General features: G+C 65.7%; 57 protein-coding genes and 2 riboswitches (1 of these 59 running past the window's edge). Of the genes, 34 read left to right on the top strand and 23 right to left on the bottom strand.

Translation table 11 applies throughout. The features are described from left to right. Positions 1 to 93 precede the first annotated feature (93 nt). Both AC1VV3_RS03470 and AC1VV3_RS03465 read left to right on the top strand, forming a co-directional pair. Positions 94 to 1695, top strand: a complete 1602-nt coding sequence (locus AC1VV3_RS03470) for a phosphoenolpyruvate carboxykinase (RefSeq protein WP_431567031.1) — start codon at positions 94 to 96, stop codon at positions 1693 to 1695. A gap of 156 nt (positions 1696 to 1851) precedes the next feature. Next, positions 1852 to 2205, top strand: coding sequence for a hypothetical protein (locus AC1VV3_RS03465; protein WP_132263092.1), 354 nt, complete (start codon positions 1852 to 1854; stop codon positions 2203 to 2205). A 60-nt stretch (positions 2206 to 2265) separates the two neighbouring features. On the opposite strand, the gene AC1VV3_RS03460 is transcribed toward AC1VV3_RS03465, so the two are convergent. Continuing rightward, on the bottom strand, positions 2266 to 4098 hold the full coding sequence (locus tag AC1VV3_RS03460) for a DUF885 domain-containing protein (protein WP_482961954.1): 1833 nt from the start codon (positions 4096 to 4098) through the stop codon (positions 2266 to 2268). Positions 4099 to 4192: 94 nt separating this feature from the next. Here AC1VV3_RS03460 and AC1VV3_RS03455 point away from each other — a divergent pair, with 94 nt between their 5' ends. Beyond that, positions 4193 to 4405, top strand: coding sequence for a hypothetical protein (locus AC1VV3_RS03455; protein WP_132263089.1), 213 nt, complete (start codon positions 4193 to 4195; stop codon positions 4403 to 4405). 53 nt (positions 4406 to 4458) lie between these two features. On the opposite strand, the gene AC1VV3_RS03450 is transcribed toward AC1VV3_RS03455, so the two are convergent. Continuing rightward, positions 4459 to 5115 carry an alpha/beta hydrolase gene (locus AC1VV3_RS03450; RefSeq protein WP_132263087.1) on the bottom strand — a complete coding sequence of 219 codons (657 nt, stop codon included), beginning with the start codon at positions 5113 to 5115 and terminating at the stop codon, positions 4459 to 4461. 130 nt (positions 5116 to 5245) lie between these two features. On the opposite strand from AC1VV3_RS03450, the gene AC1VV3_RS03445 reads away from it, so the two are divergent. Genes AC1VV3_RS03445 through AC1VV3_RS03435 form a run of 3 tightly spaced genes read left to right on the top strand, consistent with a single transcriptional unit; the run spans position 5246 to position 7711 of the window. Further along, a complete protein-coding gene (locus AC1VV3_RS03445; RefSeq protein ID WP_431567029.1) occupies positions 5246 to 6301 on the top strand; it encodes a cysteine desulfurase family protein in 1056 nt (351 codons plus the stop codon). Then, positions 6298 to 7377, top strand: coding sequence for a cysteine desulfurase family protein (locus AC1VV3_RS03440; RefSeq protein WP_431567028.1), 1080 nt, complete (start codon positions 6298 to 6300; stop codon positions 7375 to 7377). Before AC1VV3_RS03445 ends, AC1VV3_RS03440 begins: the two co-directional genes overlap by 4 nt. Position 7378: 1 nt before the next feature. Beyond that, positions 7379 to 7711 carry a 2Fe-2S iron-sulfur cluster-binding protein gene (locus AC1VV3_RS03435; protein ID WP_132263082.1) on the top strand — a complete coding sequence of 111 codons (333 nt, stop codon included), beginning with the start codon at positions 7379 to 7381 and terminating at the stop codon, positions 7709 to 7711. A gap of 58 nt (positions 7712 to 7769) precedes the next feature. Here AC1VV3_RS03435 and AC1VV3_RS03430 read toward each other — a convergent pair whose 3' ends face one another. Beyond that, positions 7770 to 8309: a type 1 glutamine amidotransferase domain-containing protein gene (locus tag AC1VV3_RS03430; RefSeq protein ID WP_431567027.1), complete on the bottom strand. Its 540-nt coding sequence runs from the start codon at positions 8307 to 8309 to the stop codon at positions 7770 to 7772. A 102-nt stretch (positions 8310 to 8411) separates the two neighbouring features. Here AC1VV3_RS03430 and parC point away from each other — a divergent pair, with 102 nt between their 5' ends. Next, positions 8412 to 10721: a DNA topoisomerase IV subunit A gene (parC, locus tag AC1VV3_RS03425; RefSeq protein ID WP_132263079.1), complete on the top strand. Its 2310-nt coding sequence runs from the start codon at positions 8412 to 8414 to the stop codon at positions 10719 to 10721. A gap of 44 nt (positions 10722 to 10765) precedes the next feature. Here the strand turns inward: parC and AC1VV3_RS03420 are convergent, their stop codons facing one another. The 7 genes from AC1VV3_RS03420 to AC1VV3_RS03390 form a co-directional block, all read right to left on the bottom strand. After that, positions 10766 to 11422, bottom strand: a complete 657-nt coding sequence (locus AC1VV3_RS03420) for a retropepsin-like aspartic protease family protein (RefSeq protein WP_314465541.1) — start codon at positions 11420 to 11422, stop codon at positions 10766 to 10768. A 43-nt stretch (positions 11423 to 11465) separates the two neighbouring features. Further along, entirely contained in the window at positions 11466 to 12137 is a 672-nt protein-coding gene (locus tag AC1VV3_RS03415) for a retropepsin-like aspartic protease family protein (protein ID WP_431567026.1), read from the bottom strand. Beyond that, positions 12134 to 13306, bottom strand: a complete 1173-nt coding sequence (locus AC1VV3_RS03410) for a CCA tRNA nucleotidyltransferase (protein WP_431567025.1) — start codon at positions 13304 to 13306, stop codon at positions 12134 to 12136. The genes AC1VV3_RS03415 and AC1VV3_RS03410 overlap by 4 nt, the downstream gene beginning before the upstream one ends. Further along, positions 13299 to 13892, bottom strand: coding sequence for a CoA pyrophosphatase (locus AC1VV3_RS03405; protein ID WP_431567024.1), 594 nt, complete (start codon positions 13890 to 13892; stop codon positions 13299 to 13301). The genes AC1VV3_RS03410 and AC1VV3_RS03405 overlap by 8 nt, the downstream gene beginning before the upstream one ends. Then, positions 13889 to 14434 carry a DUF1285 domain-containing protein gene (locus tag AC1VV3_RS03400; protein WP_431567023.1) on the bottom strand — a complete coding sequence of 182 codons (546 nt, stop codon included), beginning with the start codon at positions 14432 to 14434 and terminating at the stop codon, positions 13889 to 13891. Before AC1VV3_RS03400 ends, AC1VV3_RS03405 begins: the two co-directional genes overlap by 4 nt. 133 nt (positions 14435 to 14567) lie before the next feature. Next, a complete protein-coding gene (locus AC1VV3_RS03395; protein ID WP_132263069.1) occupies positions 14568 to 15086 on the bottom strand; it encodes a GNAT family N-acetyltransferase in 519 nt (172 codons plus the stop codon). A 115-nt stretch (positions 15087 to 15201) separates the two neighbouring features. Continuing rightward, positions 15202 to 16383: a PQQ-dependent sugar dehydrogenase gene (locus AC1VV3_RS03390; RefSeq protein WP_431567022.1), complete on the bottom strand. Its 1182-nt coding sequence runs from the start codon at positions 16381 to 16383 to the stop codon at positions 15202 to 15204. On the opposite strand from AC1VV3_RS03390, the gene AC1VV3_RS03385 reads away from it, so the two are divergent. From AC1VV3_RS03385 to folP, 4 genes are all read left to right on the top strand, one after another. Then, positions 16382 to 17017: a ribonuclease HII gene (locus AC1VV3_RS03385; protein ID WP_431567021.1), complete on the top strand. Its 636-nt coding sequence runs from the start codon at positions 16382 to 16384 to the stop codon at positions 17015 to 17017. The genes AC1VV3_RS03390 and AC1VV3_RS03385 overlap by 2 nt on opposite strands. Continuing rightward, the gene (locus AC1VV3_RS03380) at positions 17014 to 17928 is read left to right on the top strand and encodes an oxidoreductase (protein ID WP_431567020.1); all 915 of its coding nucleotides are present in this window, start codon (positions 17014 to 17016) and stop codon (positions 17926 to 17928) included. Before AC1VV3_RS03385 ends, AC1VV3_RS03380 begins: the two co-directional genes overlap by 4 nt. Positions 17929 to 18149: 221 nt before the next feature. Next, entirely contained in the window at positions 18150 to 19283 is a 1134-nt protein-coding gene (locus tag AC1VV3_RS03375; RefSeq protein WP_132263061.1) for a site-specific DNA-methyltransferase, read from the top strand. A 109-nt stretch (positions 19284 to 19392) separates the two neighbouring features. Next, a complete protein-coding gene (gene folP, locus AC1VV3_RS03370; protein ID WP_431567019.1) occupies positions 19393 to 20502 on the top strand; it encodes a dihydropteroate synthase in 1110 nt (369 codons plus the stop codon). A 4-nt stretch (positions 20503 to 20506) separates the two neighbouring features. On the opposite strand, the gene AC1VV3_RS03365 is transcribed toward folP, so the two are convergent. Next, on the bottom strand, positions 20507 to 21253 hold the full coding sequence (locus tag AC1VV3_RS03365) for an SDR family NAD(P)-dependent oxidoreductase (RefSeq protein WP_132264131.1): 747 nt from the start codon (positions 21251 to 21253) through the stop codon (positions 20507 to 20509). 323 nt (positions 21254 to 21576) lie between these two features. On the opposite strand from AC1VV3_RS03365, the gene AC1VV3_RS03360 reads away from it, so the two are divergent. After that, positions 21577 to 21963, top strand: a complete 387-nt coding sequence (locus tag AC1VV3_RS03360) for a hypothetical protein (RefSeq protein ID WP_243654071.1) — start codon at positions 21577 to 21579, stop codon at positions 21961 to 21963. A gap of 97 nt (positions 21964 to 22060) precedes the next feature. Here the strand turns inward: AC1VV3_RS03360 and AC1VV3_RS03355 are convergent, their stop codons facing one another. Beyond that, positions 22061 to 23485, bottom strand: a complete 1425-nt coding sequence (locus AC1VV3_RS03355) for a sigma-54-dependent transcriptional regulator (protein ID WP_314465516.1) — start codon at positions 23483 to 23485, stop codon at positions 22061 to 22063. A 69-nt stretch (positions 23486 to 23554) separates the two neighbouring features. Then, a complete protein-coding gene (locus AC1VV3_RS03350; protein WP_132263055.1) occupies positions 23555 to 23737 on the bottom strand; it encodes a hypothetical protein in 183 nt (60 codons plus the stop codon). Positions 23738 to 23759: 22 nt separating this feature from the next. Between AC1VV3_RS03350 and AC1VV3_RS03345 the strand changes: the two genes are divergently transcribed. The 12 genes from AC1VV3_RS03345 (at position 23760) to AC1VV3_RS03290 (ending at position 34452) form a co-directional block, all read left to right on the top strand. Then, positions 23760 to 23885 carry an aa3-type cytochrome c oxidase subunit IV gene (locus AC1VV3_RS03345; RefSeq protein ID WP_132263053.1) on the top strand — a complete coding sequence of 42 codons (126 nt, stop codon included), beginning with the start codon at positions 23760 to 23762 and terminating at the stop codon, positions 23883 to 23885. Between the two features lie 3 nt (positions 23886 to 23888). Then, the gene (locus AC1VV3_RS03340; protein ID WP_431567018.1) at positions 23889 to 25022 is read left to right on the top strand and encodes an NAD(P) transhydrogenase subunit alpha; all 1134 of its coding nucleotides are present in this window, start codon (positions 23889 to 23891) and stop codon (positions 25020 to 25022) included. A gap of 41 nt (positions 25023 to 25063) precedes the next feature. Next, positions 25064 to 25399 carry a proton-translocating transhydrogenase family protein gene (locus AC1VV3_RS03335; protein ID WP_314465512.1) on the top strand — a complete coding sequence of 112 codons (336 nt, stop codon included), beginning with the start codon at positions 25064 to 25066 and terminating at the stop codon, positions 25397 to 25399. After that, positions 25399 to 26811 carry an NAD(P)(+) transhydrogenase (Re/Si-specific) subunit beta gene (locus AC1VV3_RS03330; RefSeq protein WP_132263047.1) on the top strand — a complete coding sequence of 471 codons (1413 nt, stop codon included), beginning with the start codon at positions 25399 to 25401 and terminating at the stop codon, positions 26809 to 26811. The genes AC1VV3_RS03335 and AC1VV3_RS03330 overlap by 1 nt, the downstream gene beginning before the upstream one ends. Positions 26812 to 26836: 25 nt before the next feature. After that, positions 26837 to 27154, top strand: coding sequence for a hypothetical protein (locus tag AC1VV3_RS03325; protein WP_132263045.1), 318 nt, complete (start codon positions 26837 to 26839; stop codon positions 27152 to 27154). Between the two features lie 42 nt (positions 27155 to 27196). Continuing rightward, positions 27197 to 28357: a deoxyguanosinetriphosphate triphosphohydrolase gene (locus AC1VV3_RS03320; protein WP_132263043.1), complete on the top strand. Its 1161-nt coding sequence runs from the start codon at positions 27197 to 27199 to the stop codon at positions 28355 to 28357. Further along, entirely contained in the window at positions 28350 to 29030 is a 681-nt protein-coding gene (locus AC1VV3_RS03315) for an NAD(P)H-binding protein (RefSeq protein WP_314465503.1), read from the top strand. The genes AC1VV3_RS03320 and AC1VV3_RS03315 overlap by 8 nt, the downstream gene beginning before the upstream one ends. 101 nt (positions 29031 to 29131) lie before the next feature. Beyond that, positions 29132 to 29237, top strand: a riboswitch (glycine riboswitch). Position 29238: 1 nt separating this feature from the next. After that, positions 29239 to 29356, top strand: a riboswitch (glycine riboswitch). Positions 29357 to 29390: 34 nt separating this feature from the next. Continuing rightward, on the top strand, positions 29391 to 30560 hold the full coding sequence (gene gcvT, locus AC1VV3_RS03310) for a glycine cleavage system aminomethyltransferase GcvT (protein WP_431567016.1): 1170 nt from the start codon (positions 29391 to 29393) through the stop codon (positions 30558 to 30560). A gap of 12 nt (positions 30561 to 30572) precedes the next feature. Continuing rightward, positions 30573 to 30944 carry a glycine cleavage system protein GcvH gene (gene gcvH, locus AC1VV3_RS03305; RefSeq protein ID WP_431567015.1) on the top strand — a complete coding sequence of 124 codons (372 nt, stop codon included), beginning with the start codon at positions 30573 to 30575 and terminating at the stop codon, positions 30942 to 30944. Positions 30945 to 30975: 31 nt separating this feature from the next. Further along, complete coding sequence (gcvPA, locus tag AC1VV3_RS03300) at positions 30976 to 32334, top strand: aminomethyl-transferring glycine dehydrogenase subunit GcvPA (protein WP_431567014.1); 1359 nt, start codon at positions 30976 to 30978, stop codon at positions 32332 to 32334. Further along, complete coding sequence (gene gcvPB / locus AC1VV3_RS03295; protein WP_431567013.1) at positions 32331 to 33932, top strand: aminomethyl-transferring glycine dehydrogenase subunit GcvPB; 1602 nt, start codon at positions 32331 to 32333, stop codon at positions 33930 to 33932. The genes gcvPA and gcvPB overlap by 4 nt, the downstream gene beginning before the upstream one ends. A gap of 4 nt (positions 33933 to 33936) precedes the next feature. After that, positions 33937 to 34452 carry a CcdC protein domain-containing protein gene (locus tag AC1VV3_RS03290; protein ID WP_132263032.1) on the top strand — a complete coding sequence of 172 codons (516 nt, stop codon included), beginning with the start codon at positions 33937 to 33939 and terminating at the stop codon, positions 34450 to 34452. Between the two features lie 66 nt (positions 34453 to 34518). On the opposite strand, the gene AC1VV3_RS03285 is transcribed toward AC1VV3_RS03290, so the two are convergent. From AC1VV3_RS03285 to AC1VV3_RS03275, 3 genes are all read right to left on the bottom strand, one after another. Then, on the bottom strand, positions 34519 to 34647 hold the full coding sequence (locus AC1VV3_RS03285) for a hypothetical protein (RefSeq protein ID WP_431567012.1): 129 nt from the start codon (positions 34645 to 34647) through the stop codon (positions 34519 to 34521). 168 nt (positions 34648 to 34815) lie between these two features. Beyond that, positions 34816 to 34950: an entericidin A/B family lipoprotein gene (locus AC1VV3_RS03280; RefSeq protein ID WP_132263029.1), complete on the bottom strand. Its 135-nt coding sequence runs from the start codon at positions 34948 to 34950 to the stop codon at positions 34816 to 34818. 83 nt (positions 34951 to 35033) lie between these two features. After that, positions 35034 to 35954 carry a DMT family transporter gene (locus AC1VV3_RS03275; RefSeq protein ID WP_431567011.1) on the bottom strand — a complete coding sequence of 307 codons (921 nt, stop codon included), beginning with the start codon at positions 35952 to 35954 and terminating at the stop codon, positions 35034 to 35036. 92 nt (positions 35955 to 36046) lie between these two features. Here AC1VV3_RS03275 and AC1VV3_RS03270 point away from each other — a divergent pair, with 92 nt between their 5' ends. Then, entirely contained in the window at positions 36047 to 36253 is a 207-nt protein-coding gene (locus tag AC1VV3_RS03270; protein ID WP_132263025.1) for a hypothetical protein, read from the top strand. On the opposite strand, the gene AC1VV3_RS03265 is transcribed toward AC1VV3_RS03270, so the two are convergent. Continuing rightward, positions 36250 to 37761, bottom strand: coding sequence for a TadA family conjugal transfer-associated ATPase (locus tag AC1VV3_RS03265; RefSeq protein ID WP_431567010.1), 1512 nt, complete (start codon positions 37759 to 37761; stop codon positions 36250 to 36252). The two genes, AC1VV3_RS03270 and AC1VV3_RS03265, sit on opposite strands and share 4 nt — an antisense overlap. Positions 37762 to 38057: 296 nt before the next feature. Here AC1VV3_RS03265 and AC1VV3_RS03260 point away from each other — a divergent pair, with 296 nt between their 5' ends. After that, positions 38058 to 39407, top strand: a complete 1350-nt coding sequence (locus AC1VV3_RS03260) for a sulfatase-like hydrolase/transferase (protein ID WP_431567009.1) — start codon at positions 38058 to 38060, stop codon at positions 39405 to 39407. Between the two features lie 94 nt (positions 39408 to 39501). Here AC1VV3_RS03260 and AC1VV3_RS03255 read toward each other — a convergent pair whose 3' ends face one another. The 5 genes from AC1VV3_RS03255 to AC1VV3_RS03235 form a co-directional block, all read right to left on the bottom strand. Beyond that, positions 39502 to 39756: an ATP synthase F1 subunit epsilon gene (locus AC1VV3_RS03255; protein WP_132263020.1), complete on the bottom strand. Its 255-nt coding sequence runs from the start codon at positions 39754 to 39756 to the stop codon at positions 39502 to 39504. A gap of 6 nt (positions 39757 to 39762) precedes the next feature. Then, entirely contained in the window at positions 39763 to 41220 is a 1458-nt protein-coding gene (gene atpD / locus AC1VV3_RS03250) for a F0F1 ATP synthase subunit beta (protein WP_132263019.1), read from the bottom strand. Between the two features lie 24 nt (positions 41221 to 41244). Beyond that, entirely contained in the window at positions 41245 to 42126 is an 882-nt protein-coding gene (locus AC1VV3_RS03245; protein ID WP_132263017.1) for a F0F1 ATP synthase subunit gamma, read from the bottom strand. Between the two features lie 130 nt (positions 42127 to 42256). Beyond that, complete coding sequence (gene atpA / locus AC1VV3_RS03240) at positions 42257 to 43786, bottom strand: F0F1 ATP synthase subunit alpha (RefSeq protein ID WP_132263015.1); 1530 nt, start codon at positions 43784 to 43786, stop codon at positions 42257 to 42259. A gap of 13 nt (positions 43787 to 43799) precedes the next feature. Then, positions 43800 to 44354, bottom strand: coding sequence for a F0F1 ATP synthase subunit delta (locus tag AC1VV3_RS03235; protein ID WP_132263014.1), 555 nt, complete (start codon positions 44352 to 44354; stop codon positions 43800 to 43802). A gap of 228 nt (positions 44355 to 44582) precedes the next feature. Between AC1VV3_RS03235 and AC1VV3_RS03230 the strand changes: the two genes are divergently transcribed. Beyond that, positions 44583 to 45062: a DUF1203 domain-containing protein gene (locus AC1VV3_RS03230; RefSeq protein ID WP_431567008.1), complete on the top strand. Its 480-nt coding sequence runs from the start codon at positions 44583 to 44585 to the stop codon at positions 45060 to 45062. Next, entirely contained in the window at positions 45059 to 46099 is a 1041-nt protein-coding gene (ada, locus tag AC1VV3_RS03225) for a bifunctional DNA-binding transcriptional regulator/O6-methylguanine-DNA methyltransferase Ada (protein ID WP_431567007.1), read from the top strand. The genes AC1VV3_RS03230 and ada overlap by 4 nt, the downstream gene beginning before the upstream one ends. A gap of 42 nt (positions 46100 to 46141) precedes the next feature. Here the strand turns inward: ada and AC1VV3_RS03220 are convergent, their stop codons facing one another. Then, positions 46142 to 48307: a primosomal protein N' gene (locus AC1VV3_RS03220; protein WP_132263010.1), complete on the bottom strand. Its 2166-nt coding sequence runs from the start codon at positions 48305 to 48307 to the stop codon at positions 46142 to 46144. Positions 48308 to 48358: 51 nt separating this feature from the next. Between AC1VV3_RS03220 and AC1VV3_RS03215 the strand changes: the two genes are divergently transcribed. The 6 genes from AC1VV3_RS03215 to AC1VV3_RS03190 form a co-directional block, all read left to right on the top strand. After that, positions 48359 to 49141: a DUF4197 domain-containing protein gene (locus AC1VV3_RS03215; RefSeq protein WP_482961953.1), complete on the top strand. Its 783-nt coding sequence runs from the start codon at positions 48359 to 48361 to the stop codon at positions 49139 to 49141. A 130-nt stretch (positions 49142 to 49271) separates the two neighbouring features. Beyond that, entirely contained in the window at positions 49272 to 49922 is a 651-nt protein-coding gene (gene fsa, locus AC1VV3_RS03210) for a fructose-6-phosphate aldolase (RefSeq protein WP_132263009.1), read from the top strand. Between the two features lie 179 nt (positions 49923 to 50101). Continuing rightward, positions 50102 to 51928 (top strand): cobaltochelatase subunit CobT, encoded by a 1827-nt coding sequence (gene cobT / locus AC1VV3_RS03205; RefSeq protein WP_431567428.1) that lies wholly within the window; start codon positions 50102 to 50104, stop codon positions 51926 to 51928. 140 nt (positions 51929 to 52068) lie between these two features. After that, the gene (gene cysS, locus AC1VV3_RS03200) at positions 52069 to 53520 is read left to right on the top strand and encodes a cysteine--tRNA ligase (RefSeq protein ID WP_431567429.1); all 1452 of its coding nucleotides are present in this window, start codon (positions 52069 to 52071) and stop codon (positions 53518 to 53520) included. A gap of 121 nt (positions 53521 to 53641) precedes the next feature. Then, positions 53642 to 54580, top strand: coding sequence for a D-2-hydroxyacid dehydrogenase (locus tag AC1VV3_RS03195; RefSeq protein ID WP_431567430.1), 939 nt, complete (start codon positions 53642 to 53644; stop codon positions 54578 to 54580). A 98-nt stretch (positions 54581 to 54678) separates the two neighbouring features. Further along, positions 54679 to 55235 carry the 5' end (the start) of an acetolactate synthase large subunit gene (locus AC1VV3_RS03190; protein ID WP_431567431.1) on the top strand. 1117 nt of this gene lie beyond the right edge of the window, so the window shows 557 of its 1674 coding nt (coding positions 1-557); the start codon lies at positions 54679 to 54681; its stop codon lies beyond the right edge, outside the window.

Here is a 55235-nt window from a genome sequence, read left to right as displayed (position 1 = left end):
GGGCTGGGCGAATAATCGCCAGCCGATTCTTGCGCAAAAATGTCGGGGCGTGCCCGGTTCCCGCCGGTCCCGCCTTAAATGGAGGAGATGACATTGGCCGCTTCCCTTAACTATCCGCTCGCCAGTCAAGGCATAGAAACAGGCGCGAAAGTGCTCGCGAACCTCGGCACCGCGCCGTTGATCGAGCAAGCCGTCAAGAATGGCGAGGGCATGCTCGCTGCGGACGGTCCGTTCGTCGTGGCGACAGGCAAGCACACCGGGCGCTCGGCCAAGGACAAGTTCATCGTCAAGGACGCCGAGACCGAAAATACGGTCTGGTGGGGCAAGACCAATGTGCCGATGACGCCGGAACATTTCGCCGCGCTCAAGGCCGATTTTCTGGCCGCCGTGTCCGAGAAGGATCAGCTCTACGTGGCCGACCTGTTCGGCGGCTCGCAGCCGGAACACCGCGTGAAAGTGCGGGTGATCAATGAGTTCGCCTGGCACAACCTGTTCATCCGCACGCTGCTGGTGCGCCCGTCCGAGACGGAGCTGGAAAGCTTCGTGCCCGAATACACCATTATCGACCTGCCGAGCTTCCGCGCCGATCCCGAGCGCCATGGTTCGCGCAGCGAGACGGTGATCGCGGTCAATTTCAGCGAGAAGCTGATCCTCATCGGCGGCACGTCCTATGCAGGCGAAATGAAGAAGTCGGTCTTCGGCATCCTCAACTACCTGCTGCCGACCAAGGGCGTGATGCCGATGCACTGCTCGGCGAATATCGGTCCCGAGGGCGATACCGCCGTGTTCTTCGGTCTTTCCGGCACCGGCAAGACCACGCTTTCGGCCGATGCCTCGCGCACCCTGATCGGTGACGACGAGCATGGCTGGTCCGATACCGCCGTGTTCAACTTCGAAGGCGGCTGCTACGCCAAGATGATCCGTCTCTCGGCCGAAGCCGAGCCGGAAATCTTCGCCACCACTAAGCGCTTCGGCACGGTGCTGGAAAACGTGGTGATCGATCCGGAGACGCGCCAGATCGACCTCGACGACAACAGCCTGGCCGAAAACAGCCGCGGATCCTACCCGATCGACTTCATTCCGAACTGCTCGGAGAAGAACCTCGGCCCGGTTCCGAAGAACATCATCTTCCTGACCGCCGATGCCTACGGCGTGCTGCCGCCGATCGCGCGGCTCACCCCGGACCAGGCGATGTACCACTTCCTCTCGGGATATACCGCGCGCGTTGCCGGCACCGAGATCGGCGTGACCGAACCGGAAGCGACGTTCTCCACCTGCTTCGGCGCACCGTTCATGCCGCGCCATCCCTCGGTCTACGGCAATCTCCTCAAGGAGCGCATCGCCAAGGGCGGCGTGAAGTGCTGGCTGGTGAACACCGGCTGGTCGGGCGGCATGGCGACGATGGAAGGCATCAAGCGCATGCCGATCAAGGCCACCCGCGCCCTGCTCAATGCCGCGCTCGACGGCAGCCTCAACAATGCCGAGTTCAAGGAAGATCCGAACTTCGGCTTCGAGGTTCCGGTGGCGGTTCCGGGAGTCGACAGCAAGCTGCTCGACCCGCGCGGCGCCTGGGCCGACGGCGATGCCTATGACAAGACGGCGCAGACGCTGGTGCGCCAGTTCATCGAAAACTTCGCCCAGTTCGAAGAGCATGTCGATGAAGGCGTGCGCAAGGCGGCGCCGGTCGCGGCCTGATCTTGGACAATCCTGCTTCGAAAGCGCTTGGTTCTACGTGAATCAGGCATTCCGGCTTGAAATAAACAGGGGGCCTCGGAACTTCGGTTTCGAGGCCCTTGTTTTGTCATCAAGACAGTGCATCCTCCTCTTCCCCCTCTCTCCAGGAGAAAGACCATGGGACTTTTCGACGGCATCCTTGGACAAGTCAGCGACCACCCCGACATCGCGAACCTCGCCTCCAAGCTCGGCATCGAGCCGGCGCAGGCTGAAAAGGCGATTGCCGCGCTCGGACTGGCGCATCAGGAAGAGGGCGACACGGCGCAGCTGGCCGCGCAGAAGACCGGTCTCGGCGTCGGCACGATCCAGCAGGTGATCGCGGCCATCGGCGGCGAAGGCTCGCTGGGTCAGTTCGCCAGCCTGGTCGGCAGCGACCCTTCGAAGTTCACTGCGTTCCTCGACAAGGACGGGGACGGCAGCGTGATCGACGACCTGACCGACATGGCCAAGGGCTTCTTCGGCAAGAAGTAAGCGAACGGCCCAACTCGTGAATTATCGTCGTCCCGGATCCGATCCGGGACGACGTTACCATCAACCGGCCTTGCCGGTGGCGATATAGCTGTCGATATTCTTCGCCAGCACGTCCAGCGGCACATTGCCGCCGTCGACCACGGCCTGGTCGAAATCGCGCAAGTCGTAGCGGGTGCCGAGCGCCGCCTGGGCGCGGCTGCGCTGCCGATTGATCTCGGAGTGACCCATCTTGTAACCGCAGGCCTGGCCCGGCCAGGAGCAGTAGCGGTCCACTTCGTTGGCCACTTCCTCGCGCTTGTTGCCGTTCTTCTCCATGAAGAAGCGCACGGCCTCTTCCCGGCTCCAGCCCTTGGAATGGAGGCCGGTGTCGACGACCATGCGGCAGGCACGAAACGCGATCGACTGGAGATAGCCCAGCTGGCCGACCGGATCGTCGGCATAGGCGCCAAGCTCGTCGGCCAATTGCTCGCCGTAGAGCGCCCAGCCTTCCGAATAGGCGTTGAAGGCCAGGATCGAGCGGATCAGCGGCAGGCGGTTGGCATATTCGCCCTGCCAGACGTGGCCCGGGATCGCTTCATGGTGGACCAGAGTGGGCAGGTCGTACTTGCGGTGCAGGTCCGTGGTGCGCAAGTTGATCCACATCTTGCCCGGCACCGAGCCGTCGATCGAGCCGGCGCCGCCGTAAGCGGTCGGCGCGCCGGGTTCCTCGGCCAGCGGCAGGCGCCGCACTTCGACATTGCCCTTCACCGGATCGCGGAAGGCGCGCGGCATCTGGGCGCGGATCCAGTCGATGCGGTGGCGGATGAAGGCCATGATCTCGGTGCGGCCGGGATCGCCCTCGGGGAACATGAAGCGCTTGTCGGTGCCGAGCGCGGTCATCCGCTCGCCCACGGTGCCGGTGGTATAGCCCAGCTTCTGAAGGATCGGGTCCATGCGGGCATGGAGCGCGGCCAGTTCCTCAAGCCCGCGCTGGTGGATCTCCGCGGCGGGCACCGTGGTGGTCGTGCTGGCGCGCAGGGCCCAGGCGTAGAATTCCGCGCCATGAGGACGCTCGCGCATGCCCGGGTCGCCCTTGGCTACACCGCGCTGGCGCTTCAGTTCGGCGAGCTGGCGCTCCAGCGCGGGCACGACTTCGGCGGAAACGATGGGCTTCGCACGGCCCTCCCAGTTGCCGGGGATGGTCTTGGTGCGATCGACCAGCGAACTGACGAGGCCGCCGCCGTTGTTGCGGGCATCTTCGAGAGTGCTGGTCATCTGCGCGATGGCGCGGTCCAGCAGGAAGTCCGGCGGGACGAGGCCCTGGTCGGTGGCCTTGCGCATGCGCTCCAGCTCTCCGTCGAGCTGGTTGTCGAACTGCGACAGGCGCGAGATGTAGGCTTCCGCATCGGCGGCGGACTTCACGGGATGGTCGGCATCGAGGAACTTGGGCGTGTCGAGATAGGCGCCCACGTTCTGGATCACGACATAGGGCGTGTTGCGCCAGCCGCCCACGGCGACATCGCCATAGGGCTGCGCAAAACCGTCGAGCGAGGTCTTGTAAGCGCTGCGCACCACGGCAAGGCTGGTCTGCGTCGCATGGTCCAGGCCGGACACCGGGAATGCCTCCACGCGGGCGAGGTCTTCGCGCAAGGTCCTGGCGAGCGCGGCCTTGCCCGCGAAGGAGCGGTCCTCGGCCTTGGAGCGCAAGGCGGCATGGGCGCCCACGTCGATGCCCAGGCCGGTTGCGCCTTCCGGATTGTGCTCCAGCAGTCTCCAGGCGATCGAATCGAGCAGGGCGGCTGCGTCCTGCGGCTTGGCCGCCGCGGCGCGGGCGACGCCGGGCAGGGCGATGCCGGCAGTTCCGGCGGCGAGGAGTTGGAGCGTGGTGCGCCGCGAGAGTGCTGCGGCCGTCATGTCAGGGTTCTTCATGGCCGCGAAATCTGGCGGCGACGTTCCCGCCTGTCAAACCCGCTCGCGCCGGCCAGGCGAGTGCGTTAGGGGATAAGCCATGGACTTCGCCCTATCTCTCATGATCCTGACCATCGTTCTGCTCGTGTTGGGAGCCGTCGCGCTCTTTCGGCGCGGGGGCTACCGCAAGCAAGCCGCTTTGATGCTGGTGCTGGCGGGCGTGTTGACCGTGAACGTCGCGATCTGGACCTTGCCGAACTCGCAGGGCGACACGCTGGCCAAGGCTGGGGATACGAAAAAGGCGTCGGAGTGACTCCAACGCCTTTTTCACCCTGAAGGGCCTGGTTCCTCGGCCCTAGGAACCCGTCACTTGATCGGGCAATCCGGTGCCAGACGCATGTCGAGGTAATTGTCGACCGACCGCATCAGGTCGTCCATCTCGTTCTCGAAGAAATGGTTCGCGCGCGGGATCTCGTCGTGGTGGATCGTGATGTGCTTCTGGGTGCGAAGCTTGTCGACCAGCTTCTGTACGGCGTTCGGCGTCACCACCGTATCTGCCGCGCCCTGAATCAGGATGCCCGATGCGGGGCAGGGGGCGAGGAACGAGAAGTCGTACATGTTGGCCGGCGGGGCAACCGAGATGAAGCCGCGGATTTCCGGACGGCGCATCAAGAGCTGCATGCCGATCAGCGCGCCGAACGAGTAGCCGGCGATCCAGGTGGTCGAGGCTTCGGGGTGGATTGACTGCACCCAGTCAAGCGCGGCGGCGGCGTCGGAAAGCTCGCCCACGCCGTTGTCGAAGCTGCCCTGGCTGCGGCCGACGCCGCGGAAGTTGAAGCGCAGCGTCGCGAAGCCGCGATTCACGAAAGTCTTGTAGAGGTGCTGCGTGATGCGGTCGTTCATCGTGCCGCCGGCCTGGGGGTGCGGGTGAAGGATCATCGCCACGGGCGCGCGCGGACGCGGCGCCGGCTGGAAGCGGCCTTCGAGGCGGCCTTCGGGTCCGGGGAAGATGACTGCGGGCATAAGTTTCGCGAACCTGACCTGTTGAAACTCCCGCGAAAACGGCGGCGAATTTCTCGCCAGCCATCGCGGGAGTGGAAAAAGGGAAGATCGCTATATAGAAACCTTCGCTCCAAAAACAACTTTTCAAGCGATGTCAGCCCAACAGATCTATCTCGACCATGCGGCGACCACGCCGCTCCTGCCTCAGGCCCGCGAGGCGTGGCTGGAAGGGGCGGCGCTCTGGGCCAACCCGTCCAGCCCGCACAAACAGGGCCGCGCCGCTCGCGCCAGCCTGGAGGACGCGCGCGAGCGGGTGAAGAAAGCGCTCGGCTGGCAGGGCGAAGTGATCTTCACGTCCGGGGCGAGCGAAGCGCTGGCGATCGGTCTCGGCCGGGCCAGGGCGGAGCGGCGGCTGGTCTCGGCCGTGGAGCACGATGCGGTGTTCCGCGCCGCGCCGGACGCGCAGGAACTGCCCATGCGGGAGGGTGAAATCGATAGCGATGCCCTGGCAAGGGCTCTGGCCATGCCTGGCCGGGCGGTCGTGGCGGTGCAGTCGATCAATTCGGAGACCGGCACCGTTCTCCTGCCTTACGCTCGCAATCCGCTGGTGGAGCAAGTGCGCGCCGCGGGAGGGCTGGTCCTGGCGGACTGTTCACAGTCGGCCGGCAAGGCGGCGCTGCCCGATGCGGACATGATCGTGCTTTCGGCGCACAAGCTGGGCGGCCCCATCGGCATAGGCGCCTTGCTCGTCAAGGATTTCGCCATGCTCGCACCGAGCGGCGGGCAGGAGCGCGGCTACCGCGCGGGGACCGAGAACCTGCCGGGGGCTCTCGGCTTCGCGGCGGCCCTGGAAGCGATGGGGCTGGAGGGTTGGGCGACCACGGCGGAGCAGCGCCTCGATTTCAGGGCGGCGTTGTCCCGGTATGGCGAAGTGCTCCAGCCGGGCATGCAGTGCTCGCACATCTTTGCCGTGGCCGCGCCGCGTCTGGCGGCGACGGCCATGCTGATCCGCATGGACGCGGCCGGTTTCGCGATCTCGGCCGGAAGCGCGTGCTCGTCCGGTACGCTCAAGCAGAGCAGGGTGCTCAAGGGTTTCGGCATCGACGAGGATCTGGCCCGGCGCACCGTGCGCGTCAGCCTTGGCTGGAACACCACGCCCGCCGATCTGGACGCCTTTGCCGAGGCCTGGTCGAAGGTGAATGCGTGATCTACCTCGACTATCAGGCCACCACTCCGCTCGCCCCCGAAGCGCGGGAGGCGATGCTGCCCTGGCTCGGCGGGCCGGAGGGCATGGGTTTCGCCAACCCGCATAGCCCGCACCGTCCAGGCCGAGCCGCTGCCGCCATAGTCGAATTGGCGCGCGAGCAGGTGGCTGCGCTGCTGCCGCCCGGTGGGCGGGTGATCTTCACTTCGGGAGCCACGGAAGCTCTCAATCTCGCCCTGGCGGGAAGCCGCAGCACGCGACTGGCCGTTTCGGCCATCGAACATGCCGCCGTTCTCGATAGCGCGCGGGCGATCGATGCGGCGGTCTCGATCCTGCCGGTGAGCGCGCAAGGGCTGGTCGATCCTGCGCGGCCGATCCCGACGGGGACCGGCCTTGTCGCGGTGATGCAGGTCAACAACGAGATCGGCACGGTCCAGCCGGTGGAGGCGCTTGCCGAGGCCGCCCATGCGGCCGGGGCGCTGTTCCTTTGCGATGCCGTACAGGGTGCCGGAAAGCTGGCCCCGCCGGTCGGCGCCGACATGATCGCGATCTCGGCGCACAAGCTCTACGGCCCCAAGGGAATCGGCGCGCTCTGGGTGCGGGACGGCGTGGCGCTTGCTCCGCTGATCCATGGCGGCGGACAGGAGCAGGGCCTGCGTTCCGGTACCCTCAGCCCGGCCCTCTGTGCCGGTTTCGGGGCTGCGGCGACCATCGCGGCCGCGCGGATGGAGGAGGATGCCCGGACCGTCGATGCCCTGTGGAACGCCGCGCGCGATATCCTCTCGCGCTGGACGCTCAACGGGTCGCCCGAACATCGCTGGCGCGGAAACCTCAACCTGCGGCTGCCGGGGCTGGATGTCGCCCGGCTGATGTCGGACGTTCGGAACGTGGCCTTTTCCGCCGGTTCCGCCTGCGCCAGCGGTTCGGGACGGCCGAGCCACGTCCTCAAGGCGATCGGACTGTCCGATTCAGAAGCCAAAGCCTCTATCCGTCTGGGATTCGGGCGATATAGTGACCTTGGGGAGCTTGTGGATGCCTGCGAACGAATAGAAGCCGCAGCGGCGGTGCAGGGAGTCTGAATTGCTGAACGTGAGGTTCTTGACCGCGGAAGGAAAACTCGTCCTGGCGGAAGCCGAGACGGGAGACGTGCTTCTGCGCGTGGCGCAAGGCGCCGGCATGCCGCTGGAAGGAACCTGCGAGGGGCAGATGGCCTGCTCTACCTGCCATGTGATCGTGGCGCCCGACTGGTTCGACAAGCTCGAACCCGCCTCCATGGACGAGGAGGATATGCTGGACCTTGCTGCCGGTGTGGCGCGAACCAGCCGGTTGTCCTGCCAGATCGAGCTCACCGACGCGATGGACGGCCTGGAAGTGCGTATTCCGGGCCTTGCGCGGGATATGCAGATAGACTGAGAGGTCTGGCTTGTCGTCCCGGATCAGATCCGGGACGACGATCCGGGACGACAAAGGGTCAAGCGTCCGCTGCCGCTTCCTGCACGGCCTCGATCACCGCCTTGGAAAATGCGGGAATGTCGTCCGGCTTGCGGCTGGTGATGAGCAGGCCATCCACGGCGACCTCCTGGTCCACCACGTTCGCGCCGGCATTGCGCAAGTCCGTGCGGATGGAAGGCCAGCCGGTCACCGTCTTGCCGCGCACGGCGTCGGCTTCCACCAGGAGCCACGGGCCGTGGCAGATCGCCGCGACCGGCTTGCCCGCGGCCAGGAAGTCCCGCACGAGCTGGACCGCTTCCGGCTTGGTGCGCAGGACGTCCGGGTTCATCTGACCGCCCGGCAGCACGAGGGCGTCGAAGTCCCCCGCGCTGACGGAGTCGAGCGCGGCGTCGACCTTGACGCTGTCGCCCCAGTCGGTGTGCTGCCAGCCCTTGATCTCGCCGCTTTCGGGGCTGGCGATCACGGTTTCGATGCCGGCCTGGTTCAGCGCATCGCGCGGGCCGGTGAGTTCGGATTGCTCGAAACCGTTGGTGGCGACGATGAGCACGCGCTTGGTCATGGAAAATTCTCCAGTGTCTAGGGTTTGCAAAAGGAATGAACGGCGGAAAACTTCCGTTCCGGTGGTTCCGCTCGGCTCGCCGCGTTGCTAGGCCTGCTGGTCATGGTGACCACGACCGACGAAGACTCCGATCCCTTCGACGCCATCGTCGATGCGCCCTTCGATGCTGCGCTTTCCGAGCGCTACCTCGTCTACGCATTGTCCACGATTACAGCGCGTTCGCTGCCGGACTTGCGGGACGGGCTGAAGCCGGTCCACCGCCGCCTGCTCTGGGCGATGCGGCAGCTGAAGCTCGACCCGGCCAGTGCCTACAAGAAATCCGCCCGCGTGGTCGGCGACGTCATCGGTAAGTATCACCCGCATGGCGATGCCTCGGTCTACGATGCCATGGTCCGCCTCGCGCAGGACTTCTCGCTGCGCTATCCGCTGGTGCAGGGGCAGGGCAACTTCGGCAATATCGACGGCGATAACGCGGCAGCCTATCGCTACACCGAAGCGCGCCTGACGCGCACGGCAATCCACCTCATGTCCGGCCTGGACGAGGGCACTGTCGATTTCGTCCCCACCTACAATGGTGAGGAAAGCGAGCCGGAAATCTTCCCCGGCATGTTCCCGAACCTCCTGGCGAACGGTTCCACCGGCATTGCCGTGGGCATGGCGACCTCCATCCCCAGCCATAACGTCGCCGAAATCATCGATGCCACGATGATGCTGATCGACAATCCCCATGCCGAGCACGACCAGCTCATGCAGGTCTTCCACGGACCGGACTTCGCGACCGGCGGCATGGTGGTCGACAGCCCGGAGGCGATCAGCCACGCCTACGCGACCGGCAAGGGCGCCTTTCGCGTGCGCGGGCGTTTCTCCTGCGGCAAGGACGAGGCGGGCAACTGGGAGGAAACCGGGGTCGAGAAACTCGGCAGCGGCCAGTGGCAGCTGGTCATTTCCGAAATCCCCTACATGCTGGCCAAGGGCAAGCTGATCGAGCAGGTCGCCCAGCTCATCGCCGACCGCAAGCTGCCGATCCTCGAAGACATTCGCGACGAGAGCGACGAGCAGATCCGCATCGTCTTCGTGCCCAAGAGCCGCAATGTCGATCCGGAACTGCTGAAGGAAAGCCTCTACCGGCTGACCGATCTGGAGAGCCGCTTCTCGCTCAACCTCAACGTGCTGGATTCGCACCGCACGCCGGGGGTACTGGGGCTGAAGCTGCTCCTGTCGGAATGGGTCTACAGCCAGATCGACATCCTGCTGCGCCGCACCCGGCACCGGCTGGAAAAGATCGCCTCGCGGCTGGAGCTGGTGGCGGGCTACATCATCGCCTACCTCAATCTCGACCGGATCATCGAGATCATCCGTACCGAGGATGAGCCCAAGCCGGTGATGATGGCCGAGTTCGAGCTGACCGACCGTCAGGCCGAAGCCATCCTCAACATGCGCCTGCGTTCCTTGCGCAAGCTGGAGGAAATGGAGCTGCGCAAGGAGCACGCGGACCTGCTCAAGGAGCAGGACGACCTCAACAAGCTGCTCGAAAGCCCGGCCCGCCAGCGCACCCGCCTGAAGCGCGACCTGATGAACTTGCGCAAGGACTACGCCGAGGACACCGCTCTCGGCCGCCGTCGCACCACGATCGCGCAGGCCACGCCGACGGTGGAATTCTCGATGGACGCCATGATCGAGAAGGAGCCGGTGACGGTGATCCTCTCGGCCAAGGGATGGATCCGCGCGGCCAGGGGGCATGTGCCCCTCGGTCAGGATGCGAAGGGCGGCGACTTCAAGTTCAAGGAAGGCGACGGCCCGGCTTTCGCCTTCCATGCGCAGACCACCGACAAGATCCTGATCGCGGCGGACAACGGGCGCTTCTACACGCTGGGCGCGGACAAGCTGCCCGGCGCGCGCGGCTTTGGCGAGCCGATCCGCACCATGGTCGACATCGATGCCGATGCGCATCTGGTGGCGGCACTGCCTTACAAGCCCAAGGCGCAGCTGCTGCTGGCCTCCAACGTCGGGCGCGGCTTTGCCGCCGAGGCGGACGAATTGCTGGCGGAGACCCGCAAGGGCCGCGCCGTCATGTCCACCAAGCCGGGTGTGCAACTGGCCTTCGTTCGCGAGATCCCGGCGGAGCACGATCACGTTGCGGTCGTCGGTGACAATCGCAAGCTGGTGATCTTCAGCCTCGAGGAGCTGCCGGTCATGGCCAAGGGGCAGGGGGTCACGCTGCAGCGCTACCGCGATGGCGGACTTTCCGACATCATCACGCTCAAGCTGGAGGATGGCCTTTCCTGGACCATGGGCGGCGAAACCGGCCGCACCCGGACCGAGAAGGACATGGTCATGTGGAAGGTCGCACGCGGCGCCGCAGGCCGCCTGCCGCCGGTCGGCTTCCCGCGCGACAACAAGTTCCAGGGGTGATTCGAACCGCGTCGCCCGGACTCGATCCGGGGCGACGTGGTTTCTTAGCTTGCGGGCTGCGGGTGATGGGGGACGAGGATGAGCGTCCGGCCTTCTACGCGCCAGCTTGCCAGCCGCGAGAGCAGGTTCATGCCGATGACGTTCTGGTCCTCCAGACCCGGCGCCACGACCACGTCCAGCTGCCGCGCGACGACGCTGCCAAAGCGCAGTTCGTCCGCCGTGCCCAGCTCCGCCGCGACCGTGCCGTTGGCCGTGCGCATGGCGATGTTCTGACGCAGCGGCTGCGCGCGGACTTCGGCGCTGTTGGCCAGGCGCGGGGAGATCGCGGTCAGCGTCGCGCCGGTGTCGACCAGGAAATCGCCTTCGACCCCGTTGATCGTGGCATGGACCCAGAAGTGACCGTCCCGCGCCATCGGCACGCGGGTTTCGCCGCCGCTCACGCTCTGGCGGGACAGGCCCAGCTCCGGCAGTTCTATTCCAGGTAGGGCGAAGTCCGTACCGCTGGTAAGGCGCGTCGCTTGCGCCACGGTCAGCAGCAGGGCGGCCACCAGTCCCAGGTTGCCGAGCCCGCGTACAAAGCCGCCCAGCAACGGCAAGGGGCCGCGCAGCAGTCCGCCCAGCACGGTGACGAAGATCGCCGCCAATGCCAGGGCCAGCAGCGGCTGACCGGCGAGGAAAGACAGGAGCTGAGGAAAGTCCATCAGCAGGTCATAACAGGAACATCCTGTCGGAATGCTGACAGGATCACGATTTGGGCGAGGAGGAGGCCGAGGGTGTGTGCGGGGCCGCCGCGCGAGGCACCAGGATCAGGCGGCCGTTTTCCACCCGCCAGGCGGCAAGCTGGGAGAGCAGGTTCATGCCGATGACGTTGGTTTCCACCTCGTTGTCCGGCCCGATGGCGACGGGCAAGGCATGCGCCTCGATCGAACCGAACGCCAGCGAGGCGGCACTGGCCATGCGGGCGACGATGGTGCCGTTGGCGGTTTCCAGCATGACGCCCTGGTCGTCGCCATCGGGCTGGATCCCCGCGCGTTCGGCCACCGATTTCGAGATGCCGGTGTAGGTTGCGCCGGTGTCGATCAGGAAATCCACGGGCTCGCCATTGAGCCTGGCCTGGATCCAGTAATGCCCGTCAGCACGAAGCGGGATCACCGTCTCGCCGCCCTCGACCGAAGGCGGGCGCGTCTCGTCCAGCCAGAGCGCGGCTTCGGAGCGGGTGTTGTGAAGCGCGACTTGCGTCACGGTCAGCAGCAGCGCGGCGACCAGTCCGAGGTGCGAAAGGTTGCGTAGCGACTGGCCCAGCCGCGGTCGGCGGCCGGCGAGCATCCCGGCCAGCACCGCGACGAGAATGGCCAGGATGGTCAGCGCCAGCAGCGGCTTGGCATAGAACAGATCGGTCAGCTGCCCGAGGTTCACGAGCTTTGGCCGGCAAGTTCGGCATCGAGCAAAGCGGAAACCCGTGCTTCGTCCGGGAAGCCTTCCGCGATCCAGCGATCCTCGACCCGGCGCAGCAGGCGCGCCACTTCGGGGCCGGCGCCGACACCGCGCGCGACGATCTGGCCGCCCTTCAGAGGAAAGGCCGGTATGTCCCAGTCCCGCAGCGCAGCCGTGTCCGCGCCTGCGATCAGGAAGCGATCGAGCGCGCCTTCGATGCCCAGGCGATAGGCGAGCGCGCGGGGCTCGCCCAGGGCTTCGTCCCGCCCGGCAGCCACGGCGAGACGCTTCTTCTGCGCACCCGAAAGGCGGAAGCGCGAGGCGACCTGTTCTGCCAGCGACACTTGCGGCGGCAGCAACGCGGCAAGGCGGCGGATCGCGTCGGGGGCGATCCCCTGCGCCTGTTCCACGGACACGAGGGCAGCGAGCGCTTCGGGCCGTGCCTCGGGCAGGATCACCGCCAGCACACCAAGCTGCGCCATGCGCGCCACGGTCGGCGCCGGATCGGGCAGGCCGAGCAGGTTCATCGTTTCCATGCCCACGCGTTCGCGCGAAAGGCCCTTCAGCGTGGAGGCGAGTTCGGCGCAGGCACCTTCCGCTTCCTGATCGGCGGGCATCGTGCCGAAGCGGGCCTGGAAGCGAAAGTAGCGCAAGATGCGCAAGTGGTCTTCGCGAATGCGCTGACGGGCATCGCCGATGAAGCGGACGCGGCGCGCGACAAGGTCGTCGAGCCCGCCGAACCAGTCGAATATCTCGCCGCTCGCCGGGTCGGCGTAGAGCGCGTTGATGGTGAAGTCCCGCCGGGCCGCGTCCTCGCGCCAGTCGGTGGCGAAAGCCACGGTGGCGCGGCGGCCGTCCGTGGCGACATCGTGGCGCAAGGTGGTGATCTCGACCGGGCCGCCCGGCAGCACCGCGGTGACGGTGCCGTGCTCGATCCCGGTGGGGACGTGGCGGATCCCGGCGTCCCAGAGGCGCTGCATGACGTCCTCGGGCGTGAGGAGCGTGGCCATGTCGATGTCCTTCACCGGCTGGCCGAGCAGGCTATCCCGAACCGCCCCGCCGACGTAGCGCGCGTTTCCGTGGCCCAGTGCGGCGACGAGCGCGGCAAGGTCTTCGCGCTCCATCCACGGGGCGGTCAGTCTTTCAGTCATTCCAGTTCAGCCTGCGGGCAAGATTGTGAAGGATCGCACCGGTAACGCCCCAGATGCGGTGGTCATGCCAGGTGATCTCGACAAAGGCATGGCGGCTGCCTTCGGCCTCGATCCACCTGGTCTTCTGGTTGGCCGGGTCGAGCACGAATTCGGCCGGCGCCTCGAACCACTGCGCCACTTCGGCGGGGTTCGGGATGATCGGCAGGTCGGGCGGGATGATGCCGATCACGGGGGTGATCTCATAGCCGCTGCCGGTGCGATAGAGATCGCTGGTGCCGATCACCTTCACGTCGCCGGGCCTGATGCCGAGTTCCTCGTGCGCCTCGCGCAGGGCGCCCTCCACGGCGGTCTCGCCGGGATCGAGGCGGCCGCCCGGGAACGCGATCTGGCCGGGGTGGGCGCGCATGGTAGAGGGGCGGTGCAGCATCAGCATGCCGGGGCGCGGGCGCTCGGTCAGGGTGATGAGCACGGCGGCCGGCTTGAACGTTTCGATCTGGTCGATGCGCGGGTCGATCCACAGCGCGTCCGGCGCGCCGTGACGTCCGGCCTCGAAGCGGCGCGATACGTCGTCGAACAGCCCGTTCATGCGGGAACGAGCGAGAATGTCGCGCCCTGGCTGGATACGGAAAGGTCGCCGCTCGCAAGGGCGATCTCGGCGATCTGGCCATAAGTGCTGCGATTGAGACGTGCCTCGGTGCCATGGCGCACACCGAGGTAGAGTGCGGGCGTCTCCGGATCGCCCACGCTGCGGATAGGGTGGTCCGGCCCGGCCACCACGAGATCGTCGCTATTGAGCCGGAACACCAGCGTATCCCCGTCCTGCCGCACGTCGACGGCGATGAAGGCCGCATCCTCGACCTCGATCGAGAGCTTCTCGGCGGGTGTCACCAGCCAGTGCCGACCCTCGGCGTCGCGCAGCAGCAACGAGGCGAATGCACGGACCATGGCGGGACGGCGAATTTCGCCGCCCTGATGGAACCAGCGGCCATCGGCGCGAATGACCATCTCGCTGTCGCCGCTGCTGGCGGGCGTCCACTCTGCGACCGGCGGCAGCTTGCGCGCGGCGACCAGCTCGGCGACCTGGGCGAGCGAAAGGGCGTTCAATTCGGGCGGCGGTTCATAAGGCATGGGCTTGCGATGCCAGATAGGGCTTCGCGCGCCAAGGTCCAGTGCGCAGCGTCATGGACGAAGAGCAACGAGGCCCGGCGCGCGGGTTCACCGCGCAGGCTTGTCGCCCAGGCTCGTGACTTCGGCCGGCGGTCTAGCGGAGCCAGGGGCCCAGCATGCCTTCGCGCGGCAGGACGGCGGGATTCTCGCAGCGGACCAGCAGGCGGTGACGCTCGAACGGGCCGGGGAGGTTCCAGCCCTGCGTCCATTCGTTGGAATAGCCCCAGAACCGGCCGTAATACTCGGGATCGCCGACCATGACCTGCGGCAGGGGTGCCCGCGAGTCGATGCCTGCCATCGCCGCCGACATCAGCGCCTGGCCATAACCCTGGCCCTGGTGGCCGGGCATGACGGCGACCGGGCCGACCATGATCATGGGATGGGCGCGGCCCTCGGCATCGTTGAGCGCGACCGGCCAGCACTGGATCGTGCCGACCAGCATCTCCTCGCCATCGAGCGCTGCGAAGCTGAGGCCGGGAAGCCAGTCCACCCCTTCGCGCACCTTGTAGGCGGTGCGGCGGTGACGCTCCGGTTCGAACGCGCTGTCGAGCAGGGACTCGACGAGAACGGGATCGACATTGTCGAGCGGGATGAGCGTGGCAGCATCGGACATGGCGCGCGCCACTAGGTGCGGCGCGCGCATTTGTCGATTCAATTCGGCGGCGGTCGGATGGCTGCCAGACCCTTTGCCAAGCCGTTTGCCCGTCTGCTGCAAGGTTCCTGGTGAGTCAGGACTTCGGCGTCAGCTTCAGCAGATGGCCCGAAGCGCCGGCCGGTCCGTCTTCCAGCAGCCAGATCGTGCCGTCTCCGCCCTGTTCGATTTCGCGGATGCGGTTTTCCATGGGGTAGCGGGCTTCCTCGGTCGCCTTCTCGCCCTTGATGCTGACACGCACCAGGCCGGGCAGGGTGAACGAGGTGATCAGCACCTGGCCTTTCCACTGCGGGAACAGCGGGCCCTTGTAGAAGATGAAGTCGCCGGGCGCGATGACCGGGTTCCAGCTGATGGCCGGAGCGGCGAGGTCCGGCCGGGTGGAATGGCGCGGGATCGGCTTGCCGTCGTAATGGTCGCCGTCCGAAACGAGTGGCCAGCCGTAGTTCTGTCCGGGCTTCACGAGGTTCAGCTCGTCGCCGCCGGCCGGGCCGTGCTCCAGATCCCAGAGCCGGCCCTGGTCGTCGAAGGCGAGGCCCAGCACGTTGCGGTGGCCATAGGACCAGATCTGGTTGGTCGGCGCGGGTTTGTCGGCCCACGGGTTGCCCGGCGCGGGCGTGCCGTCGGGCAGGAGGCGGACGATCTTGCCGAGATTGGTGCCGAGGTCCTGCGCGGGCGTGAATTTCTGCCGCTCGCCCGAGCTGACGAACAGATACTTGCCATCGGGCGAGAAGGCCAGGCGGTGCGAATAATGCCCGCGCCCGGTCACTTTGGGCACCTGCCGCCAGATCACCGAGAGACCCTCGATCGAACAGGTGGCCGGCGCTGGGCAGGAGAGGGTGCCGCGGCCCACCGCGGCGCCGCGCGTATCGCCTTCGCCCGCTTCGGCCCAGCTCAGATAGATCACGCGGCCGTCGAGCGAGGCGCCCTTCTGGTCCGGCGCGAAGATCACGTCGCCAAGGCCGCCCTGGCCGCCGTAATCGACTTTCGGGGCGCCCGAGACGGCGCCGAGCGTGCCGTCCGCGAGGCGCAGCTTGATCGTGCCCTTCTTCTCGGTGACGATCATCGCGCCGGTTGCCTTGTCGATCGCCATGGCCCAGGGTTCGTCGAAGCTGGCGACCTGTTCGGTCTTGAAGGAGATTTCTTCGGAAGCGCTGGCCGAGGCCTTATCCCCCGTGGCCGCCGCTCCGCAGCTTGCGAGCGCGAAAGCGACGGGCGATACCGCCGCAAGGAAGGATCTGGAGTTCACCGGCTTGGTCATGTCGACTGCATCCCTGTCTGTCATCGTGCCCGGCACGGGTGCCAACCGCCTCGTCATCGGGGTCGATGAAGCGGGGCGAGGGCCTCTGGCCGGCCCGGTTGTGGCGGGCGCGGTGGTGCTGTGCAAGCCCCGACCCTCGGGGCTGGACGATTCCAAGAAGCTCTCCGGCAAACGCCGGGGCGAGCTGGAAGCCACGATCAAGCGCCGCTGCCGCTGGGCCGTGGGCGTGGTGGACGTCGAAGAGATCGACCGTCTCAACATCTTCGGCGCGACGATGCTGGCCATGACCCGGGCCGTATCCGCACTCTGCGCCGCGCTGGACGAAGAGCCGCACGAGGTGCTGATCGACGGCAATCTCACCCCGGCGGGCCGCACGGCGGACTGGCGCTGGCAGGCGCGCGCCATCGTTGGCGGTGACGCGATCGAACCCTGCATTTCGGCCGCCTCGATCATCGCCAAGGAGCACCGCGACCGCATGATGCGCACCCTGGCCGAAGCACATCCGCACTATGGGTGGGAACGCAATGCCGGCTACGGCACCGCGCAGCACCTGGAAGCCCTGCGCAAGCACGGCCCGACCCCGCACCACCGGCGCAGCTTCTCTCCCGTCGCCCAGCTGGAGATGGCGCTTTGAAGGGTTTCACCGCCGCCTCGGTCGCCGGGCAGGCGGGCAAGTGCTTCCTTGTCACCGGGGCCAATACCGGGCTGGGCTTCCACGCCACCCGAGTGCTCGCAGCTCATGGCGCGCGGGTGCTGATGGCCTGTCGCAACGAGGAAAAGGCGCGGCTGGCCATGGAACACATCCGCATGGACGTGCCGGGCGCCAATCTCGCCTTCGTGCCGCTCGATCAGGCGGACCTGTTCAGCGTGCGCGAATGTGCGGAGCAGGTCGCCCGCGACGAACCGCGGCTCGACGTGCTGGTGAACAATGCCGGCGTCATGGTCCCGCCGCTCGAAAGGACGGTGCAGGGCCACGAACTGCAATTCGGCGTGAACCATCTGGCGCCTTTCGCGCTGACCGGGCTGCTCCTGCCGAAGCTGGCCGAGACGCCCGGCGGGCGCGTGGTCATCACGGCCAGCCTGGCGCATGGACGCGGCCGGATCGACTGGGACGATCTCGACGCGCGGCACAGCTACAAGGCGCGGCAGCGGTATGGAGACAGCAAGCTCGCCAACCTGCTGCACATGTTCGAGCTGGACCGCCGCCTGCGCGCCGCAGGATCGCCGGTGAGCGCCTATGCCTGCCATCCGGGCATCGCCTCGACCGATCTAGGCCGGCACTCGCTGGCATTCCGGGCGCTGTTCCCGATCGCGGGCGCCGTCCTCAACACGGCCGAAGAGGGGGCGTGGCCGACGCTCCAGGCGGCAACCGATCCCGCCGCCGAACCGGGGCAATATTACGGACCGCAGCGCTTCGGCGGCATGTCCGGGCCTTCCGGCATCGCCCGCCGCAATGCTGCCGCACGCGATCCGCAGGCAGCGCGCCGGCTTTGGGAAGTGAGCGTGCAGATGACCGGGATCGACTGCGGCCTGGCGGGGCTCTGACTCTTCCGGCGCAATAAAAATTGCCCTGAGTCCGTCGAGTCACAACCCCCATATCTAGAGTCTGCCGAGTCGATCATGACTCGACATCTTGTGTCGGATTCGTTTTGTTCCATTTGCTGAACATCTGAATCGCAAGGGATTCCGCCGAGTCGCGGCTTGACGGCGAGTCCCGGAAGACTCACTAGGGAGTCAATCCACAGTTCAAATTTCCCGGAGCATACATGGGCCAGCTACTCGTCAAGCAGAAGATCCGCGCGCGCGCACCGGCGCCGACGCCGAAGGAACTTCTGCCCCTTGGCCAGATCATCCCGGGTGACTGCATCGAGGCGATGCGCTCCATTCCCGACGCCAGCGTCGACATGGTCTTCGCCGATCCCCCGTACAATCTCCAGCTCGGCGGCGACCTTTCACGTCCGGACGGCAGCCATGTGGATGCCGTCACCAACGACTGGGACAAGTTCTCCAGCTTCGCCGTCTACGACCAGTTCACGCGTGACTGGCTGACCGAGGCCCGCCGCGTGCTCAAGCCCGAGGGCTCGCTGTGGGTGATCGGTTCGTACCACAACATCTTCCGCCTCGGCGCGATCATGCAGGACATGGGGTTCTGGATCCTCAACGACATCGTCTGGCGCAAGGCCAACCCGATGCCGAACTTCAAGGGCACCCGCTTCACCAATGCGCACGAGACGCTGATCTGGGCCTCGATGGGCGAGAAGTCGAAGTACACCTTCAACTACCGCGCGATGAAGACGCTCAACGACGAATTGCAGATGCGTTCGGACTGGGTCCTGCCGATCTGCAACGGCGCCGAGCGCCTGAAGAAGGGCGGCCGCAAGGTTCACCCGACGCAGAAGCCGGAAGCACTGCTTTACCGCGTGATGCTGGCCACCACCAATGCGGGCGATGTCGTGCTCGATCCGTTCTTCGGCACCGGCACCACGGGGGCCGTCGCCAAGCGTCTCGGCCGCGAGTGGATCGGCTGCGAGCGCGAAGGCGACTACCGCGAGGCCGCTCTGGAACGCATCGAGATGGCGCTGCCGCTCGACGAATCGACGCTCAAGACCATGCAGTCCAAGCGCAGCGCGCCGAAGGTGGCGTTCGGCACGCTGATCGAAACCGGCTGGATCGCTCCCGGCACCCGGCTTACCGACAAGAAGGGCCGTTTCGAAGCCCTGGTCCGTGCCGACGGTTCGCTGGTGAGCGGCGCGCTGAACGGTTCGATCCACGGCGTGGGCAAGGAACTGCAAGGCGCGCCCTCCTGCAATGGCTGGACGTACTGGCACCTCGAGCACGAAGGCCAGATCAAGCCGATCGACGCGATCCGCCAGCTCTATCTGCTCGCCACCGAACCATGAGGACTTCGGCCGCGCAACTGGCCGAGACCTATCGCCCGATTAGCCAGAGGTAATCGGGCAACCTGTAAATCCTGTTCTGCGCCGGGCGCCACCGGGCTAAGGGGCGGTCATGACCCGAACCGTTTACATTCGCCCGATCGCCCTTGCCGACAGCCCCCAGAGCGAGGAGGGCGATGCGATCCGTCTCGGCGGGTCGATGGCATGGGCCAGCCGTTTCGCGCTGATCGTGCGGGAAAACGGCCAGGTGCTCTCGCGCAGGCGCTTCGGCGCGGCAGAGGCGGGTGAGGCGCTGGCGGCGCTTCCGGCCGATCTTGGCGCCGCAGCCGAACTCCAGTGGTCGAACTTGCGCAAGGTCCATGCAACGCTGATCTGCGGGGCCCGCTCGATTCGGCTGGAGCAGCCCCAGATCGCGGGCATCCTCAACATCACTCCCGACAGCTTTTCCGATGGCGGTGCCTTCCTCGACGATGCGCAGATCGCCGCCGACCATGCTGCCGCCATGCTGGAATCCGGCGCGGCGATGATCGACATCGGCGGCGAATCGACGCGGCCGGGTGCGGCTGCGGTCTGGGAAGGCGATGAGCTGAAGCGCGTCGTGCCGATGGTGGAGCGGCTGGCGGCGATGGGCGCGGCGATCAGCGTCGATACGCGCCGCCCGGCAGTGATGGAAGCGACGCTGCAGGCCGGCGCTCACATCATCAACGACGTCTCCGCCTTGCGCCACGATCCGCGCAGCCTCGAATTCGCGGCCGCCTCGGGCGCGCCGGTGGTGCTCATGCATGCGCCGGGCGATGGGGACGATCTTCACGCGGACGGCCGCTACGACGATGTCGTGCTCGACGTGTTCGACTGGCTGGGCGCCTGCCGCGACAAGGCCGTGGCGGCCGGGATCGCCCCTGAGAAGATCCTGCTCGATCCCGGCATCGGCTTCGGCAAGACGCTTACCGAGAACCTTCAGCTCATGAACGGCCTGGCCCTGTTCCATGGGCTTGGCCATCCGCTGTTCGTGGGGGCCAGCCGCAAGCGCATGATCGGTGCGCTCTCGAACGAGGCGCCCGCGCACCAGCGGCTCGGTGGTTCGGTCACGCTGGCGCTGAAGGCGATGGACGCGGGTTCGCACATTGTCCGCGTCCATGACGTGGCGGAAACCGTCCAGGCCGCCCGCGTCTGGCGGGGGCTGCGCGATGCCGCTCTCACCGACTTCGCGCAGATGGCGTGACGGTTCAGATCGCCAGGTAGCCGCCGTCGACCGGATAGTACGTGCCGGTCACGAAGGAGGCCCGCTCGGACAGCAGGAAACTGGTGACCATGGCGATCTCCTCCGGCCGTGCCAGGCGGTTGAGCGCGTGCTTGCCGGCCAGACCGGCCATTTCCTGTTCGGTCATGGTCTTTTCCAGCGCCGGCGTGGAGACGAACCCCGGCCCCACCGCGTTGATGCGCAGCCCGGCATCGGCATAGTCGAGCGCCGCCACCTTGGTCATGCCCAGCAAGGCATGCTTGGAGGTGACATAGGCCGCGGAGCCAGCCCAGCCCACCGCGCCCAGGATGGAGGCCATATTGACGATGGAGCCGCCGCCGCGCGCGACCATGGCCGGGATCTGGTATTTCATGGCGTAGAACACGCTGTTGAGGTCCACATCGATCACCCGCGACCAGGAATCGAGCGGAATATCCGCCAGCTTCGTGGAGGGCGCGCCGATCCCGGCGTTGTTCACGGCGAAGTCCAGCCGGTCGAACGTCCCGAGAGCGAAGGCGACCAGCGCCTCGTTGGCAGCGGGATCGGCCACATCGAGCCGGAAGACGGCCGTGCTTTCCGGCCCCAGTTCCTGCGAGAGCGCGCGCGCCGCTTCCTCATCGAAATCGGCGATCACCACGCGGCCGCCCTGGTTCACCAGTTCGCGCGCAACGGCGGCACCGATGCCGGAAGCTGCACCCGTCACGATTCCGGCCTTGTCCTTGAAATCCATCATCTTCGTCTCCTCGGTCACCGGCTCAACGCGGCAGCGGCGGCCGGGTTCTCGCTATGCCGGATGACCTTTTTGCAAAGCGCGGCGCGTGAACCGGCAGCCGGAGATGCCTGAAAACGGCGACAAATCTGGCGGCCAGATGAACGGCGCCTTGCTCCGCGATGAACCGGCCTGCGGCGGAGTGTGAACCCGTGAACGCAAGCACCAATGCGTCCCGGCAGCGGCCCGTTTCGTCCCAAGGGCGGGAGGAAAACGGCGGGTACGCTCGTTGCACTTCCAAACGCAGGCAATGGAGCCCGCGTCGTCAAGCGAAAGGGAACCTTCCCATGAAGCAGACCAACAACACCCGCACCATCCGCCCCACCAAGGCTCTCGTTGCGCTCGTCGCCGTTCCGGCGCTTGTCGTTCCGGCCGTGGCCATGGCCGTGCAGCCGATGATGTACGAGAAGCAGGTCGCCCGCCACGAAGAGTCGCTGGTGATCCAGAATCCGATCGGCGGCGTCCAGAACAGCAAGTGGTACGACTACCGCATCAATGTGAACGAGAGCCAGAAGGAGCTCACCAGCGACTTGCGCCGTGCCACCGACATCGAGGACCAGCGCGATGCCTGGGAGGAATACGGCACCGAGCTGCACAAGGAACGCGGCAAGTACGTGAGCTATATGAGCAAGCGCGGGTATCGCGTGCCGCAGGTCTACTTCGAGAACCTGTAACTTCGCTCCATCGAAACCGGAATGCCGGCGCGCCCGAGGCTCGCCGGCATTTTCGCGTGGGCATCAGCCCGGCATCGGCGTCGGTTTCCCCGCAGCCTCAGGCCGCGTTGTCGATCCCGAGTTCGCCCAGCTTGCGATAGAGCGTCGAGCGCCCGATGCCCAGCCGCCGCGCCACTTCGGTCATGCGTCCGCGATAGAGGCCGATGGCGAGGCGGATGACGTCGGCCTCGATCTCGTCCAGCGGGCGCAAGTTGCCGTCAGGCGTGTAGAGCATGACGCCCGAGCTTTCCTGCATCGGGTTGCCGGACGCCGTGGCCGGACCGGAGCCGAGGATGTTCAGGAGCTGGGGGAAATCCTCGGAAGTCAGCGCGTCGCCGTCGCAGAAGACCGCGGCGCGGAACAGCACGGCCTGGAGCTGGCGGACATTGCCCGGCCAATCGTAGGCGGCCAGCAGGGAAAGCGCGCCGTCCGTTATGCCGAGTTCGCGCAGACCCGGTTGCTCGCCGATGCGGGCCAGGAAGAAGCGGGCGAGGGCGGGGATATCGCCCGTCCTTTCGCGCAGCGGCGGCAGGCTGACCTTGGTGGGCGAAAGCGCTTCCAGCAGTTCGGGCAGGAAGTGGCCTTCAGTCACCAGGTCTTGAAGCGGGAGGTTGCTGGCGGCGATCAGGCGCGCATCGATGCGGAAGGAATGGCGCGCGCCGATGGGGCGCACGTCGCTCTTGCGGATCGATTCGAGCAGGCGCTCCTGCACCGAGAGCGGCAGGCGGTCCACTTCGTCGAGCGCCAGGGTGGCGCCGTCGCAGTGCTGCAGGGCGCCGATCTGGCGATCGAAAGCGCCGGGGAAAGCGCCCTTTTCGTGCCCGAACAGGGCGGATTCGATGGAGTTTGCAGGCAGGCCGCCAACGTTGACGATCCGCAGCGGAGACTTGGCGCGCGGGCTGGCCGCATGCATCGCGCGGATCAGCATTTCCTTGCCGGAACCGGTCTCGCCCTCGATCAGTACCGGGCCGTGCCCGCGTGCGGCCTTGGCAGCGACGGCCAGGGCCTTGCGGAAGTTCGGTGCGGCCCCGATCATCGATTCGAAATCGGGGTTGGAGGGCATTTTCTCGGTCAGCGGGGCAAGTTCGTCACGCGGCGCTTCGCGGGTCGTGGCGGAGCGGAGCGCATGCATGAGACGGTCCGGCGCGACCGGCTTGACGAGATAGTCTGCCGCTCCGGCGCGCATCGCTTCCACGGCGAGGAGCGGCGAGGTGCTGGCCGTCAGCATCAGGATCGGCAGGGCGGGGCGGCGGGACTTTAGCTCGGCGATCAGGGCGCAGGCATCGTCGCCGGGCACCCATTGGTCCAGGATGATCGCGGAAAGCTGCATGCCCTGGCGGGTGCCGAGTGTCGCGATGGCGGTCTCGGAATCGCGGGCGATCACCGTGCGCCAGCCCTCCCGCGCCGCGAGCGCCGAGATCAGACGGCTCTGCGCCGGCTCATCGTCGATGAGCATGAGGAGGCGTTGTTCCTGTTCCGCCATGATAATGCCCGCGCGTGTCGCCTCCCTGGTGTTACGATCCGGATCTAGAAGATACCGGTAAAGACGAAATTAAGGCTCCGCTCGTTTCATCGAAAAGACGGTCCGTGCAAAGTTTGCCGTGCCGCGCTTCGAAAGCGCAGGTTCGGCATCGAACTTGAGCATGCCCGGCGCTTCTTGATCAATGCAAGACATCGCCGCTTCGCACTTGAGCGCAAGGGCCGTCAACGCTAAATATCCCGGATCAAACAGCAATAATCACAGAGGATTCCGTTTCATGGCTTCAGGCAAGGACATCAAGGCGGCGACCGAAACCTACAACGGCTTCGTCAAGGTCACGGCCTGGAGCACGGGCATCATCGTCGTTATCGTGGCTTTCGTCGTCAGCCTGATCGCTCGGTAATCCGTGGCGCAAGGCACGCGGATCGCCGTCCTACGGGAGCGCGCATCCGGCGAGACGCGGGTTTCGGCCACGCCGGAAACGGTTCGCAAGCTTGTCGGGCTGGGCGCGGCGCTGGCCGTCGAGAGCGGGGCCGGGCTCGGGGCAAGCATCGCCGATGCGGATTATAAGGCTGCCGGCGCCGAACTGGGATCGGCCGAGCAGGTTCTGGCGGGCGCAGACATCGTTCTGGGGGTTCAGGGACCGGATCCCGCCCTGCTGGGGCCGGTTGCGCCCGGCGCCTGGGTGGTGGCGGCGCTCGATCCCTTCGTGCAGCGCCAGCGCGTGACGGACTACGGCGCGGCCGGGCTGGAGGCTCTGGCGATGGAGTTCATGCCCCGCATCACGCGGGCGCAATCGATGGACATCCTGTCCTCGCAGTCCAATCTCGCCGGATACAAAGCCGTTCTGGTGGCCGCCAACCTCTATGGCCGCGCTTTCCCGATGATGATGACCGCGGCCGGCACCGTGAGCGCCGCCAAGGCTTTCGTCATGGGCGTGGGCGTGGCCGGTCTCCAGGCGATCGCCACCGCGCGGCGCCTGGGCGCGCAAGTCTCCGCGACGGACGTGCGGGCGGCAACACGGGAGCAGATCCTCTCGCTGGGCGCCAAGCCGATCTTCGTGGAGACCGTCGGCGGCATCGAAGGCGAAGGCTCGGGCGGCTATGCCACGGAGATGAGCGCGGAATACCAGCAGGCGCAGGCCGCGCTGGTATCCAGCCATCTGGCCAAGCAGGATATCGTCGTGACCACGGCGCTGATTCCCGGCCGCGCCGCACCCCGCCTGATCTCCGACGCGCAGATCGCCACGATGAAACCGGGAAGCGTGATCTTCGATCTCGCGGCTCCGCAGGGCGGCAATGTCGAGGGCTGCGTTCCCGATCAGGTGGTGGAGCGGCACGGCGTCAGGATCGTCGGCTATTCCAACACGCCCGCGCAGCTTCCCGCCGACGCTTCGGCGCTCTTCGCGCGCAACCTGTTCAATTTCCTCTCGGCATTCTGGGACAAGGATCTGGGCAAGCCCGTGCTGGACGAGGAAATCGGCAATGCGATCCGCCTGACGCAGGGTGGCAAAGTGGTCCACGAGCGGCTGCTCGGATGAGAAGCGCGCCGGAAGGGCGCTGAAAAGGGGCTAGCGAGTTCATGGACTTCGTCTCGATCCTGTCGATCTTCGTGCTGGCCTGCTTCGTGGGCTACTACGTCGTCTGGTCGGTAACGCCGGCCCTGCATACGCCGCTCATGGCGGTGACCAATGCGATTTCCTCGGTGATTATCGTCGGCGCGCTGGTGGCGAGCGCGGCACAGGGATCGCCCCTGGCGAAATGGCTCGGGCTGGGGGCCGTGGTGCTGGCCAGCGTCAACATCTTCGGGGGCTTTGCCGTCACCGAGCGGATGCTGGCAATGTACCGCAAGAAGGACAAGCCGGCCGCCAAGGCGAAGCAGGCTCCCCCGTCCCCGCAGGCGGGAGGCGAGCGCTAATGGAGGCCCATGCCTTGAACCCCTGGGTCGCCGGCGCCTACCTCGTTGCGGGCATCTGCTTCATCCTCGCCTTGCGCGGGCTATCGTCTCCCTCCACCAGCCGCGCGGGCAATCGCTACGGCATGCTGGGCATGGCCATCGCCGTGGCCACCACGCTGCTGACGCACGAGATCGCCAGCCTGCCGGAGATCCTGGGCGCGATTGCCATCGGCGGCGGCATCGGCTTCGTGATCGCGCGCAGGATCCAGATGACGGCGATGCCGCAGCTTGTCGCGGCGTTTCACTCGCTGGTCGGCCTGGCTGCCGTGCTTGTCGGCATCGCGGCCTATTACAATCCCGCCGCTTTCGGCATTCTCGCAGCGGGCGGCCTGGACATCCTGAAGGGAAGCCGGATCGAGATGGGGCTGGGCGTCGCCATCGGTGCGGTGACGTTCTCGGGCTCGGTGATCGCCTTCGCCAAGCTCAACGGCAACATGAGCGGCGCGCCGATCCTGATACCGGGCCGGCACGTCATCAACCTTGCGGCGCTGGTGGCCATCGTCGTGCTCGTCGGTCTGTTCCACTGGAACACGCCCGCGCTGTTCTGGGCGATCGTGCTCCTCAGCTTTGCCATCGGCTTCCTGCTCATCATCCCGATCGGCGGAGCGGACATGCCGGTGGTGGTGTCCATGCTCAATTCCTATTCGGGCTGGGCCGCCGCGGCGATGGGCTTCACGCTGCACAACACCGCCATGATCATCACCGGTGCGCTCGTGGGTTCCTCGGGTGCGATCCTGAGCTACATCATGTGCAAGGCGATGAACCGCAGCTTCATCTCGGTGATCGCCGGAGGCTTCGGCGCCGAGGCCGGCGCAGGCGGCGGCGCTGCCGTATCGGACCGGCCGTGGAAGCGCGGCTCGGCCGAAGATGCCGCCTTCCTGATGAAGGAAGCCGAGAACGTCATCATCATCCCGGGCTACGGCATGGCGGTGGCCCAGGCCCAGCATGTCCTTCGCGAGATGGCGGACCGGCTCAAGGCGCACGGCGTCGGCGTGAAATACGCGATCCATCCGGTCGCGGGCCGCATGCCCGGCCACATGAACGTGCTGCTGGCGGAAGCCAACGTTCCTTATGACGAAGTCTTCGAACTGGAGGACATCAACGGCGAATTCGCCCAGTGCGACGTCGCCTTCATCATCGGCGCGAACGACGTGGTGAACCCCGCCGCCAAGACCGACAAAAGCTCGCCGATCTATGGCATGCCGGTCTTCGATGTAGAGAAGGCCAAGACCATCTTCTTCATCAAGAGATCGATGGGCGGGCAGGGCTATGCCGGGGTGGACAACGAGGTGTTCTACATGGACCAGACCATGATGCTCCTGGCGGATGCCAAGAAGATGGTCGAGGACATCGTGAAAGCGCTGGCGGACTGATCGCGGCGCCCTATAGGGCGCTGCCATGTTGCGCTTCCTCAAGTCTGCCCTTCTGCTCGTCGGCCTGGTCGCCGTGCTCTCTTTCGGCGTCCACCTCTATGCCGGCTGGCGCCTGCGCACGGCCCTTGTGGAGGCCGGGATGTCGGACCGCGTGGCCACCTGCATGTCGAAGCGCATGGTGAAGCGGCTGGGCATCCTGCAGCTGATCAAGCTGCAGAAACTGGAAGGCGACAAGAAAACGCCGGGAGCCTGGGTTCGCGGCGTGAAAGCCGTGAACGACAGCCAGGCCATTCTCGTGACCACTTCCTCGGCGGCCTTGTGCAAGACGGGTCTTGCTCGCTAGTAGGGCGCCGAGAGCAAGCCTGCTTTCGGGAAAGACTTCAGCTTGACCCTTGCACCTTACGCCTCCGATCCGGCTCGCTCGCGCGGCCGCGAGTTCCCCGTGGACACCGGTCTGCCGCGCGGACAGCGCAGCCCCTACCAGCGTGACCGCGACCGGATCGTGCATTCGATCGCTTTCCGCCGCTTGCGCTACAAGACCCAGGTGTTCATCGCGCCCGATGGCGACCACTACCGCGTGCGCCTGACGCACAGCCTGGAAGTGGCGCAAGTCGCCCGCGTGATCGCCCGGATCCTCGGCCTCGACGAAGACCTTACCGAAGCCCTCGCCCTCGCGCATGATATCGGCCACCCGCCTTTCGGCCACGCCGGAGAGGAAGCGCTCGACGCCGCGCTCCACAAGGCGGGCGGCTTCGATCACAATGCCAATTGCCTGCGCACCCTGATGCGGATCGAGAGCCCTTATTGCGAGCATGACGGGCTGAACCTGACCTGGGAAACGCTGGAGGGCCTCGCCAAGCATAATGGACCGGTGTCCGAGCCGAACTGGGCGCTGGCGGAACTGGACGCGGCCTATGGCCTGGAACTGGGCACTTATGCCTCGCTCGAAGCTCAGGTCGCGGCGCTGTCCGACGACATCGCCTACGACAACCACGACATCGACGACGGCCTGCGCGCGGGTTTTCTCGATCTCGACGAACTGCTCGCCCATCCTTTCATCGTGCCGCGCTGGGCCGACGTGGAACGCCGCTATCCCGGTGTTCCGCGCGATCGCCAGCTCGCCGAACTGATCCGAAGCCAGATCGGCTTCATGGTCAACGACCTGCTGGACGAGACGCAGAAGCGGCTGGTCGGCATCGATAGCATCGATCAGGTGCGCTCTGCCGGTCGCCAACTGGTGGCCTTCTCGCCCGAGGTCGAGGAGGGGGAGCGGCAGTTCAAGCGCTTCATGTACGAGAAGCTCTACTACCATCCCGAGCAACTCGAAACGGCGCGTCGTGCGCGGGCGCTGCTGGCGGAGCTTTACTCGGCCTATTCGCAGGAGCCGGTGCTGATGGAGGAAAGCTGGATCGACGGCTTGCCCCGCCACGAACCGGCCCGCAGCCGCCACATCGCCGATTACATCGCCGGCATGACGGACCGCTACGCCATCTCCTGCCACGCCCAGATCTATGGCAGCACCCCGGAAGGGCTGCGCAATGTCTGATACGATCGTGGCCGCGCGGCGTCTCTGCCTCGTCGGCGCGAGTGGTCTGGTCGGGGCTGCGGTGATCGAGGAAAGCATCCGGCGTCCGGATGTCCGCATCATCGGCGTCGCGCGGCGCGAAGTGCCTTTGCCGGCGGGCGCGCGGCTGGAAATCCTGGTCGGCGGCACCGGCGAGTGGCCGACGCTGATCGAGGCCGCGCATGGCGACGTTCTCGTCTGCGCTCTGGGCACCACGCGCAAGGCGGCCGGCAGCGACGAGGCGTTTCGGGCGGTCGACCATGACCTCGTGCTGGAGACGGCTCGAGCAGCCCGCGCGGCCGGGATCGACAGGATGATCCTGGTCTCCTCCGTGGGTGCCGACGCCGAAAGCACCAACCTCTACTTGCGCACGAAAGGCGAAGTGGAAAAGGCCCTGGGCGAATTGGGCTTCGCGCGGCTCGATATCCTGCGGCCCGGCCTGTTGCGCGGGCGGCGGATCGAGGATCGTCCGCTGGAAATGGCGGGGCAGGTGATCGCTCCCCTGGCAGATCTGCTGGTTTTCCATGCCAGGCTGCGCCGGTTCCGCTCCATCGCGGCCGTGCGCCTCGCGCAGGTCATCCTCGCGCTGAGCGGCGAGGAGGCACCTGGAATTTTCGTTCATGAGCACGATTCCATGGCGGCGGTCCTGCGCTGAAGGCCCCACCGTCGGCCTCGCGGCTATCGGTGGAAATTATGATGCGCCGCAGCGCGATTGCGTTGACTTGGACGCGGCGCTCAATCAAGTGACGAGGTATCGCTGACAGCGCGGGAGAGACCTGCTGATTCGCACATGCGGAAACATGCAGGCGCCGAAGGAGCAACCGCCCCGGAATCTCTCAGGCAAAAGGACCGCGCAGCGTCGATAGCGAGACTCTGGAAAGTGTCTCATCCCTTGGGATGAGGCCGCCGACGGTGTAACTTTGGTCAAGCCTGTTGGTTGGCCAAGGGAAGCTCTCAGGTTTCCGTGACAGAGGGGGCACCTGGAATGGTGTACCGAACTGTGCGGAGTCATGTCTTGAGCGAATATCCGATTACCGATTCCGATCAGGAAGAAGCCCCCCTCGAACCGATGCTGCTGCCGCTCAATGGCTGGCACCGCGATCAGGGCGGCCGCATGGTCGAGTTCGCCGGCTACATGATGCCTGTGCAGTACGACGTCGCAGGGGGAGGCATCATGGCCGAACACCTCTGGACGCGTGAAAACGCCGGCCTGTTCGACGTCAGCCACATGGGCCAGCTGCTGGTCACCGGCGAGGAAGACGCGCAGACCGATATCGAGCCTGCGCTGGAAGCTGCGCTGCCGATCGACCTCTCGACCCTGAAGCTGGGCGCGGTGCGCTACTCGCTGCTGCTGGACGAGAACGGCGGCATCCTCGACGACCTGATGGTCTCGCGCTGGCCGGGCGGTTTCTACATCGTCGTCAACGGCGCCACCAAGTGGGACGATATCGGCACGCTGCGCGAATATCTGCCGGACGACGTCACGCTCAACCACCTTGACGACCGCGCGCTGCTGGCGTTGCAAGGCCCCAAGGCTTTCGCTGCGCTGGAACGCGTGGCCGAGGGCGAATACCCGCTGTCGGCGCTGACGTTCATGAAAGGCGGCCGCTTCACGCTGGGCGGTGTCGATGCCTGGATCAGCCGTTCGGGCTACACCGGCGAGGACGGTTTCGAAATCTCGATCCCCGGCGAAGCTGCTGCCACCGTGGCGGACCTGCTGCTGGCCCAGCCCGAAGTGAAGCCGATCGGCCTTGGCGCGCGCGATTCCCTGCGCCTCGAAGCCGGTCTGCCGCTCTATGGCCATGACATGGACCCCGAGCGCGGCCCAGTCGAGGCCGGTCTTGCTTTCGGCGTCAACAAGCGCCGCCGCCTCGAAGGCGGCTTCCCCGGCGCGGACCGCGTGCAGCGCGACTTTGCCGAAGGCACCGCACAGAAGCGCGTCGGGCTGAAGCTCGAAGGTCGTCAGGCCGCGCGAGAAGGCGCCAAGGTCTTCCATGGCGAACAGGAAGTGGGCGTAGTGACCTCGGGCGGCTTCTCGCCCTCGCTCCAGCACCCCATCGCCATGGCCTATGTCGACGCCTCCGTGGCGGCGGACGGCACGGCTCTTTCCATCGAAATACGGGGCAAGAAGCTCGACGCCATCGTCGCAGCCATGCCCTTCGTCCCCAACCGCTATCACCGCTGAGGATACCTACCCATGACCCGTTATTTCTCGCAGGAACACGAGTGGATCGAAATCGAGGGCGACCTCGGCACCGTGGGCATCACCGACTATGCGCAGGGCCAGCTTGGCGACATCACCTTCGTCGACCTGCCCGAAGCCGGCGCCACGTTCGGCAAGGGCGATTCGGTTGCGGTCGTCGATTCGGTGAAGGCCGCTTCGGACGTCTACACCCCGGTTTCCGGCGCGATCGCCGAAGCCAATGGCGCGCTCGCCGATGAGCCCGAACTGGTCAATACCCAGGCCGAAACCGGCGGCTGGCTGTTCCGCATCACTCTTTCGGACGCTTCCGAACTCGGCGCGCTGATGGATGAGGCTGCTTACAAGCAGTACGTCGAAAGCCTCTGATTTACCGATAGAATTCACGGAGTATCGCCGCTTGCGCTACCTGCCCCTGACTCCCGCCGATCGTGCCGAGATGCTCGGCGTCATCGGTGCCGACACGGTCGACGACCTCTTCGTCGACGTGCCCGCCGAGGCCCGCCTTTCCGGTCCCATCGCGGGGCTGCCGCTCCACGCCAGCGAAATGGCGGTGGAACGGCACATGTCCGCGCTTGCGGCCAAGAACCTCTCGGCCGGAACGGCGCCGTTCTTTATCGGCGCTGGCGCTTATCGCCATCACGTTCCGGCCTCGGTCGATCACCTGATCCAGCGCGGCGAGTTCCTGACCGCCTACACGCCCTACCAGCCGGAAATCGCGCAGGGCACGCTGCAGGTGCTGTTCGAGTTCCAGACGCAGGTCGCGCGCCTGTTCGGCACCGACATCGCCAACGCATCGATGTACGACGGCTCGACTGCCTGCTGGGAAGCGATCCTGATGGCCAGCCGCATCACCCGCAAGACCCGCGCCGTGCTGTCGAGCGGTCTGCACCCGCACTACGCCGAAGTGGTGCGCACGATGGCCAAGTTCACCGAAGACGATATCGTCTCGTTGAAGGCCGAACTGGTGGCCGAGGCTGACGACGCCGCCGTGATCGCGTCGATCGACGACAAGACCTCCTGCGTCGTCGTCCAGTATCCGGACGTGATGGGCCGCATCCCCGACCTCGCCGCAATTGCTGAAGCCGCGCACGCCAAGGGCGCGCTGCTCATCGCGGTCGTCACCGAGCCGGTGGCGCTGGGCATGATCGAGGCGCCGGGCGCGCTGGGTGCCGATATCGTCGTGGGCGAAGGCCAGTCGATCGGCGTCGGCCTCCAGTTCGGCGGGCCTTACTTGGGCCTGTTCGGCTGCCGCGAGAAGTTCGTGCGCCAGATGCCGGGCCGCCTCTGCGGCCAGACGGTGGACGCCGAAGGCAAGCGTGGCTTCGTGCTGACGCTCTCCACGCGCGAACAACATATCCGCCGCGAGAAGGCGACCAGCAATATCTGCACGAATTCAGGGCTTTGTGCGCTTGCTTTCAGCATTCACCTGACCTTGTTGGGCGGTGAAGGCCTGGCCCAGCTCGCCGCCGTGAACCACGATAAGGCGCAGGCAATGATCGAGCGTCTGGCCAAGGTGCCGGGCGTGACCGTGCTGAACGACGCCTACTTCAACGAAGCAACGCTGGTCCTTACCCGCGACGCCCGCGAAGTGGTTCGCGAACTGGCAGATCGCAAGGTTCTGGGCGGCGTCTCGCTCGGCCGCCTGTTCCCCGAGGACAGCGATCTGCACAAGGGCCTGCTGGTGACGGCGACCGAGACCGTGACTGACGAGGACATCGAAGTGTTTGCCCGTGAACTTGAAGGAGTGCTGGCATGAACGCGGTAAACGCAAGCGGCTGGCGCCCGAGCATGGGTGAAGCTGGCGAAGGCACCCCCTTCAAGACCGCCTCGGGCGATTATGGCCTGATGCTGGAAGAAGCGCTCAGCTTCGAACTCGGTTCGTCCGAGAAGTGCGGCGTCGATCTCGACACGCCCAGCCGTCCGGCGGCGGCCGGCCTGTCGAAGTTCCTGCGCAAGTCGGCTCCGGCGCTGCCCGGCCTGACCGAGCCGGAAACCGTGCGCCATTACACCCGCCTGTCGCGCCAGAACTACGCGATCGACCTCGGGCCGTTCCCGCTCGGTTCGTGCACGATGAAGCACAACCCGCGCCTGAACGAGAAGATGGCCCGCCTGCCGGGCTTTGCCGACGTTCACCCGCTCCAGCCGCAGAAGACGGTCGAGGGCGCGCTGGAAGTGATCGAGCAGCTGGCCGACTGGCTGATCACGCTGACCGGCATGGCCTCTGTGGCGATGAGCCCGAAGGCCGGTGCGCACGGCGAGCTTTGCGGCTTGCTCTGCATCCGCGCCGCGCTCGACGCGCGCGGTGAGAAGCGCGACGTGGTGCTGGTGCCCGAAAGCGCCCACGGCACCAACCCGGCGACCGCCGCTTTCGCGGGCTTCAAGGTTCAGTCGATCCCGGCGACCCCGGAAGGCCGCGTCGATGTAGAGGCGCTGAAGGCCAAGCTGGGCCCGAACGTCGCTGGCGTGATGATCACCAACCCGAACACTTGCGGGCTGTTCGAGCCGGAGATGAAGGCGATCGGTGACGCGGTTCACGCGGCCGGCGGCTACGTCTATTGCGACGGCGCCAACTTCAACGCCATCGTCGGCAAGGTGCGCCCCGGCGACCTCGGCGTCGATGCCATGCACATCAACCTGCACAAGACCTTCTCCACCCCGCACGGCGGCGGCGGTCCCGGTGCCGGCCCGGTCGTGCTGTCCGAAGCGCTGGCGCCCTTCGCGCCGCTGCCCTTCGTCAGCCGCGGTGAAGACGGCCGCGTCCACCTCGTCGAGGAGGAAAACGCGGGCGAGGGCCATGCGCAGGCATTCGGCCGCATGGTCGCCTTCCACGGCCAGATGGGCATGTTCACCCGCGCGCTGACCTACATCCTCAGCCACGGCGCGGACGGTCTGCGCCAGGTGGCCGAAGACGCGGTGCTCAACGCCAACTACGTCCTGCGTTCGTGCGAGGATCTGCTGCCGGCACCGTTCGCCAAGAGCGGTCCGTGCATGCACGAGGCGCTGTTCAGCGATGCGGGTCTGGCCGAGGGCTTCTCCACGCTGGACATCGCCAAGGGCCTGATCGACGAGGGCTTCCACCCGATGACGGTCTACTTCCCCCTGGTGGTGAAGGGCGCGATGCTGGTCGAGCCGACCGAGACGGAAAGCAAGGCCGGTCTCGATCGCTTCATCGGTTCGCTGCGCAGCCTGGCCCAGCGCGCCAAGGATGGCGACCAGAGCCTCCACAGCGCCCCGCACTTCGCACCGCGTCGCCGCCTTGACGAAACGCTCGCGGCGCGCAAGCCTGTGCTCGTATGGCAGGGCGCCCCGGGTGAGCCGGGCACGCCTTCGCTGAGCGAAATCGGGGGTAGCTGAGACTATGGGGGGAAACGGATATGCGGCCTGGCTGCCGCTGCTGATTTTCGCAGCAGTGATGGCCTGGCGTTTTCGCAGCCTTGAAAAGGCGCGGCCGCTCCGTCTCCCCCTTCTCTGGATTGCGCCGCTGATCGTCGGAGCGACCGTCAGTCTGGCGCTCTATGGCATGCCGCCGGGGGCGCTGGGCTGGATGGCCCTGGCCGCCGGCTTCGCCATCGGCGGCGGGATCGGCATGCAGCGTTCGCGCCTCATGCGGCTCCATGTCGAGGGTGAGGGGGACGAGGCCCGGGTGATGATGCGCCAGTCGCCCTTGGCGCTGGTGCTGATTCTGGTCGTCTTCGCCTTGCGGCGGATGATCTTGCCGGGCGGAATGGCGATCGGGGCGGGCCATCCGGCTGCCAATGCCCTGCTGATGACCGATGCCATGCTCGGCTTCGTGCTGGGGATGGTGGTGATCAGCCGCATGATCCTGTGGCAGAGGGCGCGCGCCATGGTGGCGAACCACATCTCGGACAGCTGATCTTCAAGGGAAAAGCTTGTGGCGCGAAGCGGCAGACCGTTTCGCGCCACGTTACCTTCGGAGACCTCAGGTCGCGCGGTCAACCGCGTTTGCGGCAGACTCGATGTCCTGGCCGACGCCGCGAACGGTATTGCAGGCCGCCGCACTGAGCACGAGGCCCGAAACTGCAAGCGCCAGAACCGCTTTCCTGATCATGATTGCTTGACCCTTCAACGAACAATGTCCGAGGCGGATGCCTCGCGCTGTCGCTAATCCATCTTCCGATGGAGAGAAAGGGGCTCGCGGTCAGGTCAGCAGGCTATCCGCCGCGCCGATACGGCGTTGCGCCGCATCGGAGCAGCGGTGCTGGACGCCTCAGGCGAATTACTTGTTGATGGCGTCGTCGCCGGCCTGGCCGACCGATTCAACGTCCTTGCCCGCGCCCTTCACGGTGTTGCAGGCTGCGGCGGAGAAGACGATGCTTCCGGCGACCAGCGCGAGAACGAGATTCTTGACCATGTGAGGTTCCTTTCTACGCAATCCCGATCATTCAAGCGGGAACGTTGGAGGCAACTCTCGGTGAAGCCGCCGGTTCCCGGAGGCTAGCGCGAAGGCAGCACGGATTCTTCGATCGCGCTTTCATCCAGGGCGGAAGTCGGAGAGATCCGCTTGCTCAGGACATGCTCCCGCCAGGTGATGACGAGCCCGGCAGCGATGATCAGCGGGGCGCCGAACCAGATCGAAGGCGGCGGTGCGTCGCCGAAAACGGTGTATCCGTAAGTGGTTGCCCAAATGAGGGCGGTGTAGTCCATGACCACCACGGTGGCGACCGCGCCGTGGCGCAGCGCCGCGGTGATGAGCAGTTGCGCCAGGGTTCCGGTAACCCCCACGGCGACAAGCAGCAGCCATATCTGGGGTTCGTGAGCGCGACCGTAGAAGGGGAGCAGCACGGCGGCGAAGAGCGAACCGAAGAAGGCGAACCAGAACACGCAGGCGATGGGTTCTTCGGTCCGGGCAAGGTCGCGGATCTGGAAGCTCACCACGGCGACGATGACGCCGGCGCCCAGTCCGGCGGCCAGCCCCACCAGTGGCAGGTCCTGCACCGGGGCATCGGGCCGGGTGATGACAAGCACCCCGAGGAAGCCCAGGACCACCGCAAGCCAGCGCCAGGGTCCGACTTTGTCGCGCACGACCAGCGCAGTGATGAGCACGGCGAAGAGCGGCGCGGTGAAGCCCAGGGTCGTGCCCACCGGCAACGGCAGCAGCATGGCTGCGGTGACGTTGCAGACCAGGCCGAGCGTGCCTGTCGTCGCGCGGGCGGCGTGAGTGCCGAGCCGCCGTGTCCGCAACATCGGCAGGCGGCCCGTCATCAACAGTCCTCCGGCGATGAGGGGCACGGCCATGGCCTGGCGCCAGAACACCATCTCCGCTGCGGAGACCCCGCTGCGCCCTGCCAGCTTGACCAGCATGAACATCGTCGAGAGCATCACCATCGCCATCAGGCGCAGGGTGATGGCAAGCATCGGGCGGTCGGGCCGGGATGTTTTCGATGATGTGCGGGCGGCGTTCACCGCCAGGGCTTTAACTTGGCGGCGGAAGGAGGCAAGGGCGGGCCATGAACGATTCCGATAAGATCATGGCCGTGATCGGCGGCCTGGCGGTTGCCCTGGCGGCCGTGGCCTGGCTGGGCGACCGCCGCCGCATGAAGCGCCGCGACCTCGACCGGGTGGGCTTCATGCCCTGGACGCCCGTGTTCTTTTTCGCCCTCATGGCAGCGGTACTGCTGCTGGGGGTGGTCGGGAAGGATCTGTTCAGGGGTTAGAGGCAGGCTTCGAGATAGGCCTGGTCGAAGCCGAACTGGCGTGCTTTTTCCAGGGTGTAGGGGCGCAGGCCGGAGCTGCGGAATTCGCCGATGATCTTGCCGTCGTCGGTCTCGTCCAGATATTCGAACTTGAAGAGTTCCTGGGTGACGATGACATCGCCCTCCATGCCGATCACTTCGGTGATGTTGGTGGTGCGGCGCGAACCGTCGCGCAGGCGCTTCACCTGCACGATGAGGTCCACCGATTCGGCGATCTGGCGGCTGATCGCTTCCTTGGGGATCTTGATGTCGCCCATCAGGATCATGTTTTCCATACGGCCCAGGCACTCGCGCGGGCTATTGGCGTGAAGCGTGCACATCGAGCCATCGTGGCCGGTGTTCATCGCGGCCAGCAGGTCGAAGCATTCCGCGCCGCGGATTTCGCCCAGGATGATGCGGTCGGGACGCATGCGCAGTGCGTTCTTGACGAGATCGCCGATGGTGATGGCGCCCTGGCCTTCGAGGTTCGGCGGGCGGGTTTCCAGCGGCAGCCAGTGCGGCTGCTGCAGGCGCAGTTCGGCGGCGTCCTCGATGGTGAGCACGCGCTCGCCGGGGTCGATCATCTTGGACAGCGCGTTGAGCATCGTCGTCTTGCCGGACCCGGTACCGCCCGAGATCACGACGTTCATCCGGCAGGCTCCGGCGATCTTCAGCGTGGTCGCCATCTTCTCGCTCATCGAACCGAAGTCCTTGAGCATGTCGATGGTGATCGGCTTCTCCGAGAATTTACGAATCGAGATGGCGGTGCCGCGCAGTGAAAGTGGCGGCACGATCACGTTGACGCGGCTGCCGTCCTTGAGGCGGGCGTCGGCCAGCGGCGTGGTCTGGTCGACGCGGCGGCCGACCTGGTTGACGATGCGCTGGGCGATCTGAAACAAGTGCTGCTCGTCGCGGAACTTGGTCGTCGCGAGCTGGAGCTTGCCCTTCTTTTCGATGTAGGTCTGGTTCGGACCGTTGACCATGATGTCCGAGACGTCGGGATCGTTCAGCAGCTCTTCCAGCGGGCCGAAGCCCAGCAGCTCATCGATCAGGACCTTCTCCAGCGCGAACTGCTCGCGGCGGTTGAAGGTGATCTTGAGCTCGGCGAGGACTTCAATGATGATCGGGCGGAATTCCTCGGACAGTTCGTCCTTGGTCAGGGTCGCGGCGGCTTCGGGGTCCACGCGCTCCAGCAGGCGCGGCAAGACCTGCTCCTTGATCTTGTGGATCGATGCCTCGAAGCCGCTCTGCTCGGACTGGCCATCATGCACGGCATTGGCGCGGTCCGCGAGACGCGACATCGCATCGTCGCGGGAGTTTTGCGGCGCAGTCGTCCCGGAGCCGGCGGGCAGGGGGAAGGGATCACTGGAAGGCTGGGCGGCCCCGGCCGTAGTCTCGGCGCCAACCTTCAGCGGCTTGGCCACGCCGAACGCAGGCCTTGCGCCCTGGCCCAGTCCGCCGATGCCGTTGCGACGCCCGAATGCAGTCATGTTTTCGTCAACCCTTTCAGCGCCGGCACACCCTGCCGCATGGCGATGTCCTGCGATTGAGCGCAGGATTAAGGTTGAAACTTTGATAACTTCCTAATGGTGGCTGGAGTTCAACCATATTGCGGTGCACCGGCTCTTCAGGTCCAAAGGTGCCGCAAGTTGGCAGTTCAAAGCGGTCAGGGCGGTTTCCGGAAAGTGCTGATTAGCTATGCGTTAACTACGCTTGCAATAGATAGCCGGGCGAAAGATCGGCCGGGGCAGGTCAGGTCGAATGAACGTTGGCTTGTGGGGTGCCGATGGGTAAGTTTACTTTATTGCGTAGTTTCTCGTTCAGTTTTACTTTCTGGTGGATTTGCATTCCGAACATCGGTGCAATTGCCATGTGGCCGATTGGCGGGCCGCAGATGGCATTCCCGATGGCTGTCTGTGGTGTCGCTGCCGTCGCGATTTGCCATTCTGAAAACGTTTGGATCAGGCGAGCAGGTATTGTTTTCTGCTTTTTGACTAGCGTGATGATGTACATCGCAATCTCGTTCAATCTGAACCCAACGACGGTCGTTGCTTCCGTTGAGTTTGCAAGAGAACTCGATCTTCGGCAATCACCCGAATATCTAATGGCCGTGGGAACCATATTGGTAGCAATGGTGCTTGCGATCAAATTTGCGCCGCAAGTTCCAAAGCTCTCGACGCTGGATCACAAGATCATGGCTTTGGCTACGGTGGCGCTTCTGATCCTTGTCGATGGTGCCGCTACTGCTGGAGCACGAGGGTCGTATAAGATGACCGCCCCAGCGGATGCACCGATCGACTCCGCCATGATCCGGAATGAATTAACGCCGAGCACAGTTAGCGCGCGGAATCTTGTCGTCATTCTTGTTGAGTCCTTGGGGCAGCCCAACAACCCCCATGATCAGGCTTTGTTCGATAAAGCCTGGGGTAAAGCGCGTTGGTCCAGCCGATATGAAGTCACTGGCGGTACAAGCGCTTATTATGGTTCAACAACAAATGCAGAATTACGGGAGTGGTGCTCAGTCTGGAAGGACTTCGAGAGCTTCGACTTCGATAATGCGCATTGTCTGCCGGCGCAGTTCAAGGACGCGGGTTTTCACACGACCTCGATTCACACTTTCACTGGAGACTTTTTTGAGAGGCAAACCTGGCATCCAAAACTGGGGTTTCAGGATCAGCTTTTCATGCCCGAGTTACTGGGACTCGATGCCCATAAATGCGGGGGTGTTTTCCCAGGTGCCTGCGATACCGACATACCAAGTATAATCGGGGACAAGTTGCGTTCGTTACCTGACCAAAGGAACCTAATCTACTGGCTTACATTAAACAGTCATTTGCCAGTGGCGGAAGATAGTGACGCTCATACCGACAACTGTAGGCTTGCCGATCAGAATTGGAATGAGCAGTTTCCCATGCTCTGTCGTTCCTACTTGCTCCAGCAGCGACTTGCCGATTCTATCATGAAGGAAGTTATGAGGCGTGATTTCCCGGAAGCCGATATTCTCATTGTCGGGGATCACATGCCACCATTCTTCCAGCGAGCTCTTAGAAATCGCTACGATGCAGAACATGTTCCTTGGATCATGCTTCGCAACCGACGAGCATTGGATCGATCACGACAGGGGGCTGCCCTTTAAGAATATTGTTTCATCTTCAAATCAAAAAAAAGGCCGCCTCGGCTGAGGCGGCCTTTTTTTTATTTTTTTTATTTTTGCCGACTAGCGTGAGAGATCAGCCGACGTGCTCGGCGAGTACGGTCAGGCCTTTGTCGCCCACTTCGGCGAAGCCGCCGGTGATGCGGATTTCTTCCGGAGTGGCGTTCTCGGTCCGGTAGACCTTGAGCGCGCCGTCGGCGATCGTCGACATGAAGGGCGCGTGGCCCTCCAGCACGCCGAACTCGCCTTCGGTGCCGGGGACGACCACCATGTGGACGTCTTCCGAGCGGACGAGCTTGGCCGGCGTGACGAGTTCGAAGTGCAGAGCCATGATCGATTACGCCTCTTCGGCCAGCTTCTTGGCCTTGGCGACCGCTTCCTCGATGCCGCCGACCATGTAGAAGGCTGCTTCCGGAAGGTGATCGTATTCGCCTTCGACGACGGCCTTGAACGACTTCACGGTGTCTTCGAGCTGGACGAACTTGCCCGGGATGCCGGTGAAGACTTCCGCGACGTGGAACGGCTGCGAAAGGAACTTCTGGATCTTGCGGGCGCGGGCGACAGTGAGCTTATCTTCTTCCGAAAGCTCGTCCATGCCCAGGATCGCGATGATGTCCTGAAGCGACTTGTACTTCTGCAGGGTTTCCTGAACGCGGCGGGCGGTCTCGTAGTGCTCGGCACCGACGACGCGGGGCTCAAGAACGCGCGAGGTCGAGTCGAGCGGGTCGACGGCCGGGTAGATGCCCAGTTCCGAAATGGCGCGGTTCAGCGTGGTCGTTGCGTCCAAGTGGGCGAACGAGGTGGCCGGCGCCGGGTCGGTAAGGTCGTCCGCGGGAACGTAGATCGCCTGGACCGAGGTGATCGAGCCCTTGGTGGTCGAGGTGATGCGTTCCTGCAACTGGCCCATGTCGGTCGACAGGGTCGGCTGATAGCCCACGGCCGAAGGAATACGGCCGAGCAGGGCCGACACTTCCGCACCCGCCTGGGTGAAGCGGAAGATGTTGTCGACGAAGAACAGAACGTCCTGGCCTTCCTGGTCGCGGAAGTACTCGGCCATGGTCAGGCCCGAAAGAGCGACGCGGGCGCGGGCGCCCGGCGGCTCGTTCATCTGGCCGAACACGAGAGCAACCTTCGAACCTTCCGACACGGCGTTGCCTTCGGCGTCCTTGGCGATAACGCCGGCGTCGAGGAACTCGTGGTAGAGGTCGTTGCCTTCACGGGTACGTTCACCGACGCCCGCGAAGACCGAGACGCCGCCGTGGCCCTTGGCGATGTTGTTGATCAGTTCCTGGATGAGAACCGTCTTGCCCACGCCGGCGCCGCCGAACAGGCCGATCTTGCCGCCCTTGGCGTAAGGCGCGAGAAGGTCGATGACCTTGATGCCGGTGACCAGGATCGCCGCTTCGGTCGACTGGTCGACGAAGGGCGGGGCTTCGGCGTGGATCGGGGCGAACATGTCCGAGCCGACCGGGCCGCGCTCGTCGATGGGATCGCCGACGACGTTCATGATGCGGCCGAGCGTCTTGGGGCCGACCGGCACCGAGATCTGCTTGCCGGTGTTCGACACGGGCTGGCCGCGGGTCAGACCGTCGGTGCCGTCCATGGCGATGGTGCGCACGGTGTTCTCGCCGAGGTGCTGGGCGACTTCGAGAACCAGCTTCTGGCCGTTGTTCTCGGTCTCCAGCGCGGAGAGGATGGCGGGCAGTTCGCCTTCGAAGGTCACGTCGACGACGGCGCCGATGACCTGGCTGATCTTGCCGGTAGAAGTTTGGTTGAGCACGGGTGCAGTGGCCATTTCGGTTTCCTTGCCTGCGATGACTTAAAGCGCTTCCGCGCCAGCAATGATTTCGACGAGTTCGGTGGTGATCGCAGCCTGGCGGGTGCGATTGTAGACGATGGTCAGCTTCTTGATCAGGTCACCGGCGTTGCGGGTGGCGTTGTCCATCGCCGTCATCGACGCACCCTGTTCGGACGCGGCGTTTTCCAGCAGGGCGCCGAACAGCTGGGTGCGCAAGTAGCGCGGCAGCAGCGCGGCGAGGATTTCCTCTTCCTCCGGCTCGTATTCGGTCACCGCATCCGCACCGGCGGTAGCGGCCACCGCCTTGGGAGCGGGGACGGGAATGATCTGCTGGTCTGTCGGCTCCTGCAGCAGGGCCGACCGGAACTTCGAGTAGAACAGATGCGCCACGTCGAACTTGCCGGCTTCGTACATCGCCACCAGTTCGTTGGCGATACGCTCGGCTTCGTCGAAGCCGGGGTCACGCACATCGGTGGTGTCGAACATGTGAGCGATCTGCTTCGGGAACTCGCGGCGCAGCGGCGCGCGGCCCTTGCGACCGACGAGGTAGAACAGGACGGTCTTGCCCTGTGCTTCCAGTTCACGCGCCTTGACGCGGGCAGCCTTGACGATGTTCGAGTTGAACGCGCCGCACAGGCCCTTGTCCGAGTTCGCGACGACAAGCAGATGCACCTTGTCGCTGCCGGTGCCGGCGAGCAGCTTGGGGCTGTTCTCGCTGACAGTGATCTTGGACGCGAGCGAGCCCATGACCTCTGCGAGGCGGGCGGCGTAGGGACGCGCGGACTCCGCGGCGGCCTGCGCCTTGCGCAGCTTGGCCGCGGCGACCATCTGCTTGGCCTTGGTGATCTTCTGGGTCGACTTGACCGAGTTGATGCGGCCCTTGAGTTCCTTGAGCGAAGCCACTCGTTGTTCCTCGTTTCGTCTTCCCCGGGATGGTCCGGGACCGGTGGGCCATCTTCAGGAAATGCCTCGCAGGGAGGTCGGTCCCGATGATGGCCCGCGATCCCGGCTTACACCGGGATGACGGTTTCTCTTAAGCGAACTGCTTGGCGAAGGCGTCGAGCGCGGCCTTGGTCTTGCTCTTGGCTTCGTCGCCGAAGTCCTTGGTCGAGCGGATCAGCGCGAGGACATCGGCATGCTGTTCGTGCATGAAGTCGAGCATTTCGGCTTCATACTCGGTGACCTTGGCGACCGGCAGGCCGTCGAGGTAGCCGTTGGTGCCGGCGAAGATCGACACGGTCTGCTCTTCGAACGACAGCGGCGAGAACTGCTTCTGCTTGAGCAGTTCGGTCAGGCGCGCACCGCGGTTGAGGAGCTTCTGGGTCGAGGCGTCGAGGTCCGAACCGAACTGGGCGAAGGCCGCCATTTCGCGGTACTGGGCCAGCTCCAGCTTGATCGAGCCGGCAACCTTCTTCATCGCCTTGGTCTGGGCCGAACCGCCGACGCGCGACACCGACAGACCCACGTTGATGGCCGGACGGATGCCCTGGTAGAACAGGCCGGTTTCCAGGAAGATCTGGCCGTCGGTGATCGAGATCACGTTGGTCGGAATGTAGGCCGAGACGTCGCCGGCCTGCGTTTCGATGATCGGAAGCGCGGTGAGCGAGCCGTTGCCGTTCTCGTCGTTCATCTTCGCGGCGCGCTCAAGCAGGCGGCTGTGGAGATAGAACACGTCGCCCGGATAGGCTTCGCGGCCCGGAGGACGGCGCAGCAGCAGCGACATCTGGCGGTAGGCGACGGCCTGCTTGGAAAGGTCATCATACACGATCACGGCGTGCATCGCGTTGTCGCGGAAGAATTCGCCCATCGCGGCGCCGGTGTAAGGCGCGAGATACTGCAGCGGAGCGGGCTCCGAAGCGGTGGCGGCGATGACGATGGAGTATTCCATCGCGCCGTTCTCTTCGAGCTGGCGCACGATCTGCGCGACGGTCGAGCGCTTCTGGCCGACGGCAACGTAGATGCAGTAAAGCTTCTTGGATTCGTCGTCGCCTGCGTTCGCTTCCTTCTGGTTGATGAAGGTGTCGATGGCGACGGCGGTCTTGCCGGTCTGGCGGTCACCGATGATCAGTTCGCGCTGGCCGCGGCCGACGGGAACGAGCGCGTCGATCGCCTTGAGGCCGGTCTGCACGGGTTCGTGCACCGACTTGCGCGGGATGATGCCGGGAGCCTTGGCTTCGACGCGGGCGCGCTTCTCGGCGACGATCGGGCCCTTGCCGTCGATCGGGTTGCCGAGGGCGTCCACCACGCGGCCGAGCAGGCCCTTGCCGACGGGAACGTCGACGATGGTGTTGGTGCGCTTGACGCTGTCGCCTTCCTTGATCTCGGCGTCCGAGCCGAAGATCACGACGCCGACGTTGTCGGCTTCGAGGTTGAGGGCCATGCCCTGAACGCCGTTGGCGAATTCGACCATTTCACCGGCCTGGACCTTGTCGAGGCCGTGGATGCGGGCGATGCCGTCACCGACCGACAGAACCGAGCCGACTTCGGAAACCTGGGCTTCGGTGCCGAAGCTGGCGATCTGGTCCTTGATGACCTTCGAGATTTCTGCTGCGCGGATATCCATTGTTCTGCCTTTCTTAGCCCTTCATGGCCTGGGCGAGCGAATTGAGACGGGTGCGGATCGAGCTGTCGATGCGCTTGGAGCCGATGGTGACGACGAGACCGCCGAGCAGGTCCGGATCAACCTTGGTGCTGACCTTGACCTTGCGACCCTCGCGCAGTTCCAGCTTCTGGCGCAGCTGCTCGACCTGCTGGTCGTCCAGGGCGTGAGCCGACGTGACTTCGGCAGTCGATTCACCGCGCTGGGCGGCGGCGATCGAAGCGAAGGCGCGGATGATCTCGGGAAGGGCGACGAGACGGCGATTGGCCGCCAGAACGCCCAGGAAGTTCCTGGTCAGCGGCGCAAGGCCGAGGACATCGGCAACGGCTTCGATGGCCGCGCCGGCAGCCTTGCGGCTGATTTCGGGGTTGCGAATCAGCTCGGCCAGATCGGCGCTTTCGCTGATGGCGAGGGCGATCTTTTCGAGGTCGGATTCGACCGTCGTTACGACGCCGTTCTCGCTGGCAAGATCAAACAGCGCCGAAGCGTAGCGTCCTTGCAAGCTGGCCTTGATGCCGCCGGAATTCTCCACGCGTGTCCTATCCTTACATCGGGTGGGCTGGGACACTTTGGGGCGCACGACAATGACGTGCCCCCCGGCCCGCAGACGGGGCGCGCATAGCGACGATAGTGTTACGATGCAAGCTATGGGAGGCGGCCTGACCACAATGGTTGGGAAAGCGCTTTAAAAGCAAGGGGCGGGAAGTATCGCCGCAGCGGCTGCTGCAAGGTTGGGACAAACGAACCAATGGAGTTTGCCATGACCTATCGAATCATCGGTTTGCCGAAAGATCGGTTCGCACCGTTTTTCGCGATGGACGCGCAGGAACTGGAGAAAAACGGGATGCGGCGCGTGATCGCGACCTCCCGTCCGGGCTATCCGTGCCGTGTCAGCCTGCAGGATGCCGAGCCGGGCGAAAGCCTGATCCTGGCGAATTTCGTCAGCCATGATGTCGCCGGTCCCTATCGCAGCGCCTATGCGATATATGTAAGGGAGAACGCGGCGGAGGCCCAGCCGCATGTCGACCGGCTGCCACCGGTGTTCGCCGGTCGCACGCTTTCGTTGCGGGGCTTCGACCGGGAGGGGATGCTGGTCCGGGCCAGACTGGCAGGACCGGGCGAGATCGAGGAAGCGATCGGGGCCTTGTTCGAAGATCCCGCGATTGCCGGGATTCACGCTCACAATGCCGCTTACGGCTGCTTTGCCGCGCGGATCGAACGCCATGGAGAGATGCAGTGACCGTCCTGGACATCCCCGTAAGCGAGGACCGCGCCTGGCAGGCCGTGCAGTCGCGCGACCGCACGTTCGACGGCCGCTTCGTCACCGGCGTGCTGACCACCGGCATTTACTGCCGCCCCTCCTGCTCGGCGCGGCACCCCCGGCGCGAGAATGTGCGGTTCTTCCCGGATGCCGGCGAAGCGGAGCAGTTCGGCCTGCGCGCCTGCATGCGCTGCCGGCCCAACGATGTCTCGCGCGACGAGGAAGCGGTGACGATAGCGCTGCGGTTGCTCGATTCCGATGAGGAGCGAACGCCGGGCCTTGCCGAGCTGGCCGAGGCGACGGGCTATAGTCCGACGCATTTCCAGCGGGTGTTCAAGCGCGCGGTCGGTCTGTCGCCGGCGGAATATCTCCGGGCGAAGCGGGTCGCGCGTGCCGGCGATGCCCTGAGCAGCGGCGCGAGCGTGACCGAGGCGATCTACGAGGCCGGGTTCGGCGCCAGCTCGCGGTTCTACGAGGCAAGCGAGGGCAGGCTGGGCATGACGCCTTCGGCCTGGCGCGAGGGTGGGCGCGGCGTGACCATCCACTGGGCCGTCGTTCCCACCAGCCTCGGCGCCATGCTGGTGGCGGCGACCGGGAAGGGCGTGTGCCGGCTCTCCTTCGAGGAAGGGCGCGAGGAACTGGCCGCGCGGTTTCCGAATGCGGAACTGGTGGAAGGCGGCAGCGACTTTGCGCACCTGCTGGCAAGCGTTGTCGCGGCGGTGGAGCAGCCGGGGCAGTCGCGGGTGATCCCGCTCGATGTGCAGGGCACGGCATTTCAGGAGGCGGTCTGGCGCGAGCTGCAGCGCATTCCCGCCGGCGAGACGCGCAGCTATGCCCAGATTGCGGCGGCGGTCGGCAAGCCGGGCGCGGTGCGCGCGGCAGGCTCGGCGAACGGGGCCAACAATGTCGCGGTGCTCATTCCCTGCCACCGAGTGATCCGCACCGACGGGTCGATCGGCGGCTATGCCTACGGCGAGGAGATCAAGCGGGAACTGCTCAAGCGGGAGCGGGGGTGAACGGCAAGGCCCTCGCCGCGCATCGATCCGGCGCGGTGAATTTCACACGAACGAATAAGGATCGATGTCGATGTTCACCCGCACACCGCGGGGGAACTGCAGCGGTTCCAGCCATTCGCGCAAGGTCTTCTGCAATTCGGCCGAGCGACGGGCATTGATCAGCAGGCGGAACCGATGACGGCCGCGGAGCAGCGATAGCGGGGCAGGGGCCGGGCCGAGCACCAGCATGTCGGGATGGTTGGGCGCCGTGCCGCCAATGGCGCGGGCGGCGGCTTTCGCCTCGGACTGGTCTTCCGAGGAAACGATGATCGCCGCCCAGCGTCCGAAGGGGGGCGCACCCGCATCGCGGCGGGCCTCGGTCTCGGCGGCGTAGAATGCGTCCCGGTCGCCGGCGGCCAGTGCCGAGATCACCGAGGCTTCCGGATGGCGCGTCTGGATCAGCACTTCGCCCGGCTTTTCGCCGCGGCCCGCGCGCCCGGCGACTTGGGCGACCTGTTGGTAGGTGCGCTCCGCCGCCCGCAAGTCGCCGCCCTCCAGGCCCAGGTCGGCATCGACCACGCCCACCAGGGTGAGATCGGGGAAGTGGTAGCCCTTGGTCACGAGCTGCGTGCCGACGATGACGTCGATCGCCTTACCCTCCGCCTTGGCGACGAATTCGCCGACGGCCTCGGCCGTGTTCATCGTATCGGACGTGACGAGCGCGACACGGGCCTCGGGCAGGATCTCGGCGACTTCGTCGGCAATGCGCTCGACCCCCGGCCCGCAGGCGACCAGGCAGTCTCCGGTGCCGCATTCGGGGCAGGCCGCGGGCACCGGCACTTCATGGCCGCAGTGGTGGCAGGCCAGGCGCTGCGAGAAGCGGTGCTCCACCAGCCAGGCCGTGCAGTTCGGGCACTGGAAACGGTAGCCGCAGTGACGGCACAGCGTCAGCGGCGCGTAACCGCGGCGGTTGAGGAACAACAGGGACTGTTCGCCGCGCGCCAGCCGCGCCTTCATTTCCTCCACCAGGCGCGGGGCGAGCCACTTGCCGCGCTCGGGCGGCTCCTGGCGCAAGTCGAGGATCTGGATGTCGGGCAGTTGCGCGCCGCCGAAGCGCGAGGGCAGGTCGACCTTGCGATAGACGCCTGCCTCGGCCAGCTGCATCGATTCGAGCGCGGGTGTCGCGCTGGCGAGCACGACCGGTATCCCTTCGAACTTGGCGCGCATCACCGCCACGTCGCGCGCGTTGTAGCGCACCCCGTCGTCCTGTTTGAACGAGACTTCGTGAGCCTCGTCGACCACGATCAGGCCGAGGCGGGCATAAGGCAGGAACAGCGCCGACCGCGCGCCGACCACGACTTGCGCCTCGCCCGCCACGATGGCGCGCCAGGCGCGGCGCCGCTCGCTGGATTTCAGTGAAGAATGCCAGAGGATCGGCGGCACGCCGAAGCGGTGCTCGAAGCGGCGCAGGAAATTCTCGGTCAGCGCGATCTCGGGCAGCAGGACCAGGATCTGCCGTCCGCGCCGCAGCGCCTCGGCCACGGCCTCGAAATAAGTCTCGGTCTTTCCAGAGCCGGTCACGCCGTCGAGCAGGAACGGCGCGAACGCATCGGCGCGAACGGCCTCGACGAAGATGTCGGCCGCTTCCTGTTGACCGTCCGACAGCATGGGCTGGGCATGTTCGGGCCGGGCGCGGGCATAAGGACGGTCGAGATCGACGACCACCGGCTCCAGCAGGCCCGCGCCGACCATGCCGCGCAGAACGCCGTCCGACACCGAGGCCAGCTCGGCCAGTTCCTTGATCGAGGCCTGCTCGCCCTGGAGAGCGTCCAGCGCGGCGGCGCGTTGCGGGGTGAGCCGGGCGGGCTCCTGTCCGGTCAGGCGGTATTCGGTGGTGGTGCCGCCGCCGCGCAGCGCCGCCATGCTGCCCAGCGCCATGCGCGCCACGGACGAAAGCGAGGCGCAGTAGTAGTCCGCGGTCCATTCGATGAGGCGCCGCAGACGCTCCGGCAGGGGCGGCACGGGCATGACTTCCAGCAGGGGGCGCAGTTTCGATTCAGGCACTTCCTGCGTGTTCAGGCGTTGCGGCTCCCAGACGATGCCGAGCACCTGCCTCGGCCCGAGGGGCGCAACCACCACGGAGCCGAATTCTATCGCCATGCCTTCGGGGACGCGGTAGTCGAGGACGCCCAGTGCGGCGTTGAAGACGAGGATTCGGACGCGTTTCATGTAGGTTGCATATAGGCACTGCTGTCCGGGGGCGTGAAGGAGTTGATGATGGTGAACTGGGGAACAGGGGATAATTCGGCAGCCATGGGCGCTTCGGCGGAAGCGGACATGGATGTCGAAACCGGCGCGGCAAGCGCGTTTCGGTCCGACTGGAGCCGCCGCGGCGTGCTCATCGGCATGCTTGCAACCGGAGTGCTGATGCTGCCGGGCTGCTCGACTCTCGCGACGGGTTCGGGCCTGGGCTCGGGCTCTTCGGCCGGCGCGGACCCCGTACGCCGCCTCATGCGCTTTTCCTCGGAACGGGCTTTCGCCTGGCTCGGCCAGCCCGAGGGCTTCTGGACCAGCCCCGTGGCCCGCATCCCGATGCCGGTGCTGTTCGACCGCCCCGGGCGCACGACCACGGGCGTGCTCAAGTCGAAGGCCTTCCGCGACAAGCTTCAGTATCAGCTCAACCTCTTCGCGACGCCCGGCGCGCGCGTGGCCGGTCCGCTGGTGCTCAAGACCGTGCAGAGCGTCGCCATCCCGAATCCGGCCGAAGTGATGGCAGGCGGCAATACCGCGGCCACCACGCTGCTGCGCCGCGCGATGGGGCCGGCGCTCGTCAACGCCATGATCCCCGAGATCGAGCGCGCCATGAAGGAGGCGCAGGACCCCACGCTGAACCAGGCGATCGCCGCGCTGAAGGGCGTGACCGTCCAGGACACCGCCCATGCCCTCGCGCTCGATGCCGACAACGGCATCTGGTACGAGATCGGTGCGGCCGAGGCGGCAATCCGCCAGGATCCGGCCGATACCAACGATGCCGTGCTGATCGGCGCGTTCAAGAAGGCCTGACCGGCCGGCCGCTCCGGCGGCCGCAAGGCGCAGGGTAGCGGGGAAGGGCGCGCTTCCCTATAGGGGGCGCCAGAATCGACGGGCAGCGCGACGCCGCCCGTCGCAGCCCCGCACCCACAGGAACCGCGCCATGAAGTTCTTCGTCGACACCGCAGACACCAACGACATCGCCGATCTGGCCGCCACCGGCCTGCTCGACGGCGTTACCACCAACCCCTCGCTGATCGCCAAGTCCGGCCGCGACTTCCTGGAAGTCACCAAGGAAATCTGCGGTCTGGTCGATGGTCCGGTCAGCGCCGAAGTCGTTGCGCTCGACCATGAAGGCATGATGCGCGAGGCCGAAATCCTCCGCAAGATCGCCGACAACGTCTGCATCAAGGTGCCGCTCACCATCGACGGCCTGAAGACCTGCAAGAAGCTGACCAGCGACGGCACGCTCGTCAACGTCACGCTCTGCTTCTCGGCCAACCAGGCCCTGCTCGCAGCCAAGGCCGGCGCGAGCTTCGTCTCGCCCTTCGTCGGCCGTCATGACGACAACGGCTTCGACGGCATGGACCTGATCCGCGACATCCGCCTGATCTACGACAACTACGCGTTCGAGACCGAGATCCTCGCGGCTTCGATCCGCCACCCGGTCCACGTCCTCGAATGCGCCCGCATCGGCGCCGACGTCGCGACGATGCCGCCGGCCGTCATCAAGAACCTCGTGAAGCACGTCCTCACGGACAAGGGCATCGAAGGCTTCATGGCCGACTGGGCCAAGACCGGCCAGTCGCTCTGAAATTGACGTCCCTCTGACTTGACGTCGCTCTGACTTGACGCCGCTCTGATCTGAAGCCGTTCCGGCCCGAGGTCAGGGCAGCATGGATCGTCGTCCCGGACCGCGTCCGGGACGACCTCTTGCTCCCAACCGATCCTTCCCGGCTTGCACCCGGCGGACTATGTCGCCATTGAGCGGTCATGTCCGATGAAACACCCGTCGATCGCTTCAAGCTGGCCCTGACTGGCGCTTCGCGCGCCATCGCGCAGGATGCCGAAGTCGAGGTCAACTGGACCGCCGACGCTCCAAGCTCCACCGGCCAGACGTTCCGCGTGCCGATGCCGGGCCGCTCGATTCCGCAGGCGGCCGCCATGCAGGCGCGCGGCTATGCCGACAGTTTCGCGCTCAGGCTGCGCCATCACAACGACAGGCTGCACATGCGCAATGCGCCCGCCGATCCTTCGGCCCGGGCCTGCTACGATGCGGTGGAGGCCGTGCGCTACGAGGCGCTGGGCGCCAATCACTACGAGGGCATGCGCGCCAACCTCGATGCCTCGCTGGAAGCGCGCATCGCCAGCGATCCGATCTCGCGGGCGGACAGCCCGGACGGCGTGCCGATCCCGACCGCGCTGGCGCTCATGCTGCGCGAGCGTCTGACCGGCCAGCCAGTGCCGGAATCGGCCCAGTTCGGCGTCGACATGGTCCGCCGCTGGATCGAATCGAAGGCGGGTGACGATTTCGAGGCGCTGGCCGATTCCATCGAGAACCAGAAAGCCTTCCAGAAGCTCTCGCTCGACATGCTCATGCACCTGGAGATGACCCAGGCCGAGCAGATCGAACAGCCGCCCGAAGAGTCCGAGGACATGGACGGCGACGAGGAGACCGAGGAAGACGAAACCGGCGACGAAAGCGGCAAGGAGGAGCAGTCCACCGAGATGGCCGCCGAGCCGTCGAGCGGTCAGGACGAGGGCGAGAGCGAGGCCGAGGGCGAGAACTCGGACGAGATGGACGACGGCGAAGAGGGACAGGAAGGCGAGGAGGGCATGATGCCCGTGCGCCCGAACCGACCCTGGACCGACATTCCCGACAGCTTCGACTATCAGGTCTTCACCGAGGCCTTCGACGAAGTGGTGGTCGCTTCCGAACTGTGCGACGACGAGGAACTGACCCGTCTGCGTGCTTATCTCGATGCCCAGCTCAAGGGGTTGCAGGGCGTGGTGACGCGCCTTGCCAACCGGCTCCAGCGCCGCCTCATGGCCCAGCAGAACCGTTCGTGGGACTTCGACCAGGAAGAGGGCATGCTCGATGCCGCGCGGCTCGCCCGCGTGGTCGTCTCGCCCGGACAGTCGCTGTCCTACAAGATCGAGCGCGATGTCGAGTTCAAGGATACGATCGTCACCCTGCTGCTCGACAATTCCGGCTCGATGCGCGGTCGTCCGATCTCGATCGCGGCGATCAGCGCGGATGTGCTGGCGCGCACGCTGGAGCGCTGCGGCGTCAAAGTGGAGATCCTGGGCTTCACCACGCGCGCCTGGAAGGGCGGACAGAGCCGCGAATCCTGGCTGTCGAACGGGCGCCCCCAGCATCCGGGCCGCCTCAACGATCTTCGCCACATCATCTACAAGAAGGCCGACGAGCCGTGGCGCCGGGCGCGCAAGAATCTGGGCCTGATGATGCGCGAGGGCCTGCTGAAGGAAAATATCGACGGCGAGGCGCTGCTCTGGGCGCACAACCGCATGCTGGCCCGGCCCGAAGACCGGCGGATCATGATGGTGATCTCCGATGGCGCTCCGGTGGACGATTCGACGCTATCGGTGAACTCCGCGGGCTATCTCGAAGCGCACCTTCGCCGCGTGATCGAGTGGATCGAGACCAAGAGCCCGGTCCAGCTCGTCGCCATCGGCATCGGCCACGATGTGACGCGCTACTACCGCCGCGCCGTGACGATCATGGACGCCGAACAGCTCGGCGGGACCATGATCGAACAGCTCGCCGGACTGTTCGAAGAGGAAAAGGGCAGGAAATGAGGGCGTCCCGGACCTGGTCCGGGACTGCCGGCCTTTCTTCAGGGCGTCGCTTGCGCGGGAGCTTCCCGTTATCGGGATCCGTTCGGGTCGGCGTCCTCAAGGATTGACCTCGCCTCGGCCAGCCGCTTATGCCGCGGCGCATGACCGAAACCCAAAGCCTTACCCTGTTCAACAGCCTCACCCGCCAGCTGGAGCCGTTCCAGCCCGTCCATGAAGGCGAGGCGCGGGTCTACAGCTGCGGGCCGACGGTCTACAACTACCCCCATATCGGCAACATGCGCGCCTATGTCTTCGCGGACATCCTCGGCCGGACGCTGAGCCACAAGGGCTACAAGCTCACGCACGTCATCAACATCACCGATGTCGGCCACCTGACCGACGACGCCGATGCCGGTGAGGACAAGATGGAGAAGATGGCGCGCACCCAGGCGCAGTCCATCTGGGACATCGCGGCCCATTACACCCAGGCCTATTGGGCCGACATCAAGGCGCTCAATATCCGTCAGCCGGCGAAGTGGTCGATCGCGACCGACTATGTGCCGCAGATGATAGAATTTGCCGAGAAGATAGCTCCAACTCACTGCTACGAATTGGAAAGTGGTCTCTATTTCGACGTTTCCACCGTGTCCGACTACGGCCGCCTGGCCCGGGCCGTCACGGACGAGGGGGAGGGGCGCATCGAGGCTGTCGCGGGCAAGCGCAATGCGGCGGACTTCGCCATATGGCGCAAGACTCCATTGGGCGAGACGCGCCAGATGGAATGGGATTCGCCTTGGGGCAAAGGTGCTCCGGGATGGCATCTCGAATGCTCGGTGATGTCCGGCGACTTGCTCGGCTTTCCCTTCGACATCCACACCGGCGGCATCGATCACCGCGAGATCCATCACCCCAACGAGATTGCCCAGAACCAGGCATTCTGCTGCACCAATGGCCTCGACATGGCCGCAAATTCCGGTGCCAAGATATGGATGCACAACAATTTTCTGGTCGAACGCTCAGGCAAGATGAGCAAGAGCTCGGGTGAATTCCTGCGGCTGCAATTGCTGATCGACAAGGGCTACCACCCGCTCGGCTACCGCATGATGTGCCTGCAGGCGCACTATCGCTCGGAGCTGGAATTTTCGTGGGATGGGCTGGCCGCCGCGCTGGTTCGCCTCAAGCGCATGATCATCGTGATCGAGCGACTGGGCGACGTGGAGCCGGGCGATGCCGGCCATCCCAAGCTCGCGCCCATGCTCGAAACTTTCGAGAAGGCGGTGGGAGAGGATCTGAACACCGCCGTGGCGCTTACCGCGCTGGAAGACGTTCTGGCCGCCAAGAAAGTCGATCCCGGCGCCAAGCGGGCCGTGATCGAGGCGATGGACGCGGTGCTGGGTCTCGACCTGTTCGGCACCAGCCGCGCCGATCTTCGCCTTCGGCCCAAGGCGGCCGAGATCACCGAGGCCGAAATCGAGAGCGTCCTCGTCCAGCGCAAGGAAGCGCGCGCGCAGAAGGATTTCGCGACATCGGATGCCCTGCGCGACGCGCTGGCCGCGAAGGGCGTGGACGTGATGGACGGCGATCCGCTGGGCTGGGAATGGAAGCTCGGCTGACCGCTTGAGCGGGGCGGGACAGGGCTTGCAGTAAGCGCGGGCCAGGCCCCCTTGTCATCCCGGCTGGCCATCCCGATCAAGGTGCAAAGGCCTGAATTAGGCCGCCAATCGGAGTCCGTCCATGACCGCCGCCGTGATCAACGCCAAGTCGCGTGCCCTTCTTGAAGGGCGCTTGCCCGAGGGTGTGGAGCCGCTCTGGTTCGAAAGCGATGCGCAGCTGCTGCAACTGGCGCCGCGCGCGGAGATCGCCTGGCTCGATCCCGTATCGCCTGCCATCGCGGCCGAGTTCATTGCCGCTGCAGACAAGCTGACCTGGTACACGGCGCTGTCGTCTGGGGTCGACTGGCTTCCCCTGACGCTCCTTGTGGAGCGCGGCGTCCAGCTTACCAACGGTTCGGGCATTCATGCGCAGTCGGTGGCCGAATACGCGGTGATGGGGATGCTGTCGGTCGCCAAGGGCTGGCGCGAGGTGGTGCGGGCGCAAGATCGGCACCAGTGGCTGGCCCAGCCGCCGGGCAAGCGCGAACTGCTGGATTCGAAAGTCCTGGTGGTCGGCGCCGGCGAGATCGGCGGCCGGATCGCCGAACTCCTGCGCGTGTTCGGTGCGGACGTGACGGGCGTGCGCCGCCGTCCGGGACCGGGCGACCTGGCATCCGATGCCTGGCGCGCGGAACTCGGCCGATTCGACTGGGTCATCGCCGTCGTGCCCTCGACCCCGGAAACCCAGCGCATGTTCGGTGAGGCGGAGTTCTCCGCGATGAAGCCCGGCGCCGTCTTCCTCAACTTCGCGCGCGGGACGGTGATCGATCAGGACGCCCTGCTGGCCGCCATCGACTCGGGCCATCTGGGCGGCGCTTTCCTCGACGTGACGGAACCCGAGCCGCTTCCGGCCGACCATCCGCTCTGGTCGCGCGAAAATATCCATATTTCGATGCACCTGGCCGGCCGGGCGCAGGACACCCTGTACGAGCGCGGATCGGCGCGATTTCTCGCCAATCTTCAGCACTTCGTGCGCGGCGAGCCCCTGGACCATGTCGTCGATCTGTCGCGGGGTTATTGACCGGCCACTACTTTGGCCAGATGCCCGGCGTTGAATTCTTCGCCACATGCCCTGACACTACGACCTGAAATTCGGGATCAAGCGGAGGGAAGATGCACATGGCAGAGAGCGACAAGCGCAAGGCGTCCGATCTATTCATCGAATGCCTGGAGGCGGAGGGCGTCGAATATATCTTCGGCGTTCCGGGCGAGGAGAACCTCGATTTCCTCGATTCGCTTTCGCGGTCCAAACAGATCCGGCTGATCCTCACCCGGCACGAGCAAGGGGCGGGCTTCATGGCGGCCACTTATGGCCGCCATACCGGGAAAGTGGGCGTCTGCCTCTCCACACTCGGCCCGGGCGCGACCAATTTCGTGACCGCCGCGGCCTATGCGACGCTTGGCGGCATGCCGATGCTGATGATTACCGGGCAGAAGCCGATCAAGAAATCGAAGCAGGGGCGCTTCCAGATCCTGGACGTCGTTTCGATGATGCAGCCCATCACCAAGTACGCGCACCAGATGGCCAGTTCGGACAATATCCCGAGCCGCGTCCGCGAGGCGTTCCGCATCGCCGAGGAAGAGAAGCCCGGCGCCACCCATGTCGAACTGCCCGAGGACATTGCCGACGAATATACCGATTCGCGCCCGATTCCGCGCTCGACGGTGAGGCGGCC

Source organism: Novosphingobium sp. BL-S-34, from assembly GCF_056857015.1.
This window is presented reverse-complemented; position numbering and strand designations above follow the sequence as displayed.

Coding starts and splice junctions, on each gene's coding strand:
- AC1VV3_RS03465 (WP_132263092.1), top strand. CDS start 1,852: ATGGGACTTTTCGACGGCATCCTTGGACAAGTCAGCGACCACCCCGAC.
- AC1VV3_RS03460 (WP_482961954.1), bottom strand. CDS start 4,098: ATGACGGCCGCAGCACTCTCGCGGCGCACCACGCTCCAACTCCTCGCC.
- AC1VV3_RS03455 (WP_132263089.1), top strand. CDS start 4,193: ATGGACTTCGCCCTATCTCTCATGATCCTGACCATCGTTCTGCTCGTG.
- AC1VV3_RS03450 (WP_132263087.1), bottom strand. CDS start 5,115: ATGCCCGCAGTCATCTTCCCCGGACCCGAAGGCCGCCTCGAAGGCCGC.
- AC1VV3_RS03445 (WP_431567029.1), top strand. CDS start 5,246: ATGTCAGCCCAACAGATCTATCTCGACCATGCGGCGACCACGCCGCTC.
- AC1VV3_RS03430 (WP_431567027.1), bottom strand. CDS start 8,309: ATGACCAAGCGCGTGCTCATCGTCGCCACCAACGGTTTCGAGCAATCC.
- parC (WP_132263079.1), top strand. CDS start 8,412: ATGGTGACCACGACCGACGAAGACTCCGATCCCTTCGACGCCATCGTC.
- AC1VV3_RS03420 (WP_314465541.1), bottom strand. CDS start 11,422: ATGGACTTTCCTCAGCTCCTGTCTTTCCTCGCCGGTCAGCCGCTGCTG.
- AC1VV3_RS03410 (WP_431567025.1), bottom strand. CDS start 13,306: ATGACTGAAAGACTGACCGCCCCGTGGATGGAGCGCGAAGACCTTGCC.
- AC1VV3_RS03405 (WP_431567024.1), bottom strand. CDS start 13,892: ATGAACGGGCTGTTCGACGACGTATCGCGCCGCTTCGAGGCCGGACGT.
- AC1VV3_RS03400 (WP_431567023.1), bottom strand. CDS start 14,434: ATGCCTTATGAACCGCCGCCCGAATTGAACGCCCTTTCGCTCGCCCAG.
- AC1VV3_RS03395 (WP_132263069.1), bottom strand. CDS start 15,086: ATGTCCGATGCTGCCACGCTCATCCCGCTCGACAATGTCGATCCCGTT.
- AC1VV3_RS03385 (WP_431567021.1), top strand. CDS start 16,382: ATGTCGACTGCATCCCTGTCTGTCATCGTGCCCGGCACGGGTGCCAAC.
- AC1VV3_RS03390 (WP_431567022.1), bottom strand. CDS start 16,383: ATGACCAAGCCGGTGAACTCCAGATCCTTCCTTGCGGCGGTATCGCCC.
- AC1VV3_RS03375 (WP_132263061.1), top strand. CDS start 18,150: ATGGGCCAGCTACTCGTCAAGCAGAAGATCCGCGCGCGCGCACCGGCG.
- folP (WP_431567019.1), top strand. CDS start 19,393: ATGACCCGAACCGTTTACATTCGCCCGATCGCCCTTGCCGACAGCCCC.
- AC1VV3_RS03365 (WP_132264131.1), bottom strand. CDS start 21,253: ATGATGGATTTCAAGGACAAGGCCGGAATCGTGACGGGTGCAGCTTCC.
- AC1VV3_RS03360 (WP_243654071.1), top strand. CDS start 21,577: ATGAAGCAGACCAACAACACCCGCACCATCCGCCCCACCAAGGCTCTC.
- AC1VV3_RS03355 (WP_314465516.1), bottom strand. CDS start 23,485: ATGGCGGAACAGGAACAACGCCTCCTCATGCTCATCGACGATGAGCCG.
- AC1VV3_RS03345 (WP_132263053.1), top strand. CDS start 23,760: ATGGCTTCAGGCAAGGACATCAAGGCGGCGACCGAAACCTACAACGGC.
- AC1VV3_RS03335 (WP_314465512.1), top strand. CDS start 25,064: ATGGACTTCGTCTCGATCCTGTCGATCTTCGTGCTGGCCTGCTTCGTG.
- AC1VV3_RS03330 (WP_132263047.1), top strand. CDS start 25,399: ATGGAGGCCCATGCCTTGAACCCCTGGGTCGCCGGCGCCTACCTCGTT.
- AC1VV3_RS03325 (WP_132263045.1), top strand. CDS start 26,837: ATGTTGCGCTTCCTCAAGTCTGCCCTTCTGCTCGTCGGCCTGGTCGCC.
- AC1VV3_RS03315 (WP_314465503.1), top strand. CDS start 28,350: ATGTCTGATACGATCGTGGCCGCGCGGCGTCTCTGCCTCGTCGGCGCG.
- gcvH (WP_431567015.1), top strand. CDS start 30,573: ATGACCCGTTATTTCTCGCAGGAACACGAGTGGATCGAAATCGAGGGC.
- gcvPB (WP_431567013.1), top strand. CDS start 32,331: ATGAACGCGGTAAACGCAAGCGGCTGGCGCCCGAGCATGGGTGAAGCT.
- AC1VV3_RS03290 (WP_132263032.1), top strand. CDS start 33,937: ATGGGGGGAAACGGATATGCGGCCTGGCTGCCGCTGCTGATTTTCGCA.
- AC1VV3_RS03285 (WP_431567012.1), bottom strand. CDS start 34,647: ATGATCAGGAAAGCGGTTCTGGCGCTTGCAGTTTCGGGCCTCGTGCTC.
- AC1VV3_RS03280 (WP_132263029.1), bottom strand. CDS start 34,950: ATGGTCAAGAATCTCGTTCTCGCGCTGGTCGCCGGAAGCATCGTCTTC.
- AC1VV3_RS03275 (WP_431567011.1), bottom strand. CDS start 35,954: ATGCTTGCCATCACCCTGCGCCTGATGGCGATGGTGATGCTCTCGACG.
- AC1VV3_RS03270 (WP_132263025.1), top strand. CDS start 36,047: ATGAACGATTCCGATAAGATCATGGCCGTGATCGGCGGCCTGGCGGTT.
- AC1VV3_RS03265 (WP_431567010.1), bottom strand. CDS start 37,761: ATGACTGCATTCGGGCGTCGCAACGGCATCGGCGGACTGGGCCAGGGC.
- AC1VV3_RS03260 (WP_431567009.1), top strand. CDS start 38,058: ATGGGTAAGTTTACTTTATTGCGTAGTTTCTCGTTCAGTTTTACTTTC.
- AC1VV3_RS03255 (WP_132263020.1), bottom strand. CDS start 39,756: ATGGCTCTGCACTTCGAACTCGTCACGCCGGCCAAGCTCGTCCGCTCG.
- atpD (WP_132263019.1), bottom strand. CDS start 41,220: ATGGCCACTGCACCCGTGCTCAACCAAACTTCTACCGGCAAGATCAGC.
- atpA (WP_132263015.1), bottom strand. CDS start 43,786: ATGGATATCCGCGCAGCAGAAATCTCGAAGGTCATCAAGGACCAGATC.
- AC1VV3_RS03230 (WP_431567008.1), top strand. CDS start 44,583: ATGACCTATCGAATCATCGGTTTGCCGAAAGATCGGTTCGCACCGTTT.
- AC1VV3_RS03220 (WP_132263010.1), bottom strand. CDS start 48,307: ATGAAACGCGTCCGAATCCTCGTCTTCAACGCCGCACTGGGCGTCCTC.
- fsa (WP_132263009.1), top strand. CDS start 49,272: ATGAAGTTCTTCGTCGACACCGCAGACACCAACGACATCGCCGATCTG.
- cobT (WP_431567428.1), top strand. CDS start 50,102: ATGTCCGATGAAACACCCGTCGATCGCTTCAAGCTGGCCCTGACTGGC.
- cysS (WP_431567429.1), top strand. CDS start 52,069: ATGACCGAAACCCAAAGCCTTACCCTGTTCAACAGCCTCACCCGCCAG.
- AC1VV3_RS03195 (WP_431567430.1), top strand. CDS start 53,642: ATGACCGCCGCCGTGATCAACGCCAAGTCGCGTGCCCTTCTTGAAGGG.